Raw genomic sequence first — 55909 nt, 5'->3', positions numbered from 1 at the left:
CGCGCACCGCCAGCGTCGCCGCCACGGCATCGTGCCCCTCGCGCCACACCACGGCGCGGACGGGAAACACCTCGCCGACGGCGGCCTTGGCCGGGCGGCCGCCGGGGATGGACGGGGCGATGTCATCTATGGCAATCCGGCCGGTCACCGCACAAACCTACTGCATTTCCGGCGACCGGGCGCTGAGCGCCGCAGCCCACTGATCAGCCGAGAACGCGGCCGACCTCCCGTCAGCGGGCGTCGGCGGCGAGGCCGAGGCCGAGGGCGACCAAGATCGCGGCGAGGCTCCGTTCCACGCGTCGGCGGATCGCGGCGCGCCGCAGCCAGGTACCCGCCCGGTCGGCGGCCAGGACCACCGCGACGCACCAGGCGCCGTCCAGGATCACCTGGATGGTGGCCAGGATCAGCAGGGTGGGCAGCACCGGGCCCTCGCTCGGCAGGAACTGCGGCAGGATCGTGATGCCGAAGACCGCGGCCTTGGGGTTGGCGGCGATCGAGATCAAGGAGGCGCGGAACGCGGCGGCGGGGGTGTTGCCGCCGGGGAGTTTCGCGGTCAGGGCGGCGCCGAAATCGTCGTCGGCGCCGCGGGCGTGGCGCCAGGCCTGGACGCCGAGCCAGATCAGCACCGCCGCGCCGACGACGTGCATCGCCGTGTTCAGCCACCGGTTCGCCGCCAGCAGGATCGACAGCCCGGTCCCGCCCGCGAGCGTCCAGCCCAGCACGCCGATCTCGTTGCCCGCGACCGCGGCCAGTCCCGCGCGTCTGCCGTCGCGCACCGAGCGCTGCAGGAACAGCGCCGTCGCCGGACCCGGCAGCGCGGCCAGGATCAGCGAGGCGACCAGGAATTCGGGCAGGACATCGACCCAGTACGGCATCGCTGCATGGTGGCATGGGGTCGACGGTGGCGGCCATCGGTTTTGTGGCGCTCACCCGACACGCGGGTCGATGGCGGCGGGCTGTGCCCCGCGGCAGCCGGTCGGCGCACCCGGATCGGGCGTGGTGAGGGTCGAAGCGCGCCCCGTCGGCGCGGTCCGGGGAGCGGCGGTGGGTCAGGCGGTGCGCAGTCCGGCGAGGAGCCGGTCCAGCGCGGTGATGGTGTCGGGGAGCGCGTCGGTGTCGGGGGTGGTGGCGAGCCAGAGGGCGGCTTCGTTCATGGCGCCGGAGAGCAGTCGGGTCAGGGGAGCGATCGGCTGGGGTACCAGGATGCCCGCGCCGACCAGCGATTCCAGTGCCTCGTGCAGGTGCCGGGCGGAATTGGCCTCGTCCAGGGCGCGCCATTCGTGCCAGCCGAGGACGGCGGGGCCGTCGATCAGCATGATCCGCTGGACCAGGGGGTCGGCGCAGGCCCGCAGGAACGCGGCGCATCCGCTGGTCAGCTGGGTCCACGGATCGGGCTCGGCGTCGGCGGCGGCCGCGACCTGCTCGCCGACCTCCTGCTGCACCTGGGTGAGGACCGCCCGGAACAGCTCGGCCTTGCTGTCGAAATGGTGGTACAGCGCGCCTTTGGTGACTCCCGATGCCGCCACGATCTCCGACAGGCCCACGGCCGCATAGCCTTTCGCCGCGAACAGCCGCCTGCTCTGCGCCACCAGCGCCCGCCGCGTCTCCTCGCGCTGCTGGGCCCGCGCCGTGGATGTCATGCACCGTCCTTCCGTTGACCTACCGTCGGTATGTCAGCTAGCCTACGACACATACCATCGGTATGTGAAAGGAAAGTCATGGCACTGAGCAGCTTCTACCCGGTCCTCGGCACCTCCCGGATCGCGGAATCCCGCGACTTCTACACCCGCTGGTTCGGCTTCGAGATCACCTTCGAGGCGGACTGGTACGTCAGCCTGCGTCGCCCGGCCCGCGACGGCGAGCCCGCCTACGAATTGGCCCTCCTCGACCCCACCCACCCGACCATCCCCGCGGGCTACGGCAAGCCGGTCCAGGGCCTGGTCCTGAACTTCGAGGTCGACGACGTCGACGCCGAATGGCAGCGCCTGGTCGAATCCGGTGGCCTGCACCCCGAACTTCCCCTCCGCACCGAGGACTTCGGCCAGCGCCATTTCATCGTCGCCGACCCCTCGGGCGTCCTCATCGACGTCATCACGGAGGTCCCGCCCACCCCGGAGTTCGCCGCGCAGTTCACCCAGGAACCCGCCGCGTCCCACTGATTCCGCTCACAACACGGGCCGACCGGTCGTGTTCCCGGACGGCTCGTAAGAATTCGCGGAGCGGCCGAACAGCGGTACGGTTGCCGGGTGAAGGCACTTCGTCGGTTCACTGTCCGTGCCCATTTGCCGGAGCGGCTCACCGCGCTGGGCGAGTTGTCGACGAACCTGCGCTGGTCGTGGCACGGCCCGACGCAGGATCTGTTCGCCGAACTCGACCCCGAGCTGTGGCGCGCGGTCGGCCAGGATCCGGTGCGGATGCTGGGGGAGGTGCCCGCCGAGCGCCTCGACGCGCTCGCCGCCGATCCCGCCTATCTCGCCCGGGTGGATGCCGCCGCCGAGGGGCTGCGCGACTATCTGGCCCGGCCGCGCTGGTTCCAGCAGCAGACCGGGACCACGGTCGCGGGGATCGCCTATTTCTCGATGGAGTTCGGTGTCACCGAGGTGCTGCCGAACTACTCCGGCGGCCTGGGCATCCTGGCCGGTGACCATCTCAAGGCCGCCTCCGACCTGGGGCTGCCGCTGATCGGCGTCGGGCTGCTGTACCGGTCCGGGTACTTCCGGCAGTCGCTGTCGGCCGACGGCTGGCAGATGGAGCACTACCCGGCGCTGGACCCGCAGGGTCTGCCGCTGCGGCTGCTCACCAGTGACGGTTCGCCGGTGCTGATCCATGTCGGCATGCCGGAGGGGCGGGTGCTGCGGGCCCGGGTGTGGATCGCCCAGGTGGGCCGGATTCCGCTGCTGCTGCTCGATTCCGACATCGCCGAGAACGATCCGGAACTGCGCGCGGTCACCGACCGGCTCTACGGCGGCGACCAGGATCACCGGATCAAGCAGGAGATCCTGGCCGGCATCGGCGGTGTCCGCGCGGTGCGCGCCTACACCCGCGCCAACGGGCTGCCCGATCCCGACGTGTTCCACATGAACGAGGGCCACGCGGGCTTCCTCGGGGTGGAACGAATCCGTGAATTCATCGCGGACGGACTCGATTTCGATACCGCGCTGGCCGCGGTCCGGGCCGGCACCGTGTTCACCACGCACACCCCGGTGCCCGCCGGGATCGACCGGTTCCCGATGCCGCTGGTGCGCCGCTACTTCGGCGGCGCGCACGGTGAAGCCGAGTCCGCGCTGCTGCCCGGACTGTCCATCGATCGGATCCTGGCTTTCGGCCGGGAGGCCGATCCGTCCGTGTTCAACATGGCCCACATGGGTCTGCGGATGGCCCAGCGCGCCAATGGCGTCTCGAAGCTGCACGGCGAGGTCAGCCGGGACATGTTCGCCGGGCTGTGGCCGGGCTTCGACGCGGCCGAGGTGCCGATCGGTTCGGTCACCAATGGCGTGCACGCGCCGACCTGGGCGGCCAGGGAATGGCTCGACAAGGCTCGCGAGCTGGTCGGGCCGGAGCTGGTCGAGGAGGCGCGCGGCTGGGAGAAGCTCAGCGATGTCGATCTCGGGCAGCTGTGGTCGACGCGAAACACCCTGCGCGGGGTACTGATCGACGAGGTACGCCGCAGGCTGCGCGATTCCTGGCATCAGCGCGGCGCGGCCGAGGCGGAACTGGGCTGGATCGACGAGGTCTTCGATCCGTCGGTGCTCACCGTCGGCTTCGCGCGTCGCGTGCCCACCTACAAGCGGTTGACGCTGATGCTGCGCGACCCCGAACGGCTGCGCGCGCTGCTGCTCGATCCCGAGCGGCCGGTGCAGCTGGTGGTCGCGGGCAAGAGCCATCCCGCCGACGACGGCGGCAAGGCGCTGATCCAGCAGGTCGTGCGCTTCGCCGACGATCCGGCGGTGCGCCACCGCATCGTCTTCCTGCCCGACTACGACATGTCGATGGCCCGCTACCTGTACTGGGGTTGCGATGTGTGGCTGAACAATCCGCTGCGCCCGCTCGAGGCCTGCGGCACCTCCGGCATGAAGTCCGCGCTCAACGGCGGTCTCAACCTGTCCATCCGGGACGGCTGGTGGGACGAGATGTACGACGGCGAGAACGGCTGGGCGATTCCCACCGCCGACGGCGTGCGCGACGAGCACCGCCGCGACGATCTGGAGGCCTCGGCGCTCTACGAACTCGTCGAGCGCACCGTCGCGCCCCGCTTCTACGACCGCGACGCCGCGGGCGTGCCGGTGCGCTGGACCGAGATGGTGCGCCACACCCTGCAGACCACCAGTCCCAAAGTGCTGGCCTCACGCATGGTGCGCGACTACGCCGAGCAGTACTACGGACCCGCGGCCGCGGCGTTCGGCCGGGCTGCCGCCGACGGGTTCGCCGGCGCGGCGCAGGTCGCCGAATACCGCAAGCGGGTCGACGCGGCCTGGCCGTCGGTACGGGTCGCGCAGGTCGACAGTTCCGGCCTGCCCGATACCCCGGTGATCGGCGCGAAGCTGTCGCTGGAGGCGCGCATCGAACTCGGCGGGCTCGCGCCGTCGGATGTCGTGGTGCAGGCGGTGCTCGGCCGAGTGTCGCCGACCGACGACCTGTCCGACACCACCACCGTCGAGATGACCCACACCGGCACCGACGAGGGCGTCGAGCTGTATGCCGTGCAGTCGCCGGTGCCGCTGTCGGGCGCGGTCGGCTACACCGTGCGTGTGCTGCCCCACAACGCGTTGCTGGCCTCGGATGCCGAGCTGGGGCTGGTGGCCGTCGCGGGGGCGTGACCTGCGTCGTGTCACCGACGGCGGGTTCTTCGATTCAGTGAACTTTCCGCTACCGTTCCTGGGCATCCTTCTTCTCTGAAATCCGGACTGGAGTGTCATGGCCAGCGATGTCCTAACCCGCGCCCGACGGGGTCTCGACGGGTACTTCGGTGTCACGTCGAGCGGGTCCACCTTCCGGCGCGAGGCGATGGCGGGCACGGTCACGTTCCTGGCGATGTCCTACGTGCTGGCGGTGAATCCGTCGATCCTCGGTGACGAGGGCGCCCTGGGCGACAAGGGCATCCCGATGCAGGCCGTGTTCACCGCGACGGCGGTGGCCGCGATCTTCGGCACCCTGGTCATGGGCATCTGGGCCAAATATCCGATCGCGCTCGCGCCCGGCATGGGCCTCAACGCGTTCTTCGCCTACACGGTCGTGCTCAGTATGGGCATTCCGTGGCAGGTCGCCCTGTCGGGCACCTTGCTGTCGGGCATCATCTTCTTCGTCCTGGCGATCACCAAGATCCGGGAACGGATCCTCAACGCCATCCCGCTGCAGATGAAGTTCGCGGTGGGCGCGGGCATCGGCCTGTTCGTCGCGTTCCTCGGACTGAAGAACGCGGGCATCGTGGTCAACAGCGACGCGACGCTGGTCACCCTCGGCGACTTCACCAAGGGCACCACGCTGCTGGCCCTGTTCGGCTTGATCGTGACGGTGGTCTTCCTGGTGATCGGCTGGCACGGCGCGGTGCTCTACGGCATCGTCGCGACCACCGTCCTGGGCATGGTGACGGGGCTGGTCGCGATTCCGGACGGCATCGCCGAGCTGCCCAAGGGCCTGGATCAGACCTTCGGCCAGGCGATCATCCATCTGCCCGACGCGTTCACCGGGCAGATGATCGTGGTGGTGCTCACCATGCTGTTCGTCGACTTCTTCGATGCCTCCGGCACGCTCATCGGCGTCGCCAACCAGGCGGGTCTGCTGAACAAGGACGGCACGCTGCCGCGGGCGCGCAGTGCGATGGCGGCCGACTCGGTCGGCACCACGGCGGGCGCGATCATCGGTACCTCCACCACGACCGCGTACGTGGAATCGACGGCGGGCGTCTCGGCGGGCGGGCGGACCGGGATCACCGCGGTGACCACGGCGGGCTGGTTCCTGCTCGCGATGTTCTGCTATCCGATCTTCTCGGTGATCGCCGGATCGGCCGAGGTCACCGCCCCCGCGCTGATCGTCGTCGGCGTGCTGATGGCCCGGGCGCTGGGCGATATCGACTGGCAGCACCTCGAGTACTCGGTGCCCGCGTTCCTGACCGTGATCATGATGCCGCTGACCTATTCGATCGCCAACGGCCTGGCGATGGGCATGATCTTCTACCCGATCGTGATGGTCGCCAGGGGCCGGTACCGGGACGTGCATCCGGCCATGTGGGCGCTGATGGTGTTGTTCCTCGGGTACTTCTTCTTCCTGGTCGAGTAGGTGAACCCGCCGTAGGTGTGCCTATACTTAGGCTAGCCTAGCCAAGCTTGAAGGAGAGTTACCTATGAAGCGCTCGCTCGTTGCCGCGTCGATGGCGGTTGCCACCATCTTTGCGCCGGTCACCGCGGCTGTCGTCGCCACCGCTCCCGCCGCGATCGCCGCTCCGGCGACCCCGTCGGCCGGCGAACTGCAGGGCAAGCTGCAGGCGGCCATGAACGGCTCCTCGGCCGAGCTCGAGTCGGGCAACGCGGGCAGCCTCGCCGTCGTCCGCGACACCGTCAACCGGATCCCGGGCTACAGCTGGGACGTCTCGGGCCCGGTCACCGTCGACGGTGACACCCTCTCGGCCACCCTGAACAGCCGCCTCGGCGACTACACCTACCCGATCCCGGTGACCTGGAAGAACATCGACGGCACCTGGAAGCTGTCGCAGGAGTCGGAGAGCGCCCTGGTCGGCTACGCGACCATGGCGTGGTGAACTGAGTCCTCGCGCAAAGGCCGCCCTTCGGGGCGGCCTTTGCTGTTTTTCGTGTGAGCAGGGTCACGGAAGTGCTGGGAACGACGTGAAATAGATGGCCCGGACCCAGGGTTGTGACCGGAAGAGGCAACCGGACCGTGGTCCGGTTGCGGGCATGTATCGAATCGCAGATGAGGAAACGATGACCGACACCGCTACCCGCACCACTCCCGCTACCTCCACCGCCGACGAGGTCACCGCCTACGGCATCGGCCTGCTGGTGTTGCGCGTCGGCTTCGGCGGCCTGATGGCCGCCTACGGCGCGCAGAAACTGTTCGGCTGGTTCAACGGCATGGGCTGGCAGACCACCACCGACAGCTTCGAGGCGATGGGCTACAACCCCGGTGTCCTCTTCGGCACCCTCGCCGGGCTCAGCGAGCTGGTCGGCGGTCTGCTGCTGGTCTTCGGTCTGTTCACGCCGCTGGCCGCCGCGATCGTGCTCGGCACCATGATCAACGCGATCAACGTGCTGTGGGCCGGTGGGCTCTTCCCGGCCGACCCGTCGGTGACCGGCTACTCGACCCCGCTGGTCTACGCGATCGCCGCCGCGGGCCTGGCCTTCACCGGCCCGGGCCGGTTCTCGCTCGACGCCGGGCGTCCCTGGGCGCGCCAGGGTGTCGTCTGGGGCGCCGCGGCCGTGGCGGTCGCCGTGGTCGCCGCGGTGCTGACCCTGATCCTGAAGGCCGCGCTCTGAGCCGAGCCGACGTCGACGGCGGCGGCGGCGTGGCGACCGGAACCGGTTGCCGCGCCGCCGTTGTCGTTCGCGGGTGCGCGACGTTTCGTCATCGACCGTATGCCCGTGGTTCCACGCAGTGCCCGCGCCTGTCGCCGGTACCGATTACCCTCGTCGGCGGCGCCGGTCGACGCGGCGCCACGCACCGTCCGCGCATCGAAGAGGAGAGCTGCGATGAAGGCTTACGACCTGGGTTTCGGGGATTCCGCGGACAAACTGGCGGAGACGCCGGGCGGTGAACCGCTGACGCTCGACGCGCCGGTGCGCGCCGGGTGGATCGGCAGCGAGGGACCCGCGATCGATCCGGCGACCTGGCCGCGCGGACCGGTCACCGGGCTGCCGATGATGCACGCGCTCACCCTGCGGCTGCCCACCGACTATCAGCGCCGGGGACCGAAGTTCCCGGCCATCGCCTTCTTCCAGGGTGAGGGGCAGTTCGCCGACGCGACCGACCCGATCCAGGCCGACGCGTCCGCCGAGGATCCCGTCGCCCGCGAGCTGGTCTCGACCCGGCTGCACTCCCAGCTGCAACTCCTGCACGACGAGATCGGCGGCGTGTTCGCCCTGATCTGGCTGACCGAAGCGGAATTCGCCGCGGGCCCGGTCGCCCCGCCCGCCGACGTGCGCCCGCCCGGTTCGCCGGTCGCGAGCGACGAGGGCTGCAACGCCTGGGACGACGTGCACCCCACTATCGGCGTCTGGCTGGCCGAGCGCGTCGCCGATCCCAATATCGGCATCCCGCCGGTCGAGTACGTCCCGAACTCGCGCTACCAGGATCCGCTCACGGAGGACTCCGGCTGGAATCACTGGGCCGAGCCCCTGTTCGGGCGCTCCCACCTCGGCGGCACCGCCTTCCCCGTCCAGGCGCTCCCGGAGGGCCTGACCCCGTACTACCTGGAGATCGAGGAGATCTCCGGGATGAACTTCGGCGGCGGCAACGCCCAGCTCGACCTGGAGTCGGGCGTCTTCGACTGGGCCTGCGGGTAGAGCTCAGTCCACCATGGCCGGGCGGTCGTCGTCGGGGTGCGCCCCGCCGGCGACGCGCGGTGGCCGGATCGCGCGGGAGAGTTCTTCCGCGACAGGGGGATCGATGATGGTCGGTTCGATCGGTTCGACGCGTGGGCGCGGCGGCGTCGAGCGGACCAGCCGGAAGGCGCCGATCAGCACGGTCAGGTAGACGACCACGTAGACGTTCATCATGACCTGCGCGCCCGGCCACCACGGCGGCAGCAGGAAGGTGCCGACACTGACCCAGGTGGGGGTGTAGGTGTAGGTCCACGCGGCGATGGCGAGGTAGAGCCCGCCGGCGGCGAGCCACCAGCGGCCACGGGTCTGCGCGCGATGGATCAGGTAGACCGTCAGCGGCACGAACCAGACCCAGTGGTGCCCCCACGAATACGGGGAGACCGCGCAGGCGGTGAGGCCGCCGAGGGTCACCGACAGCAGCGCTTCGCCGCGGCGCACCAGCTCGGCCGCGAGCCACAGCGCGACGAGCGCGATCGGGACCGCGATCAACAGCCACAACCAGACCGGGGCAGGCCCGTGGACGAGATGGGCGATGGCCCCGCGCAGCGACTGGTTGGCGGGGTGGACATCGGGGGCGATACGGCCGGACTGGAAGAACGTCGAGGTCCAGTACTGAGCGGAATCGCTCGGCAGGACAAGCGCAGTCAGGCCGATCGTGGCGGCGAAGGTGAGCGCCGCGGTGGCCGCGGCACGCCACTGCCGCTGCGCCAGATACTGGGCGACGAAGAACAGCGGCGTCAGCTTGATCCCCGCGGCGATGCCGACGCCGAGACCGCGCAGCCTGCTGTGCTCGGCGCGGGAGAAGTCCCACAGCACGAGCAGCATGAGCCACAGGTTGATCTGCCCGTAGTAGAGCGTGGTGCGTACGGGCTCGGCGAAGACGAAGGCCAGCATGATCAGCGCGCTGACGACGACCAGGCGCGGTGTCACCCGGTAGCCGAGCATCCGCCAGCTCTGCAGCACGCAGCCGAACAACACGACGAGATTGAGTACCAACCAGGTCGTGGTGACCGCCGACCACGGCACCAGCACCAGCGGCAGGAACGCCAGCGCCGAGAACGGCGTGTAGGTGTAGAGCAGGCCGTAGTGCGTCGGCTCGATGTAGAGCGCTCGGTCGTGCAGCACGCGCCAGCCGCCGTCGCGGTAGATGTGGACGTCGAGGCCGCCGACGAGGATGCCGCCGCTGTCCATCCACGGATCCATGGTGGTGAACAGCAGTGTCACGCCGAGAATGGCGGTACCGAGTAGCAGGAGGAGCGTCGAGACTGTGCGCGGGAGCTCCGCGCGTCGAGATTTCTCCACCACGGCCGTACTACCGGCCGGCTCGCATCGTATGCACGACTAAGAACCTACCGCCCGCCCGCCGGGATGCCGCGGTGCGGCCCGCCTTTGGTAGAGGATCCCTATGAAGGCGGCCGCCGGAGCGGCCGACCGGACCCGGAAGTGCCCGGTCACGCGGCCGGCTGCAAGACCAGCATGGTGTCGGCGCCGTGATGGAACTCGTAGCGGGTCTTGCGCAGTGCGGTGTGCACGCCCTTGTCGTGGAGTTCGGTGCGGAGGTGGGCGATGAGGTCGTCCAGGGGCGCGCCGGTGTAATCGAGCAGAGGGTAGAGCCTGGCTTCGCCCTCGGTGACCCGGGACAGTTCGAGCAGGGCGGACAGGTGGAATTCGGCGTCGAGGCGGTCGGCGTAGCTGAACAGCAGGTGCGAGCTCAGCGACAGGTCGAAGGACTTGTCGGGGAACGGGAGTTCGGGCAAGCTCGCGGCGATGTAGCGGTCGGGTGCGGCGCGCAGATCGGCGGCGAAGCGCCGGGCCGCGCCACGCCGGATGGCGGCATGGCCGTCGGGGGAGCCGTACCAGTCCCAGCGGTAGCGGTGGGCATTGGCGGCGGCCCAGGCCACGGCGCGGTCGTTCTCGGTGACGGCATCGACGGCCAGTGCGGTGGTCGGACGGGCGTAGATTGGATCGATCGCGGTGACCACGGCACCCAGGGCAGTCGCCTCGGCCGCGAAACTTGCTGCGCCACCAGGGCAATCGAGCACCTTGCGCCCGGTGAGGTCGTCGTCGGACAGGTGAAACATCGCGCGGTACTCGGCCAAAGATCTTGCGCTGACCAGAAATTCGCCGAGTACCTCGCCATCGGCGTGGTGCTTCATCACCCAACGGTCTCACGACTTGCGTTCGCCCGGTGGTGAATTCACGGGTGTGGTCATGTCGATTGCAGGACTCGGCGTAAAAGTCCCTCAGCTCAGGCGGACGCGGTGAGCCTGCGCAGCGCCTTCGCCACCACCTCGGGGTCGGTGGTCTCCCAGTACGGCGGCAGCGAAGCGCGCAGGTATCCGCCGTACCGGGCGGTGGCCAGCCGCGAATCGAGGATCGCGACGACGCCGCGATCGTCGACGCTGCGCAGCAGTCGACCGGTGCCCTGGGCCAGCAGCAGCGCGGCATGGTTGGCCGCCACCGTCATGAAGCCGTTGCCGCCGCGCGATTCCACCGCGCGCTGACGGGCGGTGAGCAGCGGGTCGTCGGGGCGGGGGAACGGAATGCGGTCCAGGATCACCAGACTCAGCGACGGGCCCGGTACGTCGACGCCCTGCCACAGCGTGAGCGTGCCGAACAGCGACGTCGCCGGGTCGTCGGCGAACTTGCGCACCAGCGCGCCCATCGAGTCGTCGCCCTGGCACAGCACCGGGGTGTCGAGCCGTTCGCGCAGCGCCTCGGTAGCGGCCTTGGCGGCGCGCATCGAGGAGAACAGGCCGAGCGTGCGCCCGCCCGCGGAGGTGATCAGCTGCTCGATCTCGTCGAGATAGGCGGGGGCGAGGCCGTCGCGACCCGGCGCGGGCAGGTGCTTGGCGACATAGAGGATGCCGGACTTGGCGTGGTCGAACGGGGAGCCGACGTCGAGGGAACTCCAGCGCACCGATTCCAGGTCGGCGGGCGCGGTGGCGCCGTTGGCCAGTGCCGGGTCGACCTTGCCGCCGGACTGCGAGGGCAGGCCCCAGGTGATCGCGAGACCGTCGAACGAGCCGCCGATCTGGAGGGTGGCCGAGGTGAGGACCACGGTCGCGGTGCCGAACAGTCTGCTGCGCAGCAGGCCGCCCACCGACAGCGGCGCCATCCGCAGGGTGCGGCGCGCGACGCCGCGGATCTCGTCGGCCGAGAGCCAGATGACATCGCGGCGCGCGGCCGGATCGGCCTCCTCGAACGCGGTGAGGGTGCGCACCGCAGCGTCGTGCACGTCGTCGATCGCGGCCACGGCCATCGTGCGGGCCGCGGCGTTGTCGGGATCGTCGGTGGCCTTGACGCTGCCCTGCGGCGCGAGCGCGGTGCGGGCGTTCCAGGCGGCGTCGCGGACCAGTGCGAGGACGGGGGCGATGCCGTCGGGCAGCTGATCCCAGCGGCCGGGCGGCAGATCCTCGAGCGCCTCGTGGAACGCTTCGGCCGCGCCTTCGAGCCGGTCGACCTCGCGTTCGTCGATGAGCTTGGTGCAGCGGCGGGCCGCGGCGCTGATCGCGGTCGCGGCGAGTTCGGCGGTGGCGACGCCGGTGACCCGGTCGACCAGTTCGTGCGCCTCGTCGATCACCACCACATCGTGTTCGGGCAGCACCTGGATGCCGCTGATCGCGTCGATGGCCAGCAGGGCGTGGTTGGTCACCACCACGTCGGCCTGGGCCGATTCGGCACGCGCCTTCTCGGCGAAGCAGTCCTGGCCGAACTGGCAGCGGGTCTTGCCCAGGCATTCGCGCGAGGACACGCTGACCTGGCGCCAGGCCCGGTCGCTGACGCCGGGGGCGATCTCGTCGCGGTCGCCGGTCTCGGTGTCGGAGGCCCACTCGTTGAGCCGCTGTACCTCGCGGCCCAGCTTGGAGATGGCGAACGCGTCGAACAGTTCCGCCTCGCCGCCGGTGTCCTCCGGGATCACGCTGTTGATCTTGTTCAGGCACAGATAGTTGTTGCGGCCCTTGAGGATCGCGAACTGCGGCACCCGGCCCAGCGGCCCGGCCAGCGCGTCGGCCAGCCGGGGCAGATCGCGGTCGACCAGCTGACGTTGCAGGGCGATCGTCGCGGTGGAGACCACCACCGTGCGCCCGGTCCGCACCGCGTGCCGCAGACTCGGCACCAGGTAGGCCAGCGACTTGCCGGTGCCGGTTCCCGCCTGCACCGCCAGGTGTTCCTTGGTATCGATCGCGTGGTCGACCGCGGTGGCCATCGTCGTCTGGCCGGTGCGTTCCTTGCCTCCCAGGGCATGCACGGCGGTGGCGAGCAGGTCGGCGACGGGAGGAAGTTCGGGCACGCAGGCAGCTTATCGGTCCCCTCGGACAGGATTTTCGGAGCGCTGGCGCGCTCGAGGTCGCGGCCCCTGATCGACGGGGCGGCCGCGACTCGCCGCCGCGCGGCGGACCCTCCTCGAGGTCGGGTCGTGGGAGCGGGTCGTCAGGTCGGGTCAGGGCTCGCGGACGAAGTCGTCGAGGTGGTCGCGGACGTAGTCGAGGACGCGCTGTTCGAAGTCGGCGGGTTCGTTGATGTCGTAGATCTCGTCGGGGTCGTCGGCGCGAGCGCCGTCGGGGCGGCGGATCTGGCCCGGGTTGGCCAGGGTCTGGTGTTCGTCGTCGAAGAAGCGGTCCAGGGCGTCGTCGGGGGAGCTGGGGGAGGCGTCGCGGGCGGCCAGGATCGCGGCGGCGGCCAGGCGTGGCATGCCCGCCGCGCGCAAACCCCGTGTGGCCCAGGGGAGCTCACCGCGACGGGTGCGCAGGTAGCCGCTGAAGCCGGTGTCCAGGACGCTGGTGTGCAGGCTCGACAGGGCCAGCAGGTGGGCGAAGGCGGGCGGGAGTTCGGCGAAGGCGCCGGCGCCGCGGCGCTGCAATTCGTCGGTGACGGGGTTGGACCAGAAGACGATGTCGGCGGCGTCGTGGATGCTGTCGAGATCGGCCAGCGCCGCCCGCAGGCGGGCGCGGGCCTGCGCCGGGAATCGGTAGTCCATGGGTGCAGGCTAGCCGCGTCCCGGCCGCTCGCCGCGGGTCGCCCGTCCTCGTCCCCGGGTGTGCCTGCGACAGAAGTTCAGCCGCGAAGCTCGCCCGACAACGCGACGCCCGCCTCGCGCAGCGTGGACAGCGCGGCGGTGACCGTCGCCGGGGCGACGCCCGCGGTGAGGTCGAGCAGGACGCGGGTGTCGAACCCCGCGGCGCGGGCATCGAGCGCGGTGGCGCGCACGCAGTGGTCGGTGGCGATGCCGACGACGTCGACGCGGTCGATGTCACGGGCACGCAGCCAGTCCGCCAGGGTGCTGCCGTCGGCGGCCGCGCCTTCGAAACCGGAGTAGGCGGCGGAGTACTCGCCCTTGGAGAAGACCTCCTGGACCGGGCCGAGATCCAGCGCCGGGTGGAAATCCGCGCCCGGCGTGCCGACCCGGCAGTGCGGGGGCCAGGTGTCGACGTAGTCGGGCTCGGTGGAGAAATGCGGGCCGGGATCGACGTGGTAGTCCCTGGTCGCGACCACCGCGTCGTAGTCGTGCGTGGCCACGAACTCGCTGATGGCCGCCGCCACCGCGGCGCCTCCCGCGACAGCCAGTGCCCCGCCCTCGCAGAAGTCGTTCTGCACATCCACGATCACCAGACCGCGTGCCATGGCGTCCTCCACTTCCTCCACCGGTTCGAGCCGCGCGTGCGGGCGCGTCGTGTGCCGCGCGGAACTCCGACGACATCATTGTCCGCTGCGCCGACCCGCACGGCCACTCGGCCGCGTCGCTCCGGCCGCTGTCGTGGCGCGGTCAGCCCAGGAACGTCGTCGGCACCGCGGGCTCGCCCGCCGACAGCTTGAGCCCCTCCCACGGCAGGCTGACCAGCCCGCGCGCGACCAGCTCCCGGCTCTGCGCCAGCGTCGCGACGCCGTCGACCACCGTGCCCTTGCGAACCAGCGGCACCAGCAGCTCCCTGGCCTGGAAACCGTTGGTGGCCGGGGTTTCTCCGTCGGCGGGGTAGACGATCTCCTCGACGATCGTGCCGGTCGCGCGGGCCAGCCGCAACGCCTTCTTGGTGCCGCCGCGCGACTGCTTGTGACTGCTGCGCTTGGCCACCGGGACGCCGTCGACCTCGACCAGCTTGTAGACCATGCCCGCGGTCGGGGCACCGGAACCGGTGACCAGTGAGGTGCCGACGCCGTAGACGTCGACCGGTTCGGCGCGCAGGGCCGCGATCGCGTACTCGTCCAGATCGCCGGAGACCACGATGCGGGTGCCGGTGGCGCCGAGGCCGTCGAGCTGGTCGCGGACCTGCCTGGCCAGCACACCGAGATCGCCGGAATCGATCCGCACGCCGCCCAGCTCGGTGCCGGCGACCTCGATCGCGGTCGCGACGCCGCGGGTGATGTCGAAGGTGTCGACGAGCAGGGTGGTGCCGACGCCGAGCGCGTCGACCTGGCTGCGGAACGCGGCCGCCTCGTGCTCGCCGTCGGCGCCGCTGTGCAGCAGGGTGAACGCGTGCGCGCTGGTGCCCGCGCCGGGCACGCCGAAGTCGCGCACGGCCGCCAGATTGGAGGTGGCGTCGAAGCCGGCCAGGTAGGCGGCGCGGGAACTGGACGGCGCGGCCAGTTCGTGGGTGCGCCGCGAGCCCATCTCGATCATCCGCCTGCCCGCCGCCGCGCTCACCATGCGCGCGGCCGCCGAAGCGATGGCGCTGTCGTGATTGAGGATCGACAGGGCCAGCGTCTCCAGCAGCACACACTCGGCGAAACTGCCGCGCACGGACAGGATCGGCGAGCCGGGGAAGTACAGCTCGCCCTCGGCGTAACCGTCGATATCGCCGGTGAAGCGATATTCCCGCAACCAGTCGACGGTGGCCGGGTCGAGGAACCGGGCGACCACGGCGAGTTCGGCCGGACCGAACCGGAAATCGGTCAGCGCCTCGAGCAGCCTGCCGGTACCGGCCACCACGCCGTAGCGGCGACCGTGCGGCAAGCGCCGGGCGAACACCTCGAAGGTGCACTGCCGATGCGCCGAGCCGTCGGCCAGGGCGGCGGCGAGCATGGTCAGCTCGTACTGATCGGTCAGCAGCGCGGTGCTGGCGAACTCGTCACGGATCTGCACACCGGAAACTGTAGTCACCGCGGGTGTTGTTTCTGCGTGGCCGCGTCGTACCCTGGGTTTTATGGCCGTGTGCAATCCCGTTCGAGCCGGCGCCGTCACCGACGCCGTGAACGCCGCACTGTCAGCGGCGCAAGCGACGCCGGAAGCGGTCGAACAGACCGAGATCCTCGAGGCCGAGGACCGACCCTGGGTGACCGTCGTCTGGGACGACCCGGTGAACCTCATGCACTACGTCACCTACATCTTCCAGAAGCTCTTCGGCTACAGCAAAGCCAAGGCGACCGAGCTGATGTTGCAGGTGCACAACGAGGGCAAGGCCGTCGTATCCTCCGGTTCCCGCGACAAGATGGAGCAGGACGTGCGCCGATTGCACGCGGCGGGACTCTGGGCAACCATGCAGCGAGACGACTGAGTACCGTAGCCCTGTGCGCAAGTGGAGCAGGAAGAACTCACTGAGTGGCCTGAAGCTTCGTTCCGAGATGGACGAGCACGAGGCCACGGTGCTGCGCTCCCTGATCGGCGCCGTATCCGGTCTGCTCAGCGACCGCGCCGCCGACGCGCCCGAGGACGAACTCGCCGCGCTGACCGGCCTGCGCACCGGCAACTCCACCCCGCCCGACGACCCGCAGCTGCTGCGCCTGCTGCCCGACTTCCACCGCGCCGAGCCCGGCTCGCCCGATGCCAAGCGCGCCGATCTCAACTCCGCGCTGCGCAGCCTGCACGAGCCCGAGATCATCGACGCGAAACTGGCCGCGGGCCGGGTCGTGCTGGACAGCTGTCCCGAGGTAGGCGGCAAGATCGTGCTCACCCCGGAACAGGCCGACGCCTGGCTGGCCGCGCTCACCGACGTGCGCCTGGCGCTGGGCACCCTGCTCGACATCGACGACGACACGCCCGACCACTTCGATCCGAGTGATCCGCGCGCGCCGCATCTGGACGTCTACCACTGGCTGACCTGGATGCAGGACTCGCTGTTGCAGGCGCTCGCACCCTGATTCCGGCGGGTTAGGGTCGGGGAATGCGCAGTGCTCCCGGTCCACGGAACTCGATCACCGATGTGGCGGGCGTGCTGGTCGGCCATCACCAGGTGCTCGACAACGACGTCACCCTGGGTACCGGCGCCGCGACCGGCTGCACCGTGGTGCGCGTCCCCGGCGGCGCGACCGCCGCGGTGGACGTGCGCGGCGGCGGACCGGGCACCAGGGAGACCGATCTGCTCGACCCGGCCAATACCGTCCGTCAGCTGAACGCGGTCCTGCTCACCGGCGGCAGCGCGTACGGCCTGGCCGCCGCCGACGGCGTGATGCGCTGGTCGGAGGAGCACGGCGAGGGCATCCCGATGGACCCGGCCGATCCGAGCCGGGTGGTGCCGATCGTGCCCGCCGCGGTGATCTTCGATCTGCCGGTGGGCGCGTGGCACATCCGGCCCGACGCCGACTTCGGATTCCTCGCGGCCGAGGCGGCCGCCGCCGATTTCGCGCGCGGCACCGCCGGGGCGGGGGTCGGCGCGCGCGCCGGTGCGCTCAAGGGCGGAATCGGTTCGGCGAGTGTCGTTCTCGCCGACGGGCCGGGCGCCGGGGTGACGGTCGGGGCGGTGATCGTCGCCAATCCCGTCGGCTCGGTGGTCGATCCGCGCACCGGGCTGCTGTGGGGCGCAGGCACCGACGGGCCCGATTTCTTCGGGCTGCGGCCCGGGACCGCGGCCGAGATCGCCGCGCTCGACGCCCTGCCGGTGAAGGGCACCGTGCTCAACACGACCATCGGCGTGGTCGCCACCGACGCCGCGCTCGACCCGGTCGCCTGTCACAGGCTGGCCACCACCGCGCACGACGGGCTGGCCCGCGCGATCCGGCCGGTGCATTCCCCGCTCGACGGTGACACCCTGTTCGCGCTGTCCACCGCCGCGATCGAGGTGCCGCCGATCCCGCTGCCCGGCGCGTTCCCCGGCGATCTACTGCTGCTCGACCAGTTGTGCACGGCCGCGGCCGTGGTCGTGGAGCGGGCTGTCGTCGACGCCGTGCTCAGCGCGACCTCGATCGCCGGGATCCCGGCCTATCGAGATCTGTTCCCGCGCCGACTCCCCGCAGGTGGGGACCGGGGTGCGCGCGGCGCGGAATAGCCGAATAGGGTGGGTCGTTGTCGAGGTGGTGCTCGACAGCACGCAGTCGGGTTTGTGGAAAGGGTCGAGGAAGTGCTGGTGATCAGGGCCGATCTCGTGGACGCGATGGTGACGCACGCGCGCGCCGACCACCCGGACGAGGCCTGCGGCATCATCGCCGGACCCGAGGGCAGCGACCGGCCGGAACGCTTCGTCGCCATGGTCAACGCCGAACGTTCGCCCACGTTCTACCGCTTCGATTCCGGGGAGCAGTTGAAGGTCTGGCGCGCGATGGACGAGGCCGACGAGACCCCCGTGGTCGTCTACCACTCGCACACCGCGACCGAGGCCTACCCGAGCCGTACCGACATCTCCTACGCCTCCGAGCCGTTCGCACACTATGTGCTGATCTCCACCCGCGACCCGGAGCGGCACGAACTGCGCAGCTACCGCATCGTCGACGGCGAGGTCACCGAAGAGCCCGTGCGGATCGTCGATTCCTACGACGCCTGAACCCACCGAACGAAGTCACACCCGAGGAGTCCCCATGCCGGTAACCGTGTCCATTCCGACCATCATGCGAGGTCTCACCGGAGGCGAGAAGCGCGTCCAGGGCGAGGGCTCGACGCTGTCGGCGCTGATCGAGAACCTCGAGGCCAACCACCCGGGCCTGGCCGAGCGTCTGCTCTCCGACGGCAAGCTCAACCGCTACGTCAACATCTACGTCGACGACGAGGACGTGCGCTTCACCGGTGGTCTCGACGCCGAGGTACCCGCGGGCGCGTCGGTCACCATCCTGCCCGCCGTCGCCGGCGGCAGTGTCGATCTCGGCGCTCCCGGGGCGCTGCGTGGTGCCGCAGGCTCCCTCCTCCGCGCCCGTCGCTCGCGCCTGCGCTGACGTCGTGGCCCGCTACGAATCGCTGATCGCGACCCTCGGCAACACCCCGCTCGTCGGATTGAAGACGCTGTCGCCGCAGTGGGACGGCGACGACCACGTCCGCCTGTGGGCCAAGCTCGAGGACCGCAACCCCACCGGGTCGATCAAGGACCGGCCCGCGCTGCGGATGATCGAGCAGGCCGAGGCCGACGGGCTGCTCACTCCGGGCTGCACGATCCTGGAGCCGACCAGCGGCAACACCGGGATCTCGCTGGCCATGGCGGCCAAGCTCAAGGGCTACCGGATCGTGTGCGTGATGCCGGAGAACACCTCGGTGGAGCGGCGTCAGCTGCTCACCATGTTCGGCGCCGAGATCATCGACTCGCCGGCCGCGGGTGGTTCGAACCAGGCCGTGGCCATGGCCAAGGAGATCGCCGCGAAGAACCCGGACTGGGTGATGCTCTACCAGTACGGCAATCCGGCCAACGCGCTCGCGCACTACGAGACCACCGGCCCGGAACTGCTGGCCGACCTGCCCGAGATCACGCATTTCGTGGCCGGTCTCGGCACCACCGGCACCCTGATGGGCACCGGGCGATTCCTGCGCGAGAACGTGCCGGGCATCGAGATCGTCGCCGCGGAACCCCGCTACGGCGAACTGGTCTACGGCCTGCGCAACATCGACGAGGGGTTCATCCCCGAGCTGTACGACGAGGCGGTGCTGACCACACGGTTCTCCGTCGGCCCCTACGACGCGGTGAAGCGCACCCGGGAACTCGTCGGCGAGGAGGGCATCTTCGCCGGCATCTCCACCGGCGCGATCCTGCACGCGGCGCTGGGCGTGGCGAAGAAGGCGCAGAAGGCGGGCAAGCGCGCTGATATCGCGTTCGTCGTCGCCGACGGCGGCTGGAAGTACCTGTCGACCGGCGCCTACGACGGCACCCTGGACGAGGCCGAGGAACGGCTCGACGGCCAGCTCTGGGCGTGAGTTATCGGAGCGCTGACGCGCGCGACGGCCGCTGCGCGGGCTGCCCTCCCTAGGGGTCGGGCGTGCGGACTGGGTGCGTGGTCGAGTCGGGGCGGGCCTACGGGGGCGGGTGTTTCGGTACCCTGGCTTCTGTAGTGGCCCGGCCCGAGTGGAGGCGATGTCGGTGAGCGGTGGCGGAGGAATCGGAGCCTCGTTCGATCCGGATCGGATCGCCGGGCTGCGGGGACGGCCCGGCGCGACCCCACCCGCACGGCGCGAGGGCGTCCGGGCGTGGACGCGCGCTGCGGTCGTGATCGTCGGGTTCGTCGGGTCGTTGTATGTGATCGAGGGCGTCGACGCGGTGCTCTCGCACGACCGGCCGACGGGGGCGCCCGGTCAGCTCGACGCGGGCGGGATCGAACCTCGCGAACTCGACGGCCTCGACGGCATCGTGTGGGCGCCGCTGCTGCACGGCGGCTGGGATCATCTGATGGCCAACACGCTGCCGCTGCTGATCCTCGGTTTCCTGGTGCTGCTGTCCGGGATCGGGCGCGGTATCGCGGCCACGGCGATCATCTGGGTGGTCGCCGGCGTCGGCACCTGGCTGACCGGCTCGTCGGGCAGCGTGCACGTCGGCGCGTCGTCGCTGGTGTTCGGCTGGCTGACGTATCTGATCTGCCGTGGGTGGTTCGCCCGCAATGTGGGGCAGATCGTGCTCGGCGTGGTGATCTTCGCGCTCTACGGCTCGATGCTGTGGGGCGTACTGCCCAGTGACCCCCTAATTTCTTGGCAGGGACATCTTTTCGGGGCGGTGGGTGGAGTCCTCGCGGGCTGGGTACTCTCTGGTGATGAACGTCGACGCCGCCGTGGAGCATCGGTCGGCCGCGCAGTACCTACGCGGTAGCCGGGGATCCGGTCTGGAAAATGGGGGGATCCTGCATTGAGCACCAGCACGTCGTGGCAGCATGGGGGCATGCGCCTTACCGTCCTCGGGTGCTCGGGCAGCGTGTCCGGCCCGGATTCCCCAGCGTCGGGTTACCTGCTGACGGGTCCCGATATGAGGCCGACCGTCATCGACTTCGGTCCCGGCATCTTCGGCGCGCTGCAGAAGTACCTGAACCCGGGTGACGTCGACATCTTCCTGACCCATCTGCACGCGGATCACTGCCTCGATCTGCCCGCGCTGCTGGTGTGGCGTCGCTACCATCCCAATCCGCCGCAGGGCCTGGCGCTGGTGCGCGGTCCCTCCGACGCCGCGCTGCGCATCGGCAACGCCTCCGCCGAGATCGGCGGCGAGACCGACGACTGGTCCGACGTGATCGACTCGCAGGCCTGGGTCGAGAACGTGCCCGTCCCCTTCGGTCCCGGCCACACCGTCGAGGCCCGCCGGATGTATCACCCGCCGGAGTCCTACGGCCTGCGCATCACCGCCGCGGACGGCCGCGTCTTCGTCTACACCGGCGACACCGCCATGTGCGATGCCGTCGTCGAGCTGGCCGAAGGCGCCGATGTGCTGATGGCCGAAGCCTCGTGGACCCACGATCCGGCCAATCGCCCTCCCGGCATTCACCTTTCGGGCACCGAGGCGGGCGAGATCGCCACCCGCGCGGGCGCCAAGGAACTGCTGCTCACCCATATTCCCCCGTGGACCTCGCGCGAGGATGTCATCGCCGAGGCCAAGGCCGCGTTCGCCGGCCCGGTCCACGCGGTCTCGCCCGGCGAAACCTTCGACCTGTAGGACCGGCGAACAGTCGAGCTTCCCGACGACTCGCTGACTCCCGGGGACGTGGAACGGCTAGTGTGTGTGCCGTGTCGAGACGAGCCGATGGCAGGGCGGATGACGAACTCCGCGAGGTAAGGATCACCCGTGGCTTCACCACGCATCCGGCGGGATCGGTGCTGGTCGAGTTCGGGCAGACCCGGGTGATGTGCACGGCTAGCGTCACCGAGGGTGTCCCGCCGTGGCGGCGGGATTCCGGGCTCGGCTGGCTCACCGCGGAGTACGCGATGCTGCCCGCCGCCACCCACACCCGCAGCGGGCGTGAATCGGTGAAGGGCAAGGTCGGCGGCCGGACCCAGGAGATCAGCCGCCTGATCGGGCGCTCGCTGCGCGCCTGCATCGACCTGGCCGCGCTGGGCGAGAACACCATCGCGCTGGACTGCGACGTGCTGCAGGCCGACGGCGGCACCCGTACCGCCGCCATCACCGGTGCGTACGTGGCGCTCTCGGACGCGGTGACCTACCTGGCCGCGGCGGGCAAACTGGCCGACCCGCAACCGATCTCGTGCATGATCGCCGCGGTGAGTGTCGGCGTGGTCGACGGCCGGGTGCGCCTCGACCTGCCCTACGAGGAGGATTCGCGCGCCGAGGTCGACATGAACGTGGTCGCCACCGACACCGGCACCCTGGTCGAGATCCAGGGCACCGGCGAGGGCGCGACGTTCCCGCGCTCGACCCTGGACAAGCTGCTCGATTCGGCGCTGGCCGGTTGTGAGCAGCTGTTCGCGGTGCAGAAGGAAGTCCTGGCGCAGCCCTACCCGGGTGCGCTGCCCGAGCCGGCCGGTAAGAAGTAGCCGTGGCCGTGCGCGTGCTGGTCGCCAGCCGGAATGCCAAGAAGCTGAAAGAACTGCGCCGGATCCTCGACGAGGCGGGCGTCGCCGGGATCGAACTGGTGAGCCTGAACGAGGTGCCGCCCTACGAGGAGGCGCCCGAGACCGGGGCCACCTTCGAGGAGAACGCGATCGCCAAGGCGCGCGACGGGGCCGTCGCCACCGGATTGCCGTGTGTGGCCGATGATTCCGGGATCGAGGTGGACGCGCTCAACGGTATGCCCGGCGTGCTCTCGGCACGCTGGTCGGGCCGTCACGGCGACGACACCGCCAACAACACCTTGCTGCTCGCGCAGCTCGGTGACGTGCCCGACGAGCGGCGCGGCGCCCGGTTCGTCTCCACCTGCGCGCTGGTGCTGCCCGACGGCACCGAAACCGTGGTGCGCGGCGAATGGCCGGGCACGATCGCCCGGAAACCGTTGGGGGAGGGCGGTTTCGGTTACGATCCGCTGTTCCTGCCGGAGGGTGGCACCGGCAGTGCCGCGGAACTGACTCCGGCCGAGAAGGACGCTGTCTCGCACCGCGGCCGGGCGCTCACCCAGCTGCTGCCCGCGCTGGCCGCGCTGGCCTGAACCGAAACGACAGCGCCGCCGCCCCGGATTCCGGGTGCGGCGGCGCTGTCGTCGTTCGGGGGGCTCAGAGTCCGTACTGCTGTTTGACGTCCTTGGCATTGCGGTGCTCGACGAAGAACGACAGCAGCGGGATGGTGCCCGCGATCAGGGTGCCGACGGTGCGCCCGATCGGCCAGCGCACCTTCACGGCGAGGTCGGCGGTGACGAGCAGGTAGGCGAAGTACACCCAGCCGTGCACGACCGCGATCCAGCTCGGGGTGTCGACGCCGAAGCCGTACTTGGCGATCATCTCCCCGGTGAGCAGCAGCAGCCACAGGCCGGTGACCCAGGCCAGCACCCGGTAGCGCTGTAGCGCCGGACGGATCTTGGCGGCGTCGCCCGCCGGGGCGGCCTGGTCGAGCGACGGTGCGGTCGTGTTCTCGTCGGTGGTCACCCGGCGTTCCTCTCAGGGGCGCGCAGACCGGCCGAGCGGACCTGCGCATCGATGTCGCTGGCGTGCAGTCCCGCCAGGTACTGGTTGTAGGCGACCGTTTCCGGGTCGTCGGCGGGCGCGGCCTTGGGCCGTTCCGGCAGGATCCCGGCGGGGATCTCGCGCGGTGCCTCGGCCTTCGCCGCGCGCGGTGCGGTGTCCGGTTCCTCGGCCTCGCGCTCGAGGCGGACGAACCGGACGTAGGCGAACACCGCGAACGCGGCGAACAGCGGCCACTGCAGGGCGTAGCCGAGGTTCTGGCCGGTTCCCGAGGCCGATTCGAACCGCTCCCACTGCCACCAGGCCAGCGCGAGGCAGCCCAGCGCGACGACGACGACCAGCGCGATCAGGGCCGGTCGATTGTGCGCCGGGCGGGGAGAGGAAGCGGACACGCGCTCCACGGTACCCGCCTACTACAGGCGGCGTAGGAGCAGGTCGGGGGCTCAGAACTTGTAGGTGATCCCGGTCATCCGCTCGGATTCCTCCCACAGCCTGCGCAGCAGTTCCGGATTGCGCGAGATCGCGCTCGACGGGCACGCCTCGACCGGACCCTGGGACTGCATCCACTTGTTGGGACCCCAGTAGACGGTCGGGTCGGCCGCAGGCTCGGTGGCGGCGAACAGGCTCGAGTGGGCGGCCTTGGCCGGCGGGTGGCCGATGAGCTTGATGAACGGCTTGCTGACCCGGTCGAGCGGGGTCTCGGTGCGGGCGAACAGGTCGGTCGCCGAGACGCCGGGGTGCACGGCGTAGGACTTCTTGGCCGAGCCCGCCTCGCTGAGCCTGCGCTGTAGTTCGCGGCCGAACATGAGGTTGGCCAGCTTGGCCTGGGCGTAGGCGAGGTTGCGCTGGTAGCGGCGGTGCTCGTAGTTGAGGTCGTCGATCCACAGCTTGGGCGTCTGCTTGTGGGCGATGCTGGCCAGGGTGACGACCCGGTCGGTGATGCGGTCGAGCAGCAGGCCGGTGAGCGCGAAGTGGCCGAGGTGGTTGACGCCGAACTGGGTCTCGAAGCCGTCGGCGGTGCGCGAGAACGGGATGTTCATCAGGCCGGCGTTGTTGATCAGGACGTCGAATTCGCCCTGCTGGTCGGCGAAGGCGCGCACGGAAGCCAGGTCGGCGAGGTCGAGCGCGGCCACCCGGACGTCGCCCGGGATGGCGTCGGCGATCGGCTGGGCCTTGGCCGCGTTGCGGCACGCCATGATCACGGTGGCGCCCTTGCCTGCCAACACCTTGGTGGTTTCGGCGCCGAGGCCGCCGTTGGCCCCGGTGATCACGAACGTGCGCCCGGTCTGGTCCGCGATGTCAGTTGGTTTCCATGCCATGCGCCGACCTTACTCCGGAGTAAGATCGGAGGGAAGTGGTCAGCCGAGCAATCCGGCCAGCGTACCGGCGCAGGCGGGCCTGCGCAGTTTGGTCAGCGCCTTGGCCTCGATCTGCCTGGCCCGTTCCCGCGAGACGCCGAGCGCCGAGCCCACCTCCTCCAGCGAGCGCGCCTGTCCGCGATCGAGACCGAACCGCAGCCGGATGACGGCGGACTCACGCTCGGTGAGGACCGCGAGCGCGGCCTCGACATAGCCGGGCAGCATCCGCTCGGCCACCACGTCCGCCGGCGCGGGCGCGGTGTCGGGCAGCAGCGTGCCCAGTTCGGCGCCCTCGCCGACCGGCGCGTGCAGCGACACCGGCTCGGGCTCGTGCCGCAGCACCGCCGCGACCTGGGCGACGGTGAGCTCGGCGGCCGCGGCCAGCTCCTCGACGGTGACCGCGCGGCCGAGCCGCTGGGTCAGCTCGCGGCGTACGCGGATCACCCGGTGCAGGACGTCGGCGACGTTGGACGGCAACCGGATCGTGCGGCCCTGATCGGTGAGCGCCCGCCCGATCGACTGGCGGATCCAGTACGTCGCGTACGTCGAGAGCTTGAGCCCGCGCGTGTGGTCGAACTTCTCCACCGCGCGGATCAGGCCGAGGGTGCCCTCCTGGATCAGGTCGAGCAGCGCCATGCCGGTGTTGGTCGGGAACCGGCGGGCGATGGAGACCACCAGGCGCAGATTCGCCCGGACCATCCGGTCCTTCGCGCGCAGTCCGTCGAGTTCGGTGCGGCGCAGCCGCTCCCGCCGCGCGGCGGTGAGTTCGATTCCGGCCGCGGCGTTCTCGTCGAGTTCGGCGCGGGCCGCCGTGCCTGCGGCGATACGGGCACCGAGGGCGTATTCCTCCTCGGCGGTCAGCAGGGGCGTGCGGGCGATGGCGGTCAGGTAGTCGCGGACGGAATCGGTGGTGACGGTCAAGGAAGGCTCCGTTCGATGCTGCGAGGGTGTGGCCGACCGGGTGGCCGGTGGTGGCGGCGCGCCGCCACCACCGGCCGGCGCGTTCAGCGCCCGGGGATTCGCAGCGGGCGGCGCACGGTCGTCGACCGGGTCTGCGCGCCGCGAATCGTTGAGCCGGCAACGCGGCGACGCTGCGCCGGGAATGGCGCGGCGGCGCGGGGCGCGGCCGGACGGCCGGGCGTCGGGAGGGGCGTTGCCGCGGTCATGAGCTCGCGGATCGTGTCGTCGAGTGAGGTTCGCATCGTCGTGTATCGGGCCATATCGGCTGCTCCTTCGTCGGTGGTGTGGCTGCGTCGGGTCTGGGCGGCGATATCGGGTCCGTGCGGCATGCGCTGTCTCCTTCGATCGGTGTCGCGCTCGGCGACGAACACAAACTTAGAACGGACCTAAAAATATGTCAAGAACAATTTTGGGGCGACTTCAGTTATGCTGCGGTCATGACCACACAGCAGGGGCTCCGGGCGAGGAAGAAGCAGCAGACCAGGGAGCAGATCTCGCATCGGGCGACCGAGCTGTTCCTCGAACGCGGCTTCGACAAGGTGACGATCGCCGATGTCGCCGCGGCCGCCGATGTCGCCAAGATGACGGTCACCAACTACTTCCCGCGCAAGGAGGACCTCGCGCTCGACCTCGGCGAGGTGTTCGTCGAGCAGTTGGCCGCCGTCGTCCGCGCGCGTGAGCCGGGGCAGTCGGCGCTGGCCGCGTTGCGCGCTGCCTACCTCGCCGCGGTGGCCGCGCAGGATCCGGTGATCGGGTTCAGCGGAGAACCGTTCGCCCGGATGATCACCGACAGTCCGGCACTGGTGGCGCGCCTGCGCGAGTTCCACGACGAGCGGGAGAACGCGCTGGCGGGCGTCCTGCGCGAGACCACCGGCGCCGCGTCCGACGACATCACCCCGCGGATCGCCGCGGCCCAGCTCGCCGGTGTCCAACGGGTGCTGTTCGAGGAGATCCTGCGCCGCATGCTCGACGGCGAGTCCGGTGACGAGATCGCCACCGCCATGGCCGAATACGCGCGGATCGCGTTCGACGCGCTCGAACCGGGCCTGGGCGAGTACGCCGTCCGCTGACGTCTCGGTCTGATTGCTGCCGTGTCACTGAAGTACCGCGCACCGTCGGAAAGCCCATACTGAGGCCATGTCCGATGGTGTTGCTGTAGACGAGCCTGTCGAGCCGATGAGCAAGACCAAGATCAACCTCATCTTCGCGACGGTGGTGCTCGGCATGCTCATGGCCGCGCTCGACCAGACCATCGTCTCGGCGGCGCTGCCCTCGATCGTGGCCGACCTCGGCAGCGCGGGGCACATGGCCTGGGTGGTCACGGCGTATCTGCTCGCCGAGGCCGTCGCGACCGTGCTCGCGGGCAAACTCGGCGACCTGTTCGGCCGCAAACTGCTGTTTCAGATCAGCGGCGTCATCTTCATCGCGGGCTCCGCGCTGGCGGGCATGGCGCCCGGCATGGGCGTGCTGATCCTGGCCCGCGGCATCCAGGGCATCGGCGCGGGCGGCCTGATGGTGACCTCGATGGCGCTGATCGCCGACACCATCCCGCTGCGGGAACGCGGCAAGTATCAGGGTGCGCTGGGCGCGGTGTTCGGCATCACCACGGTCGTGGGCCCCACGCTGGGCGGGCTGTTCACCGATCACGCGAGCTGGCGCTGGTGCTTCTACGTCAATGTGCCGCTGGCGATCATCATGGTGGTGATGGCGGCGCGCACGCTGCCGCGTCTGCGCGCCGTCGTGCGGCCGGTGATCGACTACCTCGGCATCGGGCTGGTCGCCCTCGGCGTCTCGGCGCTGATCCTCGGACTGGAGTTCGGCGGCAACGAATATCCGTGGGGCTCGTGGCAGATCATCGGGTTGTTCGTGCTCGCGGCGATCCTGCTGACCGCGTTCGTCCTGGTGGAGCGGCGGGCACAGGCGCCGATGCTGCCGATGCGGCTGTTCGGCAGCCGGGTCTTCACGGTGTCGTCGGTGCTCAGCTTCATCGTCGGCTTCGCGATGCTCGGCTCGATGACCTATCTGCCCGCCTACCTGCAATACGTCGACGGCGCGACGGCGACGGTGTCGGGCGTGCGGACGTTGCCGCTGGTCGTCGGCCTGTTCATCACCTCGGTCTTCTCCGGTCAGGTGGTCGGGCGCACCGGGCAGTACCGGTACTTCCCGATCGTCGGCATGGCGGTGATGGCGGTCGGCCTGTGGTTGATGTCGACGATGGGCCGCCAGACCAGTGTCTGGCTGGAATCGCTGTACATGCTGATCCTCGGTGCCGGGCTGGGGTTGTCCATGCAGGTGCTCACCATCGTCGTGCAGAACACCGTCCCCTACGCCGATCTCGGCACCGCCACCTCGGGCGTGACCTTCTTCCGCACTCTCGGCAGCGCGTTCGGCACCGCGGTCTTCGGCACGCTCTACAACAACCACAGCAAGACCGCCCTGGCCGAGGCGATCCAGCAGACCCCGGGCATCGGCCCGGAGGTGGTCGCGAATCCGAAGCTGTTGCGGGGGTTGCCGGTCGAGCAGACCGCGCCGATCATCGACGCCTACGCCAACTCGATCGATTACGTGTTCCGCTGGGTGGTTCCGGTCGCGCTGCTCGGGTTCGTCGTCGCCTGGTTCCTGCCGCAGGTCCGCTTGCGCGACAGTGCCAGGCACGGCGCGGGCGATATCGGCGAGGGTTTCTCGATGCCCGACTCCGACGACCGGGTGGTGCAGCTGGAACGCGCGGTCGCGGCCACCGTGCGCAAGGCCAGGGCACAGAAGCCGATCATTCCGGAGCTCATCGCGGCGGCGGGCAGCTCACTGGAGCCGGATGCCGCCTGGGCGCTGGGGCAGGTGTATCTGCACGACAAGCAGGGGCTGCCCGCGAAGGTCTACGGCATCGCGTTCCGGCACCGGCTGCCGGTGGAGGTGCTGTCGCCGGTGTTCCGGCAGGCCGTCGACGACGGCCTGCTGCTCGACGACGGCGGCACGCTGACCTTGACCGACCAGGGCATCCGAGAAGTCGATCTGCTGCGGTCCGGGTGGCGGCGCTGGCTCGGCGACCGCCTCGACGACTGGAACTACCACGACCCCGCCGATCGCGCGCTGCTCGACGAGGCGCTGTCGAATATCGCGGGCAAGCTGCTCGATCAGGGCGCCGACAGCGTCGAGGTCGCCAAGGTCTGACCCGGTTCGTCCAGCCGGGTGGATCGCGCTTGCCCGCCTAATACTCGTAGACGTATATTCGTAGACGAGTAAGGAGGTGTGTATGGCCACGAAGCGCAAGGTGAACAATCTGCTGGCGCTCGCCGTGCTGTCGGTGATCGTGCAACGGCCGATGCACCGCTACGAGATCGCCGCCACCCTGCGCGCCCATGGCAAAGACAAGGACATGGACATCAAGTGGGGTTCGCTCTACACGGTGGTCCAGAACATGGCCAAGGCCGGCTTCCTCGAAGTCGTCGGCAGTGAGCGCGACGGCGCCAGGCCCGAGCGCGTGATCTACCGGATCACCGACGCCGGCCGCACCGAGATGGCCGACTGGACCAGGGAACTGCTCGCCTCGCCCGAGCCCGAACACCACCGGTTCACCGCGGGCCTGTCGATCCTGGCCGTGCTCCCGCCCGACGAGGTGATCGAGCTGCTCGGCCTCCGGATCGACGCGCTCGATGCCGCCGTCGACCGTGCGAAGACCGAGCTCGCCGGGCTGGCGGGCAACCTGCCCCGGCTGTTCCTCGTCGAGACCGAATTCGGCGTGGCGATGCTGGAAGCCGAGGCGCGCTGGGCGCGCTCGCTGCGTGACGAACTCCGCGCCGGCACCTTCGAAGGCCTGCGGATGTGGCGGCAGTGGCATGCCGACGGCATGCCCGCCGACCGGATTCCCGACTTCGGCGAAGGGGGGACCGGCTAGCTCTCGCCCCGAAAAAGACCCCGGACCCGGTGGTGTGCGGCAACACCCCACCGAGTCCGAGAAACCGTCCCGACACCGTGCTCACACGCATGCGCACCCGGCTACGAGGCTGGCAACCACAGGATAGCCCGGGTGACGCAGACACAGATCTGGAGATCACTCATGTCCCACACCCGTTCCGCCGTGGTCATCGGCGGTGGCATCGCCGGCCCCGTGGCCGCGACCGCCCTGCTCCGGGCAGGCATCGACGCCCACGTCTACGAGGCCTATTCCGGGCCGTCCGAAGGGATCGGCTCCGGGCTCGCGCTCGCCCCCAACGGGGTCGCGGCCCTCGACATCCTCGGCGCCGGCGACGCCGTCCGCGCGATCGCGCTGCCCGTGCGCGGCATGCGGCTGGCCGTCGGCGGCCGCGAACACGTCCTGCCGGTGCTGCCCGATCAGCCGCCGCTGCAGGTCGTCGACCGCGGCGAGCTGCACCGCGCGTTGCACGATCACGCGGTCGCGGCCGGTGTGCCGTTCAGCTACGACAAGCGGCTGGTGCGCGTCGACGAGCACGCCGACGGCGTGACCGCGCACTTCACCGACGGCTCCACCGCGTCGGCCGACATCCTGGTCGGCGCGGACGGCATCCGGTCCACCGTCCGGACCCTGATCGACCCGGCCGCGCCCGGACCCGACTACACCGGCATGCTCGGCTTCGGCGCGCTGGTCGACTGCGACCAGGATCTGCCCGCCGACACCATGGTGTTCGCCTTCGGCGCCAAGGCCTATTACCTGTACTGGCAGCACGCCGACGGCCGCGTCGCCTGGGGCGCGAATCTGCCCAGCAAGCAGTACTACTCGCTGACCGAGGCGCGCGCGATCCCGGCCGAGCACTGGCTGCGCGTGCTGCGCGAGACCTACGCGCCCGATACCCCGGGCGGCGAGTTCGCCCGCCGCACCACCGCCGAGAACCTGGAGATCACCGGGGCGCTGCACATCATGCCGCCGGTGCCGCACTGGTATCGCGACCGGATGGTGCTGGTCGGCGACTCGGTGCACGCGCCGTCCAACAGCTCGGGGCAGGGTGCGTCGCTGGCCATCGAGAGTGCCGTGCAGCTGGCCCGCTGCCTGCGCGACATCGACGCGCCCGCCGAGGCCTTCGCGGCCTACGAGCGGCTGCGCCGGTCCAGGGTGGAGGGCGTGGCGGCGCGCGCGGCGAAGGTCAACCACAGCAAGACGCCGGGCCCGGTCGCCCGCAAGATCATGAACGCGATGATGCCGCTGATGGTCAAGACGGTGATGAACCCGGAGAAGACGATGGGCGCCGAACGCCGCTACCGCATCGACTGGGACGCGCCGGTCCAGCGCGAGCTCGCCACACTCACGTCCTGATCCGTGCTCGCCCCCGGCCGGGATGCGCCGACCGGGGGCGAGTACCCGCGCATACTGGGACGACAGACTCAGGCTGCCAGGAGACGCTCGTGTCGACGATCAACGGACTGCCCGCCCATGTCCTGCTGGTGCACCTGCTCGTGGTGCTCGTCCCGCTGACGGCGGCACTGCTCGTCCTGGCGGCGGTCTGGCCCATGGCTCGGCGCGTGCTGGTCTGGCCGGCCGTGGCACTGGCGGTGCTCACCGTGGCCCTCACCCCGGTGACGGTGAGCGCGGGGCGCTGGCTCGCGCAACGGGTCGGCAGCACGCCCGCCATCCGCGCCCACATCGATCTCGGCGACACTCTGCTGCCGTTCGTGATCGCGTTGCTGGTGGTCGCGGCGCTGGTCGCCGGGGTGCATCTGGCCGAGCGCGCGGGCAGGCGGCCGACGCGCGCGGTGGTCGCGGTCGTGGCCGTGCTCGCGGTGGCGGTGGGTGTCGCCGCGACGGTGCAGGTCGTGCGGATCGGGGACTCGGGAGCCCGGGCGACGTGGGGACCGCTGGTGTCCGCGGTGGCGGGCTGAGCCGTCCTCGGGAATAGCGGATTGCTATCGACTGCCGGTGTCAGCGCCGTGCGGCGCGCAGGTGCAGGATCCGGGCGGACTCCGCGTCGGCGGGCAGGAAGGCCTCGAGATGGAGTTCGGCGAGGGTGACGTCGGTCGCGGTGGCGAACGAGGTGAGGGTGGTGATCAGGCGCAGATCGCCGTCGTCGGTGCGCAGGTGCAGGGGGACGGCGAAGCCGACGTGATCGGGACCGGGGGTGACGGCGGGCAGATAGCCCGACAGTTCCGTGATCAGCGCGTCGACGGCGGGATCGGGGGTGTGGGCGGCCCGGCTGCGCAGTGCGTCGATGATGTGCCTGCCCCATTCGGGCAGATTGCGCACGCGCGGCGCGACGCCCGCCGGGTGCAGGGCCAGCCGCAGCACGTTCATCGGCGCGCGCAGCAGATGGTCGGCGACGCCGTCGGTGAACAGGTCGAACGCGGCGTTGGCGGTGACCAGTTCGCCGCGCGGACGGGCGACCAGCGCCGGATACGGCAGGTGCCCGTCGAGAACGGCGGTGAGCGCTTCGCGCACGGGCGCCAATTCCGGTGCGGCCAGATCGCTTTCGGGGAACATCGGCGCGAAGCCCGCCGCCAGCAGCAGATTGTTGCGATCGCGCAGGCCCAGTTCGAGCGATTCGGCCAGCCGCACCACCATCGTGCGTCCCGGCTGTGACCGGCCCTGCTCGAGGAAGCTCAGATAGCGCTGACTCGTCTCGGCGCGAATCGCCAGGTCGAGCTGGCTGACCCGGCGCAGGGTGCGCCAGTGCCGCAGCTGCGGGCCGAAGGCGGTGGTGGTCTGCGCGATCGTCATGGGGCGAGTCAACCGCGGGCGGCCACCTCGCGCCATTCCCGCCGGGGAATGACAGGCGGAGCGCGACGACGCACGGCGTTCATTCCCCGCGGGGAATCGCGCGGCGTCACCGCCCTCGACAGAGTTGTGGCCATGAGCAACAACGACATCGCCACCCGCTACGTGGCCCTCTGGAACGAAGCCGACCCCACCGTCCGCCGCACCCTGATCGAGGACCTCTTCGCCGTCGACGGCGCGCAGTACCTGGTCGACCCGCCCGCCGCGGCCCGCGCGGCGGCGGCCGACCTCGCGATCGCGGCGCCGCCGCTCGCCGTGCACGGCTACGACGCGCTCGACCGCCGCGTCACCCGCGCCTACGAGATGTTCCTGGCCGACGGCGAGTTCGTCTTCGTCACGGCGGGCCCGGCCGTGGCACTGCCCGCGGGCACCGTCGGTGTCGCGTGGACCATGCACCGCCGCGACGACGACACTCCCCAGGGCGGCGGCTTCGACCTGCTCGCGCTCGATGCCGACGGCCGCGTCGTCACCGACCACCAGTTCATCGAGGGGTCGCGATGAATGCCCTTGCCTACCAGGCAGTTCCCGGTCAGGGACTCACGGTCGCCGCGCAGCGGCGACCCGAACCGGGGCCGCACCAGGTCCTGATCCGGGTCGGCGCGGCCTCGGTGAACCGGCGCGATCTGATGCTGCTCGACGGCACCTACCCCCTGCCGCTCACGCCGGGCATCGTGCCGCTGTCCGACGGCGTCGGCGAGGTGATCGCACTGGGCGAGGATGTCACCCGCGCCGCCCTCGGCGACCGGATCACCGCGAGCTACTTCGTGCACTGGGTCGACGGTCCGCAGAGCCTGGCGCTGGCCGCAGAACAGTACGGCGCCAACTATCCCGGGTTCCTCGCCACGTACGCCCTGGTCGAAGAGGACTCCATCGTGCACGTGCCCGCGCAGCTCACCGACGCCGAGGCGGCCACGCTGCCCTGCGCGGGCCTGGTGGCCTGGTCGGCACTCACCACGGGGACGCCGGTCGCGCCGGGTGACCGCGTGCTGACGGTCGGCAGTGGCGCGGTCGCGCTGTTCGCCGTCCAGTTCGCGACGCTGCTGGGCGCGGAGGTCCTCTCGATCACGTCCGGCCCGGCGAAGGCCGAGCGGTTGCGGGCGCTCGGCGCGGAGACGGTGATCGACCGGACCGAGACGCCCGACTGGGGTGCGGTGGTGGCGGGGCTGACCGGTGGCGTCGAGCACGTGGTCGATGCCGTCGGCCTGCCCACGCTGCCCCAGTCGGTGGCCGCGGGCGCCTACAACGCGACGGTGACGATGATCGGCGCGATGGCCCCGGCGCCCGGAACGGCACCGCCGGTCAACCCGTTCGGCTCGTCCTATCTCGCGATCCGCCGGATCGCCGTCGGCAGCCGCGTCGGCTTCGAGGCGATGAACCGGGCGATCACCGAGCATCGCCTGCGCCCGGTGATCGACCGCGAATTCGGGTTCGACGAGGCCGCCGCAGCCTACGACTACCTGCGCTCGGGCGCGGCGTTCGGCAAGGTGGTCGTCTCCGTCGGCTGATCGTCGGTGGGGGAGCCGTGCAGCAGACAGAACACGGTCACGCACACGACCAGCCAGGACAGGCCGAACAGCCAGCCGGCGAGCACATCGGTGGCCCAGTGCACGCCCAGATAGATCCGCGACAGCCCGACCGCGATCGGGAACAGCACCGCGAACACCGTCGCCACCCACCGGACCCAACGCCTGCGCAGCCCGGGGATCACGGTGATCGCCACGATGCCGACCACGACCGTCGTGCCCAGGGTGTGCCCCGACGGATACGACAGGCTCGGTTCGGCGACGAGGCGGGCGACCTCCGGCGGCCGGTGCCTGCCCACGAGATGTTTGACCACCACGACCAGCACCCCCGCGCCCGCCGAGGTGACGGCGACCAGCGCGGCGGTCGCCCAGTCGCGCCGCCAGGCGAACCACGCGACCGTGATCGCCGCGAGGATGGTCATCGACTTGGTATCGCCCAGATCGGTGATCACCCGGGCGATCGAGGTGAGCGGTTCGCCGCGGTGCGCGATCATCCAGTCCAGCACCCGTGGGTCGAACCGGATGATGCCCGCGTCGTTGTTCACCTGCCAGGTGAGCGCGATGAGCGAGACGGCGGCGGTCGCGAGCAGGGCGGCGGCCAGCGGGGGCCGTCGGCCCAGGACCGACCACGCGAGGTCGTCGGGCGGGGGTCGGCGCGAGGCGATCGGCATAGCTACCAGATTGCCAGCTCCGGCCTCATGCTTCGAAGACGACCGCGTTTCCGGCGACGTCGCGGGTGCCCGCGACCTTCTTGATCGCCTTCACCAGGTCGGCGACGGTGTCCCAGACGCGCGGGGGCTCGCCCTCGATGTTGCCGATGGTGTACCAGGTATCGGTACCGCGGTAGCGGACGAGGCCCTTGCCCGCGTCGTCGAGCATGACGTCGAGCTCGCCGGACACCGTCCCTTCCTCTTCGGTCATGACGGCGCTGTCGGCGGTGATCTCGATCGTCTCGCTTATTTGAACTCTCCTCGGCGGAGGCAGTCGTCGACTGCGGTGCGCAACGCGGTGTGCTCGGCGGTATCAACGGTCAGGGCGTACTTTATCTTGACCTTGACGTAATGCTCGACATAGGCGCACCGGAAGTTGCCCGGCGGCAAGTAGTTCGCGGGGTCCTGGTCACCCTTGGAGCGGTTGGCCGAAGGATCGGCGGCGACCAGGTTCATCGAGTCGTTGGCGATGCGGCGGCGGGTGTCCTCGTCGCGGTCGGCGGCGCCGGAGCGCCACGCCTCGGCCAGGGCCACGATGTGTTCGGCGTCGACCTTGGCCGGGTCGGTGATGAACTTGTACGGCCCGAGCTGGCCGGTCTTCTTGTCCACGAAGCCGTAGCGGTCCTGCCAGCCGGCGCCCGCGGGGATCTTCAGCTCGCAGGTCTTCGGGTCGAGGGTGACCTTGCCGGTCGCGTCGCGCAGCATCATCACGTCACGGCTGGTGCACTTGGGGTACTGGGCCAGCTCGCCGCCGAAGCCGTGTTCGGGCTTGTTGGTGTCCCAGTGCGGGAACTTCTCCCTGGTGTAGCCCGTCATCGGGCCTTCCTTGGCGACAACGAGTTTGCCGAGCAGATCGCCGATCTCCTTGCCCGACACCGTCGCCGCGCTCGCCGGACCCGGCCCCGGCGCGGTGGGGCTCACCTTGTCCAGCATCGAGTTGGCGATGGTCAGCACGACGCCGATCACCACCGCCGCGGCGAGGGCGAGCAGGGCCCGGCCCAGAGGAGAGCCGCTGATCGATGACCACTTCATGCCCGTATCACCCACATGCCTTCGTCGAAAATGAACCGGCACAACCTAACGGCCGCACCGGGTGTCGTATCTGATTGTCGTCTATGACGTTCGGCACACGGCATCGCAAAGGAATTGCGGCTCAATAGCGTTCGCCTATCGAGGGTGGTGACCTGCGGCGGAGCGCGGTAAACCCGGAGTGACGCACGTCACTATGAATCCCTGTCGGCGGCGGCCGGTTCCGCGCGTCCAACCGGGGGAAGGATCATTCAGCGAAAGGAACCGGCCATGCCGACCGTCGACGTCATCGACTCGTTCATCTCCTACAGCGACGCGGGTGCCGACACCCGACCCGTCGTCTTCCTGCACGGCAACCCCACCAGTTCCTACCTGTGGCGCGACGTGCTGCCGGTGGTGCGCGAGCACGCCCGATGCCTGGCCCCCGACCTGATCGGGATGGGTGCCTCGGGCAAACCCGAGATCGCCTACCGCCTCGACGATCACGCCCGCTACCTCGACGCCTGGTTCGACGCGCTCGAGCTGACCGATCCGATCCTGGTCGGTCACGACTGGGGCGGCACCTTGGCCATGGATTTCGCCGCCAGGCACCCCGGCCGGGTCGCCGGGATCGCGGTGATCGAGACCTTCCTGCGCCCGCTGCGCTGGTCGGAGCTGCCCGCGCGCTCGGCCGAGATGTTCCGGCTGTTCCGTTCGCCCGCGGGCGAACAGGCGGTGCTCGCCGAGAACAAGTTCATCGAATACAACCTGCCGACGCTGGTTCCCGCGCTCACCGAGGCCGATCTCGACGCCTACCGCGCCCCGTATCCCACCCCGGCCTCGCGCGCGCCGATGCTGGCCTGGGCCAGGGAGTTCCCGCTCGACGGCGAGCCCGCCGACGTCGTGGCCAGGGTGAACGCCTACGGCGAATGGATGGCGGCGAGCGCGGGGGTGCCCAAGCTGCTGATGACGGTGGAGCCCGCCGTCGGGCTGGGCAGCGCCGAGGTGATCGCCTGGGCGGCGGCCACCTTCGCCGACCTGGAGGTGGAGCCGGTGGGCCGGGGCTCGCACCACGCGCCGGAGGATCAGCCGGTGGCGATCGCGAAATCCGTGGCGGGCTGGCTGGACCGGCACGGGCTGTTGGCGTGACGGGCGACAATATCGACATGGAGACCGACGAGGCCGCGCTGGTCGCTCGCGCCGTGGCGGGCGACCGGGCAGCGTTGAGCGAGGTGATCGCGCAGCTGCAGGATCCCCTGTACCGCTTGGCCCTGCGGATGACCGGCCGCCCGGCCGACGCCGAGGACGCGGTGCAGGAGATCCTGATCCGGGTGGTCACCCGGTTGTCCACCTGGCGCGGCGAGGCCGCGCTGCGGACCTGGGCGTACCGGGTCGGGGCGAACTATCTGATCTCGCAGCACCGGCGGTCGGCGCCCGAGCGCGAACAGCTCGGCCTCGACGAGTTCGGCGCGAACCTGCTCGACGGGCTGGCCACCGAGGACTACCGCGGTCCCGAAGCCACTCTGCTCGCCGAGGAGGTCCGTCTCAGCTGCACCCAGGCGGTATTGCAATGCCTGAGCCGGGACGAGCGGATCGCCTTCGTCCTCGGTGACGTGTTCGGGCTGTCGGTGGCCGAGGCGGCCTGGGTGCTCGACATCAGCCCGGCCGCGTACCAGAAGCGCTGGGAGCGGGCCAAACAGCGACTCGGCGCGTTCCTGCGCTCGTCGTGCGGGCTGGCGAATCCGGCGGCGCCGTGCCGGTGCGCGCGCCGGGTCACCCGCGCGAGTGAACTCGGGCGGATCGATCCGGCGCGCCCCGTCTACACGAAACACGCTGTGCGCCACGGTGGTCGCACGGTGGCCGAAGCGGCGGCGCAGCTCAGTGACCTGCGGGACGTGGCGGCGGTGCTGACGGCGCATCCGGATTACGCGGCGCCGCAGGAGAAGATCGCGGCGATCGCCGGGCTGCTCGGCTCGGGCCGGTTCCCGCTGCTCGACTGAGGTCAGTCGGGCAGCGTCCCGGTCTCCGGCGGAATCCCGGTGTCCAGGAAGCGGATCAGGCGGGCGATGCGGGCGGCGTGGTCGACACAGCGCTGGAACTGGCTGCCCAGCAGGGCCAGATCGATCGCCGTGCCGGTGCCGACGCCGACCTCGGCCGTGGTCAGCACGGCGCGCAGCTGCGCGCAGCGCGTCTCCATGGTGGCGGCGGTGGTGCCGTCGTCCTCGGTGAAACGGCCGGTCGCGACCGAAGCGCTCACCCGCGCAACATATTCCGCGGCCAGCAAGCCCATCGCCACCAACTCGGCGATGACCGGCTCCGGCGCGACGGCCCGCGGATGCGCCCGGTACACGTACTGACCGGCGGTCTCGGTGCGCCTGCCGATCCGCGAGAGCTCCCCGGCGATCTGGATCGCGGTCACCACGTGGCGTAGGTCGCGGGCGACCGGCGCCTGGAGCGCGAGCAGGGCCATGGTGCGACTTTCGCAGGCGGCGAACATCTGCTGGAGTTGCTCGTCGAGCGCGAAGACCTCGTAGGTGGCGGTCAGGTCGGCGCCGGCGAGCGCCTCGGTGACCCGCTCGGTCGCGTCATGGGCCAAGCGCGACATCAGGGTGAGATCGTTGGACAGAGCAACGAGCTCGAGGGTGAACTGGGTCCGCACGGGCTGAATTGTTCCCCATCGAGGCGCTCCCCGGGAATCCATCGGCGGATCTTTCGCGGCCGGGTATCCCTGTCCACTCGCGCGCGGCTGGAACGATGGAGGCCATGATTGCCGCGTTGACGACCAGATGGACCCTCTTAGTCCCGATACTCGCCGCGCTCGTACTCGCCGTCACCTGGGGGCGCGACGTGCCGGGACTCGTGGTGGCGCTCGTCAGCGCCGCGCTGGTCGGCGCGGTACTGGCCGCGGTCCATCACGCGGAGGTGGTCGCCCATCGGGTCGGCGAACCGTTCGGCTCGCTCGTGCTGGCCGTGGCCGTCACCGTGATCGAGGTGGCGCTGATCGTGACGATGATGATCTCCGGTGGCGACAAGGCGGCCTCGCTGGCCCGCGATACCGTCTTCGCCGCGGTGATGATCACCTGTAACGGCATCTTCGGCCTGGTCCTGCTCGTCGGCGCGCTGCGCAGGCGGGTCGCGGTGTTCAATCCCGAGGGCACCGGCGCCGCGCTGGCCACCGTCGCGACGCTGGCGACGCTGAGTCTGGTGCTGCCGACCTTCACCACGAGTAAGCCGGGACCGGAGTTCTCGCCCGCGCAGCTAGCCTTCGCCGCGGTCGCCTCGCTGGCGCTGTATCTGCTGTTCGTGATGGTCCAGACGGTGCGTCACCCCGACGATTTCCTTCCGGTGGAGGACGGCGGCGCGGTCGACGACAGCGCCGCCGACGACCACTCGCCGTCCAACCGGGCGGCGCTGACCAGCCTGGGCCTGCTGGTGCTCGCGCTGGTCTGTGTGGTGGGGCTGGCCAAGGTGGTCTCGCCCGCGCTCGAGGCGGGCGTGGCCTCGGCCGGGCTGCCACAGTCGGCGGTCGGCGTGGTGATCGCGATGCTGGTGCTGCTGCCGGAGACGCTGGCCGCGGTGAATTCCGCGCGCCGCAACCAGGTGCAGATCGGCCTGAATCTCGCGCTGGGCTCGGCCATGGCCAGCATCGGTCTCACCATTCCGGTGATCGCGCTGGCGACGATCTGGTTGAGCGGCCCGCTGGTGCTCGGCCTGGGCGCCACCCAGATGGTCCTGCTCGCGCTGACCGTCGTGGTGAGCACGCTGACCATCGTTCCCGGCCGCGCGACCCTGCTGCACAGTGGCGTTCACCTGGCGTTGTTCGCCGCTTTTGTGTTCCTGGCCGCAAGTCCGTAGCTGAAGTGTTGCGGATCACACGAGGTGGCGATCTGTCATTGAAACCGCGAAAAAGCGACGAGGGTCACCACCCCGAAATTTTGTTGTGACGCAGAGTACCGGCTAGCTTGCTGGAGTTGGCACCGACGCCGAAGCCAGAGAGTGCGGTATGAAAATCACCATGCTCCGCGCTTCGCGAGCGGGCCGGGGGCATCGCTGATGTCCACCGATCTGCATTCCGCGAAGCCGGATTCCGCTACCCAGATCGTCCGCAAGAACTTCACCGACACGGTCGTGTCGTCGTTGCGGACCTTCGGGCGCGCGGTCGACCTCGCGCAGGAGTCGGTCACCGGCACCGTCGCCGATGTCGCCCGCGGGCATTTCCAGTGGCGCGAGACCCTCGTCCAGGCCTGGCGGCTGATCACGGTCACCGCGATTCCCGCGATCCTGATGGCGATCCCGTTCGGCGTGATCGTCTCGATCCAGGTCGGCAACCTGATCCACAGCCTCGGCGCCGACTCCATGCTCGGCGCGACCGGCGGTCTGGGCGTCATCAAGCAGGGCGCGCCCATCGCCACCGGCTTCCTGCTCGGCGGCGCGGGCGCGGCCGCGATCGCCGCCGACCTCGGCGCGCGCACCATCCGCGAGGAGATCGACGCGCTCAACACCATGGGCATCAGCCCGGTGCACCGGCTCGTCATCCCGCGCATGATGGCCATGCTGATCGTCGCGCCGATGCTCAATGTGCTGATCATCTTCGTCGGCGTGCTCGCCGGGTACGCGGTCGCCGTCGGCGGCCAGGGCGTGACCCCGGGCAGCTACTGGTCGACCTTCGGCTCCTTCGCCACCGCCGGTGACGTGTGGGTCTCGCTGCTCAAGGCGCTGATCTTCGGCTTCCTGGTCGTCGTCATCTCCTGCCAGCGCGGGCTCGAGGCCAAGGGCGGACCGCGCGGTGTCGCCGACGCGGTGAACGCGGCGGTGGTGCTCTCGGTGGTCTCGATCGCGATCGTGAACCTGCTGGCCACCCAGATCAGCGCCATGTTCCTGCCGACGAAGTTGGCATGATGGCTGCCTCCTCCTATCTCCCCACCTCGCTGCACTGGCTGCGCGGGCCGGCCCGGCTCGGCAAGCGCATCGGCTCGGCCGGTGAATCGCTGGGCTTCGTGGCCGTGTTCGTCTGGCAGGTGCTGTCCTCGGTGCCGCTGACGCTGCGCCGCTACCGCGACGAGACGCTGCGCGCGGTCACCGACATGACCTGGGGTCGCGGGTCGATCATCGTCGGCGGCGGCACCGTCCCGATGATGATCGTGCTCGGCCTGGTGATGGGCGCCTCGGTCGGCGTCGAATCCTTCGCCTCCCTCGACATGCTCGGCATGGGCCCGGTGACCGGCGTTATCTCGGCCTACGCCACCACCCGTGAGCTGGCCCCGATCGCCGCGGCCATCGGCTTCGCCGCGCAGGCGGGCTGCCGGATCACCGCCGAGATCGGCTCGATGCGCATCTCCGAGGAGATCGACGCCATCGAAGCGCTGGGCCTGCGTTCGGTTCCCTTCGTGGTGACCACTCGCGTCATCGCGGGCGCGATCGCCATCGTGCCCACCTTCCTGATCGCGCTGATCCTGTCCTACGGCGCCTGCCGCGGGCTGCTCACGATGGTCTACGGGCAGTCGGCCGGCGTCTACGACCACTACTTCTTCCAGTTCATCTCCGGGTTCGACATGATCGCCGCCGTCATCAAGGTCGCCGTGTTCGGCACGGTGGTGATCCTGGTGCACAGCTACTTCGGGTTCTTCGCCACCGGCGGCCCCGAGGGCGTCGGCATCGCCTCCGGTCGCGCGGTGCGCGCCAGCTCGGTGGCCATCGTCGCCATCGACATGGTGCTGTCGATCATCCTGTGGGGCTTCAACTCGGCGATCAGTTTTACGGGGTGAGCTAGTGCCTAACTACGGAATGCCCGGCGTCGCCGCCGATCGGCGCACCTCGCGGCTGACCGGCGCGATCATCCTCGGCATCATCGCCGCGGTCGTGCTGGCCACGGTCGCCTACCGCAATCTGACGACCGAAGAGGGCCTGCGGATCGCGCTGCACACCGAACACCTCGGTGACGGCATCAGCGCGGGCAGCCAGGTCCGCATCGACGGCGTCACCGTCGGCGAGGTCGCCGAGGTCGCCCCCGGCGAGCGCGGCACCCAGCGGATCTCGCTGCTGCTCGACGCCGACCGGCTGCACGGCATCGACGACAGCCTCGCCGTCGACTACGCCCCGACCAACCTGTTCGGCATCGCCGAGATCGAGCTGCGCCGCGGCACCGGCGGCGCCCCGCTGCGCGCGGGCGCGGTGCTCGACCTGACCGGCGCCAACTCCGGCCGCGTCTACGACGCCACCATGAGCGCCATCCTGCGCAGCCTGTCCCAGGTCGGCATGACGGTGACCAGCCCGCAGATGGCGACGGTCATCTCCCAGCTGGCCGCCGACTTCAAGGCCTTCACCCCGCTGGTCCAGGCGCTGATCACGATGGCGAAGACCATCGCCGACAACCAGGACGTGGCGCCCTCGGAGCTGTTCGGCAAGCTCGGTCCCGCCTTCGACGGCGGCGGTCAGTTCGCCGGCGCCACCATGCAGGTGATCGACACCCTCAGCGACATCAAGGTGACCCAGGTCGACAAGGACCGCTACGACATCGGCGTCGGCGTGATCGGCGGCAGCATCCTGCCCGCCCTGACCACCACGCTGACCACCGCGGGCGGCCACTTCGCCGAGACCACCGACATGCTCGCGCCGATGCTGTTCGCGCTGGCCCAGATGTCGCCGAACCCGCGGCAGACCGGCGCCGACCTGCAGGCCCTGCTGACCAACCTGCGCGGTGCCATGCCCGACGGCCCGGACGGCCCGGTGCTCAACCTCGACGTCGAGCTCAGCGGGGTGCCCGCGATCGCGGTACCGCTGTTCGGAAAGGCCGGTGCGCGATGAAGATTCGTGGCGTCGCACTGCGACTCGGCGTGTTCTCGCTGGTCATGCTGGCCGTGCTCGGGCTCGTCTTCACCCTGATCAAGCGCCCGGTCTCCGGAGACACCGAGGCACACGACGCGCTGTTCACCGACGCCAACGGCCTCAAGGTCGGCAACGACGTGCGGATGTTCGGCGTGCAGGTCGGCAAGATCGAGAAGATCAGCCTCGAGGGTGACAAGGCCAAGGTCCACCTGACCGTCAAGACCGACACCCCGATCTACGACAACAGCAAGCTGGCCATCCGGTACCAGAACCTGACCGGCCAGCGCTACATCGACCTGCAACAGGCCCCGAACCCGGGCACCCGGATCGCGGCCGACGCCCGGATCGGCGCGAACATGACCGTCCCGTCGTTCGACGTGACCAGCCTGTTCAGCGGGCTGAAGCCGGTGCTGGCGACGCTGTCGCCGGAGGCGATCAACCAGTTCACCGCGAGCATGCTCGCCGTCATCGAGGGCGACGGCAGCGGCCTCGGTCCCGCGCTGACCGCGATCGACCAGCTCGCGAGCTACGCCGAGGACCGTCAGCAGGTCATCGACACCCTGATCCGCAACCTGTCGACGCTGGGCGATCGGCACGGCGGCCGCGTCGGCTACCTGCTGCCGCTGCTGGCCCGGCTCACCGACATCTTCGAAGCGATGCAGCGCAATATCGGCGGCGTCGCGCAGTTCGCGATGACCGCGCCGTCGGTGCTGGCGCCGGTCGACCGGCTGCTGGCCTCGCTCGGCCTGGTCGAGGGCGGCAGCGCCGAGGTCGACGCGATGATCCGCGGTCTGTTCCCCGACCCGCAGGAGGCGGTCGCGGTCTTCGGGCGGCTGCCCGGGCTGCTGGCCACGGTCGACGCGTCGCTCTCGCGCGACTTCGCCGACTTCACGCCGCACTGCAGCAACGGCGCCGCCCAGGTACCCGCGCCGCTGCAGGTGCTGATCGCCGGACAGAAGGTGACGGTATGCAACGCCTGAGATTCTTCTCCGGAGATCGCCCGATCCTGGACGAGGCGGGCAAGCGCGCCCGCGAACTGCGGATGGGGATCATCGGCCTGAGCCTGGTGGTGCTGTTCATCGTCGGCGCCGCGGTGATCTACGTGGTGCCGCTGGGCAAACACACCTACACCGCCGAACTCAGCGAGGCGCAGTCGGTGCGCGAGGGCGACGACGTGCGCCTGGCCGGCATCTCGGTCGGCAGCGTCGTCTCGCTCGAGCTGAAGCCGGACAAGGTGCTGATGGAGTTCACCGTCGACTCCGACGTCTTCGTCGGCGACCAGACCTCCCTCGACGTGCGCATGCTGACCGTCGTCGGCGGTCATTACGTCGCGCTCTACCCGGCCGGTTCCCGCCCGCTGGGCGACGCGCCGATCCCCGCCGACCGAATCCGCTTGCCGTACAGCCTGATCGAGACCTTCCAGGACGCCACCACGCCGCTGGCCGCCGTCGACGGCGACACCGTGCGCAAGAACCTGGCCGCCGCGAATACCGCGATCGCGGCCTCCCCGGAGGCGCTGCGCTCCACCCTCGACACCGTCGGCAAGTACGTCGACATGCTCGACCGGCAGCGCTCGCAAGTGTCGAAGTCGATCGCGATCCTCGACGAGTACATCTCCATGTACGACGGCGCCAAGTCCGACCTGGGCCGGCTGATGGACAACGTGAACATGCTCGAGGACGTGCTGCTGAGCAAGAAAGCCGAACTGGCCGAGGCGGTCCGGCTGCTGGTCTCGGTGGTGAACCGGCTCGCCGGGCTCGCCCCCAGCTGGGATGCCACGCTGAAGCCGCAGGCCCAGGCGCTGGCCGACGCGCTGCCGCGCCTGCGGCAACTCGAAGGCGGGTTCGAGCCGGTCCTGGGCACCGTGCACGACCTGCAGACCAAGTTGTCGCAGCTGGTCACCCCGGACGCGGGCGTCGTGGTCGACCAGTCCGGCGCGCGCGTCTGCGTGCCGCTGCCGGGGAAGGCGTGCTGATGCTGAAACGACTGCTCGGATCCCAGGCGTTCATGTCGATCGCCGGGGTCGGCGTGCTGGCGGTACTGGTGATCGCCGGCTACTTCGTCACCTTCGATCCGCTGAAGGAGACCGAATCCTATTGCGCGCTCATGCCCGACGCGATCGGGCTCTACCCGGGCAACCACGTCACGATGCGCGGCATCGACGTCGGCGAGGTGACCGCGGTGCGCAACGAGGGCGCCAAGGTGCGCGTCGAATTCGAGGTCGACGCCGACTATCCGGTCTACGCCGACGCGTCCGCGACCACGGTCGCGTATTCCGTTGCCGCCGACCGCAATCTGGCCGTGCTGACCAGCGGCAAGGACACCAGGCAGTTCACCGGCGGCTGCATCACCAAGACGCTGACGCCCAAGTCCATCACCGAGACGCTGACCGCGCTGGCCAGCCTGTCCGAGGAACTCTCCGGCGTCGAGGCCGGACAGCCCAGCGCGCTCGCGGACGGGCTGTCCTCGCTGGATCGCGCGACCGAGGGCGTCGGCCCGACGGTCAACGAACTGGTGCACAAGCTCGGTTCGGCGATGAACAAGCCCGACGCCGACATCGGCCATCTGGCCGGGCTGTTCGACGCGTTCGCCTCGGTGTCGAACCGGGTCGCCGCCAACTGGGGCGATCTGCAGTCGATGCTGGTCCGGCTGGCGCCGCTGCTCAACCAGGCCTCCGACGACCTGCTCGGCCCGGCCACCTCGCTGTTCGACGGCTTGCGCGAGGTGCTGCCGATGCTCAACGACCTCACCACCATCCTCGGCGACCCGCTGATCGGCGCGCTCGACGGCGCGGTCCCGCTGGTGAAGTTGTTGCGCGCCAACGTCGGATCGCTGCGCGAGGTGGTGCTGAAGATGCCCGCGCTGACCTCGGCCTTCCAGAGCGCCGCGAGCGGCACCGCGATCACCTACGCCGCGCCGAAGGTGGCGCTGCCCGGCGGCGAGGCCGACCAGGTGTGCGCCGCGGTGAACGCGCTGCTCCCCGGGCAGTGCGCCGATCCGGCGCAGGGCCTGACCGATGTGAACCTCGTGCAGGTCGTGCTGGGAATGGCAGGTGCCCGATGAACCCGCGAAAGACACTGCGGCGCGGCATGATCGCGCTGGTGGTCGCGGCCGGTCTCGCGGTCGGCGGCTGTGGCTTCGATCCCGCCGAGGTGCCGGTGCCCGGCTCCGCCGTCTCGGGCCCGACCTACCGGGTGCAGATCGAGTTCAGCAGCGCGCTGAACCTGCCCGCGAAGTCGAAGGTGATCGCCAACGGTGCCGAGATCGGCACCGTCGACACCGTGCGGGTGATCCAGCCCGCCGACGCGCCCGCCGGTCGCGGCGGTTACGTCGTCGTCGAGGCCGACATCCAGGACTCCGTGCAGCTGCCGACGACCACCATCGCCGAACTGCGCCAGGACACCATCCTCGGCGACATCCACGTCGCGCTGACCACCCCGAAGGACGGCTTCGGCGCGCTGCTGCGCGACGGCGGCACCATCCCGATCGAACGCACGAAACCGCCGGTGCAGCTGGAAGACACGATGGCCACCATGGCGCTGTTCGTGCAGGGCGGGGCCATCGGTCAGCTGCAGGAGATGATCGGCCGGGTGAACTCGGTGATGCCGGCCGATCCCAAGGAGACCGCGCGCATCTCGGCGGTCATGGGCGCCGACGCCGCCGACCTGGCCGCGCACCTGGACCAGGTCGACCTGCTGGTCAACGGCCTGGCCGCCAATGCCGAGATCATGGTCGGCATCGAGGCCGAGCTCACCCACATCCTCACTCCCGAAGCCGTGCGGGCCCTCTCGGGCACCCAGGATTCGATCGCCAAGACCATGGCCGTCTTCCTGGCGCTTGGCCCGGTCGGCTCCTCGCTGACCTGGCTGGCCCCGATCGCGAACGCGGGCGACGCGGCGGCGACCGCGTTCCTGCCGCTGGCCACCGGCGGCTCGGCCGATCTGCGCTCGTCGACGAACATGGCGCTGCTGACCGCGCTGTTGCGCGACAAGGTGATCCCCTTCGCCGAGCGCGGCCCGAAGGTGAACGTCACCGGCGTGCGGGTCTCCGAGCAGGAGCAGGTGGACCAGATCGTGACCGCGCTGCGGATGATCGGAATGGTGCGATGAAGATCGGTGCACTGGCCTCACTGGGCGGCATCGCCGCCATCACCGTGCTCGGCGCGAGCTACCTGACCTTCGGGGTGGTGCGGGTCGACCCGTTCGCCGACTACACCGAGGCCTCGATCGAGCTGGCGAACTCCGGCGGTCTCAGCGTCGGCTCGCCGATCCTGCTGACCGGCATCGAGATCGGCAAGGTCACCGCGGTGGACACCGCCGCCACCGGCGGCGTGCGGGTCGGCTTCGAATTCGGCGCCGCGAACAAGGTGCCGATGAGCAGCATCGTCACCATCGAGCACCTGTCCTCGCTGGGCGAGCCGTACGTGCAGTTCGTGCCGCGCAGCGCCGACGGGCCGTACTTGACCGACGGCCAGCGGCTGTCGGGGGAGAACGTGCGCACGCCGATGTCGATCCCCGAGGTCGCGCGGCTGGTCACCAAGACCGTCGAGCAACTCGACCCGGCGGTCGTCGGATCGCTCGTCGACACCCTCGGCCAGGCGATGACCGGCACCGAGAACGTCATCCCGGAGCTGGCCAGGGCGGGTGACCTGCTCGCCGCGGCCATCATGAGCAGGGCGCCCGCGATCGCCGAGCTGCAGAACAACTTCGAGTTCGTCTCCGGCGACATCGGCTGGGCCGGACCGGCCACCTCGGCCGCCGCGCCGGCCTTCGTGCGGCTGAGCCAGGTCATCGACGAGTTCGTCGAGTCGGTCGGCCGGGTCAGCGCGGCGGGCGGTGACCCGGAGATGTATCTGCGCGACGGCGGCCTGGTGCCGTTCCTCCAGCAGCTCACCGCGAAACTGAACGAGCTCGGTCCCGAACTCTCGGCTCTGCTGCCCGGTCTGCGCCCGCTCACCGAATCGCTCACCGCGGCGGGCCCGCAGATCGACCTCAGCACGCTCATCGCCCAGGCGTTGCACAACACCGACGCCGACGCGGTGAAGGTGCGGGTCGCGATCAGGTAAACATCCGGCAACCACTGAATATAGGAATACGCCCTGGACAGTGGTTGTCCGCTCGAGCCGGGCCGCGTTCGAGCAACCGTGCGGTAGCCTGCTGGACGAGGCAGTCCGAGTCCAGTGGGCGAAGGCGGTGCGATCCATGGCAGAGAGCAGCGAGGATCCCGACCAGGGGACCGGAAGCAGTACTCGGGTGATCGCGATCGCGGCGGTGCTGGCCGCCTTGCTGGCGCTGGTCGTCGCCCTCGGGTTGGTACTGCGCGCGAATCAGGGTGACGAGAACGATCCGTCCACGGTCGATCCGATGGGGACGGACTCTCACGGTCTGCCGGTCGGCGACGAGGTGTCGGGCCAGGAAGCCGCGTTCGCGCCACCGTGGCCCGCCCGGCGGGTCGGCGGGAACTGCTCGGCGGGCGGCATCGTCGCCCACTGGCGGGTCGAGACCGACGGCCAGTGGCAGTGCACGGTGACCACCCCCGACGCCGCGGTGCCCGCCGCCCCCGCGCCGCCGCCCCCGCCCGCGGAGCCGCCGCCGCCCGAACCGGCACCCGTCGAGGCGCCGCCCGCCTTCGAGCCACCCCCGGCCTACGAGCCGCCGGTCTACGAGCCGCCGCCCCCGCCCGAACCCGAGCCGATTCCGGTGCCCGCACCGGCGCCTCCGCCGCCGCCTCCACCGCCGCCGGTCATCCAGTTGCCGTTCCCGCTGCCGCCGATCTTCGTTCCGCCCGCCGCGGCCGTACTGCCGTGACGGGCGGCGGGTCGCCCGCCGCGCGTCGTCACCGTCGGTGAGACTGATCCGCTATGGACCAGTTGGTGCTCACTCTGGTGATCCTGCTCGTGACGGTGCTCGCCGAATCGCTCGGCGGCCGGGTGGGGATCGCACCGTCCATCCTGATGACGGTGTTCGGCTGTCTGCTCGCGCTGATCCCCGCCGTCCCGAGCCTGAACATCCCGCCCGAACTGATCCTGCCGCTGGTACTCCCGCCGCTGCTCTACGCCGCCGCCCGGCGCACCTCCTGGCGGCAGTTCGCGGAGAACTGGCAGATCATCGCGTTACGCGCGGTCGGTCTGGTGATCGTCACCGCCGTCGCGGTGGCCGCGGTGTTCCACGCCTGGAATCCGGCGACGGCCGTCGCGGCCGGGCTGGTGCTCGGCGCGCTGGTCGCCCCGCCCGACCCGGTCGCGGCGACCTCGATGGCGGGCAGGCTCGGCCTGCCCCGGCGGCTCATCGTCACCCTGGGCGGGGAGGGCCTGTTCAACGACGTCACCGCGATCGTCATCTACACCGTCGGCATCCAGGCCGTGGTGACCGGCCTGTTCTCGCCGTGGCACGCGCTCGGCGACTTCGTGCTCGCCGCGGTGGTCGGTCTCGTGGTCGGCCTGGTCCTGGGCTGGGTGGGCAGCAAGCTCACCATGTACCTCGACAACGCGACCGGTCAGGTGGCGCTGAGCCTGCTGCTGCCGTTCGTCGCCTACGGCGTCGCCGAGCACTGGGAGGGCTCGGCCGTGCTCGCGGTGCTGGTCTGCGCGCTGTACCTGACCGACGCGGTGACCGAGATCGGTGATCGCGACTACCGCCTGGTCGCCGACGCGTTCTGGGACATCGCCGAAATGCTGATCACCGGTTTCGCGTTCGCGTTGATCGGCCTGGAACTGCGCGTGGTCATCGACACCACCGGGCACGACTGGTCTTCGCTGGCCGGGGTCACCGCCGCGGTCATCGCGGTCGTCGTCGGGCTGCGGCTGGCCTGGCTGCTGGTCACCTGGGCGGTGAGCACCCGGTTGCGGCGCTACACCGACGAGCCGTTCACCTGGCGCGAGGTGGTCGTCACCTGGTGGGCCGGGATGCGCGGGGTGGCCACCGTGGCGCTGGCCCTGGCCGTGCCGTTCACCGTCGACGCCGGCGCCGATTTCCCCGCCCGCTCGGAGATCCTGTTCGTCGCCTTCGCCGTCGTGCTGTTCACCCTGCTCGTGCAGGGCCCGACCCTGCCGCTGATCGTCCGGATCACCGGCGTGCACGCCGACACCCGGCAGGAGCGTGCCGTCGAGCAGCAGCTGTGGACGAGAGTGGTGCGGGCCGAACTCGCCGAGCTCAAGTTGATCGCCGCCCGCGACGACCTGCCCGAGGACGTCTACGAGGACATCAAGGACACCCTGCGCCACCTCTCGGCCAAGGCCGACCCCGAAGCGGCCGACGCCGACGCCAAGGCCACCCTCGACAAGGAGCGCAAGCTCGCCTCCCAGATGCGCGCCGTCCGCCTGGCCGTCATCGAGGCGGGCAGGCGCGAGGCCCAGGCCGCGCGCCGCGAACCCGGCATGCCGCCCGACGTCGTCGACCGTGTCACCCGCAGGCTCGACCTCGGGCCGACCCGCTGAGCCGTCTCACCCACCCAGTGTGTCGGTGAGCATCCCGATCGCGTAGGTGACAGCCATGGCCAGCGCGCCGCCGACCACCACCCGCAGCACCGCCCTGCCCCGATGGCTGCCACCGAGCTGCGCGCTCACCGACCCGGTGACGGCCAGCGCGACGAGCACCGCGGCGAAGGTCACCGGCACCCGCCACGAGGCGGGCGGCAGCACGATCGCCAGCAGCGGCAACAGGGCGCCACAGGTGAACGCGACCGCCGAGGAGCCCGCCGCGGCCCACGGATTGGTGAGCTCGGTGGGGTCGAGCCGGAGTTCGGCCTCGGCGTGCGCGGTGAACGCGTCGTGGGCGGTGAGTTCCTCGGCGACGGTGCGCGCGGTCGCCGGGCTCAGCCCCTTGGCCTCGTAGATGCCGGTCAGCTCGGCCAGTTCGGCCTCGGGATCCTCGGCCAGTTCCCTGCGCTCCTTGGCCAGCAGCGCCTTCTCCGAATCCCGCTGGGTGCTGACCGACACGTACTCGCCCGCGGCCATCGAGATCGCGCCCGCGACCAGACCCGCCACGCCCGCGGTGAGGATCGTGTGCGCGTTGTTGGTCGTCGCGGCGACACCGACCACCAGGCCCGCGGTGGAGACGATGCCGTCGTTCGCGCCGAGCACGCCGGCGCGCAGCCAGTTCAACCGCGACGCGAGACCTTCCGCGTGCGGTTCGTGCGGATGGGAGGTCGGTGACGAGTCCTGCACCCGGTCAGCCTAGTCCGTGACGCGGCCGGATCAGAGGCGGGCGCGCAGGGTGTCGGCCAGGCGCACGGCCAGCGCGAGCACGGTCAGCGTCGGGTTGACATGCCCGTTCGTCGGGAACACCGAACTGCCCGCGATGTAGAGGTTGTCCACTCCGTGCACCCGGCACTGCCGGTCGACCACCCCGTGCCGGGGATCGGCCGACATCCTGGTGGTCCCGCTCGGGTGCGCCCGATCGGCCAGCGCCAGCGGCTCGGTACTGCCGGGCCGGGCCGCGGGCACGAGCTGCGGCGCGGGCAGCCCGAGCCGCGCGAACTCCGCGACCAGCAGCGCCGTCGCCCGCCGCACGGTGGCGTCCTCACGCGCGTCGATACGCCAATCCACCTGGGGCAGCGGCATGCCCACCGGGTCGGTGCGCTCGGACAACCGCACCCGGCTGTCCGGATCGGGCGCCTGCTCGACCATCGCCCACACCTCGACGCCGGTCAGCCGATGCGGCAGCCCGACCCCGTCGATCAGCCTGCGCCGCGCGCCTGCCAGCAGCAGCCCGGTGCCGGACAGCATGATCCGACCGTCGCGCCGGCGGCCCTTCCCGCTGAGCACCCGCTGCACAGCGTCCCACGGGTCGTCGGGCGCGGTGACCTCCTGCAACCACAGCGCGCAGTTGAGCAGCGACTCCCCGCGCTGGACCTCGGGGGACAGAGCGACCCCGTGCTGGTAGGTGTGTTTGCCCCGCGGTCCACGCACCACATACCTGCCGAATCGGGCCAGCGCCGCGCCGGCGGCCGCGGGGGACAGAGTGGCGACCACGCCACTGCGATGGTCGATCAGATAGCGCCCGACCTGGTCGTACCGGTTCCCGATGCCGCCCGCGACCCGTCGTCGCGAGGCAAGCAGCAGTCGTGGCGTATCGATCCCGCCTGCCGCGAGTACGAAGATCCGCGCCTCGACGGTGCGCACCCGCCCGCCCGCGCCGGTGACCTCGACCGAATTCACGTGCGCGCCGGTGGCATCGGTGTCGAGATGGGTGACGGTCGCGTTCACCAGCACCCGGGCGGTGGGAGCGACGATGTCGCGGACGGCGGGACCCCAGCGCTTCGGGGCGAAGCGCTGCACCGGATCGCGGCTGAGCTGCCAGAAGTACGGGCGCAGCGACGCGGTGTCGAGCGGGGTGGGCGCCGGACGCCCGGCCAGCGGCCAGAACTCGGCATCGGTGAACCCGGTGCCGTGCCCGAGTCCGGCATGCGCGGCGGCGCGCTCGGCATAGGGGCGCAGGGCGGTCGCCTCGAGCGGCCAGCCCGACCGGCGCACCCACGGGCGGGTGGCGAAGTCGAGATCGTCGAGCAATCCGCAGCGGCCTGCCCAGACGTGTGAGCTGCCGCCGAGCACCCGGCAGCCCGCGATGCGGTCGCGGGGCAGGCGCGGCGCGCCGACGCTGTCGATGGCGGCGAATTCCGGCTCGGTGGGACCGATTTCGTGGTCCCCGCTCTCCAGAACCAGGACCTGCAGACCCGCCGCGGCCAATTCGGTGGCGACGGTCAGCCCGGCCGGGCCCGAGCCGATGACGCAGATCTGGGTGCGCAGCGCGTCGTCTCCGACGGTGCGCAGGTCCTCGACAAGCATCGGCGGTCCTCTCGCCCGTGCTACCAGCGCGGCCCGGCACCCGGCCGCGCTCGGTGTCACTCTAGAAGCCGGGACGCGGAATTTCCGGAGGTCTCACAATGCTGGTTGACGAAAGCCCGGACATACCCGGCGGATTGGCGCACATACATCCACGCCCAGAATTCCAGGCCGGATTCGGTGGGACTGGCGACCATGGTGATCTCGCCGTCGAAACACCGGCCGACGATGTAGCGGGCGCGGGAGACATGCGGCGTGAAGGTCACCACGATGATGTGGTGCCACCCGTAAATCTTTGCCCGCCGCACGATTTCGCGCGCCTCACCGTCGGTGGTCCACGGGTCCGGCACGAAACACGAGACCCGGAAGGCGAATCGGCCGCCGCAGTACTTGTCCATCATCGGATCGTCGGCTCCCGTGGACTGCGAGATCAGCACCTCGGGCGCGTAGCCGCGCTGGGCGAGCTCGATCCCGAGGTCGAAGCGCTCGTAGGGGGTACCGCCGAGGACGACGATCACATCGGCGCGGCGCAGCGGGTCCAGTTGCGGGTTGACGAAGACGGGCCACCCGGCGAACGTCGCCCCCATCACGATGACCAGTGCGCCGACGAGCAACCATCCCGCACGCCGAAAGATCGACACTGCACCGAGGATAGCGAAGGGTGCACACTGGACCCCATGACCGACTCCGCCGTTGCCCCCGAACACCTCGACGTCGTCATCGTCGGCGCCGGACTGTCCGGCATCGGGGCCGCGTACCGGCTGCAGACCGAACACCCGCACCGCAGCTACGCCGTTCTCGAAGCCCGCGCCGATCTCGGCGGTACCTGGGACCTGTTCCGGTACCCGGGCGTCCGCTCCGACTCGGACATGTTCACCCTCGGCTACCCGTTCAAGCCCTGGCGCGCGGCCCGCTCCATCGCCGACGGCGCCTCGATCCTGGACTACATCCGCGAGACCGCGCGGGAGAACGGCATCGACCGCCGCATCCGCTTCGGTTCCCGGGTGATCGGCGCGGACTGGTCCTCGGCGCAGGCGCGCTGGCGGCTCACCATCGCCCACGAAGGCCCCGATGGTCCCGAACTGAGCACCCTGACCTGCGGTTTCCTCTACACCTGCGCCGGCTACTACGACTACCAGCAGCCGCACGCCCCGGAGTTCGCCGGCCGCGCCGACTTCGACGGCACCATCGTGCACCCGCAGTTCTGGCCCACCGACCTGGACGTGCGCGACAAGCGGATCGTCATCATCGGCAGCGGCGCGACCGCCGTCACCCTGGTGCCCTCGCTGGCCGACGAGGCGGAGCACGTCACCATGCTGCAGCGCACCCCCACCTGGATCAGCGCCGTGCCCGGCCGCGACAAGCAGGCCGACAAGATCCGCGACCTGCTGCCCGCCGGGCTCGCGCACCGGCTGATCCGGACCAAGAACATCCTGTTCAACATCGGTTTCTACCAGTACTGCCGCCGTCGCCCCGCCGCCGCGCGCAAGCTGCTCACCGGCCTCACCACCCGCATCCTCAAAGACGACAAGCTGGTCGCCGAACACTTCACCCCCGACTACGACCCCTGGGACCAGCGCCTGTGCGCCGCCCCCGATGCCGACTTCTTCAAGGCGATGAAGAAGGGCAAGGCCGCCGTCGTCACCGATCGGATCGACCGGTTCGTGCCCGAGGGCATCCGGCTCGAGTCGGGCGAGGTCCTGCCCGCCGACATCGTCGTCACCGCCACCGGCCTGCGGCTGCTCGCCTTCGGCGGGATCGCGCCCGCGGTCGACGGCACCCCGGTCCCGCTGTCGGAGCAATTCGTCTGGCAGGGCGCGATGCTGACCGGCCTGCCCAACTTCGCGATCTGCGTCGGCTACACCAATGCCTCGTGGACGCTGCGCGCCGACCTCACCTCGCGCCTGGTCTGCAAGGTCCTGGCCCACCTGGACCGGACCGGCGTGCCGGCCGTCGTCCCGGAGCCGAAGCGCTCGCTCACCGAGCGCCCGCTGCTGGACCTCAACGCCGGCTATGTCCTGCGCTCGATCGCCGCCTTCCCCAGGCAGGGCGACCGCCATCCATGGCGGGTCAGACAGAACTACCTGCTCGACGCGCTGATCACGCTGCGCACCGACCTCGGCAAGACGCTGCGCCCGATCCACCGGGTAGGCGAGTTCACCCACAACGGGTGAGGCGCGCGGCCCCGTCTGGTTCCTACCGTTGGCGTGTGCCGTGGTGGCACATCCGTTGACCAGACGGGAAGGCCGAGCGATGACAGATCAGAATCAGCACCCGGTACGCGAGGGAATCGCGGCAGGAACCTCCATCGGCGCAGGCATTCTGCTGGCCGTGGTCGGTGTCCTGCAGATCCTGGAAGGTATCTCGGCTGTCGCCAACGACGATCTGATCGTCGTCGGTCCCGAGTACCTCTATCAGTTCGACCTGACAGCCTGGGGATGGTGGCACATCGTCCTCGGCGCGATCGCGGTGATCGTCGCGATCGGCCTGCTGGCCGGTCAGACCTGGGGCCGGGTGATGGCCATGGTGATCGCCGCACTCGCGATCATCGCGAACTTCCTGTGGCTGCCGTACTACCCGTGGTGGTCGATCCTGATCATCATCATCAATGTCGTGGTGATCTGGGCGGTGGCCACCTGGCGCCCGCACAACGTCTGATTCCCGCTACCGACGACGCCGCCCCGGTCATCGACCGGGGCGGCGTCGTGTCGTACGAGGTCAGTAGGCGAGTGTCGGTTCGCCGGCGTCGGGATCACCGAGGGTGTCGAGCAGATGATCGGAAAGCCGTTCCCCCAGCGCGGCCAGCTCGGCCTTCTGCGGGTCGTCGAGCCCGTCGAGCACCAGCCTGCGCACCGCGACCAGGTACTCCGGCGTCGCCTCGGCCACCTTGGCCAGCCCGCTCTCGGTGAGTACCGCGTCCACCCCGCGCCCCGATTCCGCCGCCGCGCGTTTGGCCCACCCCACCCGTTCCAGTTTGGACACCACATGGGACAGCCGGGAGATGGACCCGTGCCCCCTGGCGGCGAGCAGGCTCAGCTGCATCCGATGGTCCGGCGCCTCGCGCAACAGCGCCATCACCCGGTACTCGAAATGGGTCACACCGAACTCGCGTTGCAGCCGCGAGTCGAGTGCGCTCGGCACTCGCATCGCGAGGGTGACCACCGCGCTCCAGGCGCGACGTTCGACCGAGTCGAGTTCCTCCGTCACCTCGGCCTCCTTTCACCCCAGTGTTAACTGAAGAATTGCTGAACGTCGGGAAACTGTATATCGGAGGGGGTGTGGTGTCTACGTGGGCCATGTCATGTCGGCAGGTAGAGGGAAGTTTTGGCGATCGACTTCACCTGGACAATTGATCAGTTGCTAATGGATCGCCGTCGCCGGTTGGTTGCCGCGTTGCGGCGCCGCCGGCTCCGTGGTGGACGCGGAAGGTTGCGGGGCGGGTCGGATAGGGGTGGGAAACACCGCGTCTACCAGGCGATTTGACTTCGCGTTCGCGGCTGCGTAACTTAATTCGAGTCAGAGCGACACGGACACCGACCCGGTGCCGATCTGCTGGGCCTCTCGAGGCTGGCGGGTGGTGCAGGGAAACGAGGTAGGACGATGAGCGCCTGACTGATCATGTGTGCGGGCTCACTGTTCGCCGGACTTGCTTCGGTGGATTGCCTGCGCTAAAGTTTGAACCCTTGCCCTGACTGAAGCCCCGATGAAATGTTGCGGGTGGATGCTTGTGCGTGTGTTCTTTGAGAACTCAATAGTGTGTCGATGAATGTCAGTGCCAATATTATTATTGGTTCCGGCCT

General features: G+C 70.2%; 61 protein-coding genes (1 of these 61 cut by a window edge). 38 read left to right on the top strand and 23 right to left on the bottom strand.

What is annotated here, in order from left to right:
- The 3 genes from ACIO52_RS31460 to ACIO52_RS31450 all read right to left on the bottom strand — a co-directional run.
- A protein-coding gene (locus ACIO52_RS31460) for an alpha-1,4-glucan--maltose-1-phosphate maltosyltransferase (protein WP_316573721.1) crosses the window boundary here: on the bottom strand, positions 1-148 show its start. The gene continues 1853 nt to the left of window position 1, outside the view; 148 of the gene's 2001 nt are visible here — the first part of the coding sequence; it begins with the start codon at positions 146-148; its stop codon lies beyond the left edge, outside the window.
- Between the two features lie 82 nt (positions 149-230).
- The gene (locus ACIO52_RS31455; protein WP_402648935.1) at positions 231-875 is read right to left on the bottom strand and encodes a LysE family translocator; all 645 of its coding nucleotides are present in this window, start codon (positions 873-875) and stop codon (positions 231-233) included.
- Between the two features lie 174 nt (positions 876-1049).
- Positions 1050-1640, bottom strand: a complete 591-nt coding sequence (locus tag ACIO52_RS31450; RefSeq protein WP_218716788.1) for a TetR/AcrR family transcriptional regulator — start codon at positions 1638-1640, stop codon at positions 1050-1052.
- A 78-nt stretch (positions 1641-1718) separates the two neighbouring features.
- Here ACIO52_RS31450 and ACIO52_RS31445 point away from each other — a divergent pair, with 78 nt between their 5' ends.
- The 6 genes from ACIO52_RS31445 (at position 1719) to ACIO52_RS31420 (ending at position 8513) form a co-directional block, all read left to right on the top strand.
- Positions 1719-2159 carry a VOC family protein gene (locus ACIO52_RS31445; protein ID WP_402648932.1) on the top strand — a complete coding sequence of 147 codons (441 nt, stop codon included), beginning with the start codon at positions 1719-1721 and terminating at the stop codon, positions 2157-2159.
- Positions 2160-2246: 87 nt separating this feature from the next.
- Positions 2247-4817, top strand: a complete 2571-nt coding sequence (gene glgP, locus ACIO52_RS31440; protein WP_402648929.1) for an alpha-glucan family phosphorylase — start codon at positions 2247-2249, stop codon at positions 4815-4817.
- Between the two features lie 97 nt (positions 4818-4914).
- Positions 4915-6276: an NCS2 family permease gene (locus ACIO52_RS31435; RefSeq protein WP_305082648.1), complete on the top strand. Its 1362-nt coding sequence runs from the start codon at positions 4915-4917 to the stop codon at positions 6274-6276.
- Positions 6277-6340: 64 nt separating this feature from the next.
- A complete protein-coding gene (locus tag ACIO52_RS31430; RefSeq protein ID WP_316573725.1) occupies positions 6341-6754 on the top strand; it encodes a hypothetical protein in 414 nt (137 codons plus the stop codon).
- Positions 6755-6935: 181 nt separating this feature from the next.
- Positions 6936-7487: a DoxX family protein gene (locus ACIO52_RS31425; protein WP_218716792.1), complete on the top strand. Its 552-nt coding sequence runs from the start codon at positions 6936-6938 to the stop codon at positions 7485-7487.
- A 213-nt stretch (positions 7488-7700) separates the two neighbouring features.
- The gene (locus ACIO52_RS31420) at positions 7701-8513 is read left to right on the top strand and encodes a hypothetical protein (protein ID WP_218716793.1); all 813 of its coding nucleotides are present in this window, start codon (positions 7701-7703) and stop codon (positions 8511-8513) included.
- A gap of 3 nt (positions 8514-8516) precedes the next feature.
- Here the strand turns inward: ACIO52_RS31420 and ACIO52_RS31415 are convergent, their stop codons facing one another.
- The 6 genes from ACIO52_RS31415 to ACIO52_RS31390 all read right to left on the bottom strand — a co-directional run bounded on the left by ACIO52_RS31415 (position 8517) and on the right by ACIO52_RS31390 (position 15633).
- Positions 8517-9776, bottom strand: coding sequence for a glycosyltransferase 87 family protein (locus tag ACIO52_RS31415; protein WP_218716794.1), 1260 nt, complete (start codon positions 9774-9776; stop codon positions 8517-8519).
- Between the two features lie 227 nt (positions 9777-10003).
- Positions 10004-10708, bottom strand: a complete 705-nt coding sequence (locus tag ACIO52_RS31410; RefSeq protein ID WP_316573727.1) for a hypothetical protein — start codon at positions 10706-10708, stop codon at positions 10004-10006.
- A 92-nt stretch (positions 10709-10800) separates the two neighbouring features.
- A complete protein-coding gene (locus ACIO52_RS31405) occupies positions 10801-12846 on the bottom strand; it encodes an ATP-dependent DNA helicase (RefSeq protein WP_316573728.1) in 2046 nt (681 codons plus the stop codon).
- Positions 12847-12996: 150 nt separating this feature from the next.
- On the bottom strand, positions 12997-13533 hold the full coding sequence (locus tag ACIO52_RS31400) for a hypothetical protein (protein ID WP_218716796.1): 537 nt from the start codon (positions 13531-13533) through the stop codon (positions 12997-12999).
- A gap of 77 nt (positions 13534-13610) precedes the next feature.
- Positions 13611-14177, bottom strand: coding sequence for an isochorismatase family protein (locus ACIO52_RS31395; RefSeq protein WP_316573730.1), 567 nt, complete (start codon positions 14175-14177; stop codon positions 13611-13613).
- Between the two features lie 142 nt (positions 14178-14319).
- Entirely contained in the window at positions 14320-15633 is a 1314-nt protein-coding gene (locus ACIO52_RS31390) for a nicotinate phosphoribosyltransferase (RefSeq protein ID WP_218716798.1), read from the bottom strand.
- A gap of 61 nt (positions 15634-15694) precedes the next feature.
- On the opposite strand from ACIO52_RS31390, the gene clpS reads away from it, so the two are divergent.
- The 10 genes from clpS (at position 15695) to rdgB (ending at position 22757) form a co-directional block, all read left to right on the top strand.
- Positions 15695-16045, top strand: coding sequence for an ATP-dependent Clp protease adapter ClpS (gene clpS / locus ACIO52_RS31385; RefSeq protein ID WP_218716799.1), 351 nt, complete (start codon positions 15695-15697; stop codon positions 16043-16045).
- 13 nt (positions 16046-16058) lie between these two features.
- Positions 16059-16628 (top strand): DUF2017 domain-containing protein, encoded by a 570-nt coding sequence (locus tag ACIO52_RS31380; RefSeq protein ID WP_218716800.1) that lies wholly within the window; start codon positions 16059-16061, stop codon positions 16626-16628.
- Positions 16629-16651: 23 nt separating this feature from the next.
- A complete protein-coding gene (locus ACIO52_RS31375; protein WP_402648921.1) occupies positions 16652-17752 on the top strand; it encodes a P1 family peptidase in 1101 nt (366 codons plus the stop codon).
- Positions 17753-17824: 72 nt separating this feature from the next.
- A complete protein-coding gene (locus tag ACIO52_RS31370; RefSeq protein ID WP_316573750.1) occupies positions 17825-18244 on the top strand; it encodes a M67 family metallopeptidase in 420 nt (139 codons plus the stop codon).
- Between the two features lie 34 nt (positions 18245-18278).
- Positions 18279-18629 carry a MoaD/ThiS family protein gene (locus ACIO52_RS31365; RefSeq protein WP_255587089.1) on the top strand — a complete coding sequence of 117 codons (351 nt, stop codon included), beginning with the start codon at positions 18279-18281 and terminating at the stop codon, positions 18627-18629.
- A 4-nt stretch (positions 18630-18633) separates the two neighbouring features.
- Positions 18634-19596: a PLP-dependent cysteine synthase family protein gene (locus ACIO52_RS31360; protein ID WP_218716802.1), complete on the top strand. Its 963-nt coding sequence runs from the start codon at positions 18634-18636 to the stop codon at positions 19594-19596.
- Between the two features lie 157 nt (positions 19597-19753).
- The gene (locus ACIO52_RS31355) at positions 19754-20479 is read left to right on the top strand and encodes a rhomboid family intramembrane serine protease (RefSeq protein WP_316573732.1); all 726 of its coding nucleotides are present in this window, start codon (positions 19754-19756) and stop codon (positions 20477-20479) included.
- Positions 20480-20548: 69 nt separating this feature from the next.
- The gene (locus ACIO52_RS31350) at positions 20549-21313 is read left to right on the top strand and encodes a cyclic nucleotide-degrading phosphodiesterase (protein WP_218716804.1); all 765 of its coding nucleotides are present in this window, start codon (positions 20549-20551) and stop codon (positions 21311-21313) included.
- Positions 21314-21384: 71 nt separating this feature from the next.
- Positions 21385-22149, top strand: coding sequence for a ribonuclease PH (gene rph / locus ACIO52_RS31345; protein WP_218716805.1), 765 nt, complete (start codon positions 21385-21387; stop codon positions 22147-22149).
- A 2-nt stretch (positions 22150-22151) separates the two neighbouring features.
- A complete protein-coding gene (gene rdgB, locus ACIO52_RS31340; protein ID WP_402648915.1) occupies positions 22152-22757 on the top strand; it encodes an RdgB/HAM1 family non-canonical purine NTP pyrophosphatase in 606 nt (201 codons plus the stop codon).
- 64 nt (positions 22758-22821) lie between these two features.
- Here the strand turns inward: rdgB and ACIO52_RS31335 are convergent, their stop codons facing one another.
- The 5 genes from ACIO52_RS31335 to ACIO52_RS31315 all read right to left on the bottom strand — a co-directional run bounded on the left by ACIO52_RS31335 (position 22822) and on the right by ACIO52_RS31315 (position 25873).
- Positions 22822-23190, bottom strand: coding sequence for a DUF3817 domain-containing protein (locus ACIO52_RS31335; protein WP_218716807.1), 369 nt, complete (start codon positions 23188-23190; stop codon positions 22822-22824).
- A complete protein-coding gene (locus ACIO52_RS31330) occupies positions 23187-23618 on the bottom strand; it encodes a transcriptional regulator (protein ID WP_218716808.1) in 432 nt (143 codons plus the stop codon). The genes ACIO52_RS31335 and ACIO52_RS31330 overlap by 4 nt, the downstream gene beginning before the upstream one ends.
- Before the next feature lie 51 nt (positions 23619-23669).
- On the bottom strand, positions 23670-24545 hold the full coding sequence (locus ACIO52_RS31325; protein ID WP_218716809.1) for an oxidoreductase: 876 nt from the start codon (positions 24543-24545) through the stop codon (positions 23670-23672).
- Positions 24546-24584: 39 nt separating this feature from the next.
- A complete protein-coding gene (locus ACIO52_RS31320) occupies positions 24585-25505 on the bottom strand; it encodes an RNA polymerase sigma factor RpoD/SigA (RefSeq protein WP_218716810.1) in 921 nt (306 codons plus the stop codon).
- A gap of 83 nt (positions 25506-25588) precedes the next feature.
- Entirely contained in the window at positions 25589-25873 is a 285-nt protein-coding gene (locus ACIO52_RS31315; protein ID WP_402648912.1) for a hypothetical protein, read from the bottom strand.
- Positions 25874-25981: 108 nt separating this feature from the next.
- On the opposite strand from ACIO52_RS31315, the gene ACIO52_RS31310 reads away from it, so the two are divergent.
- The 5 genes from ACIO52_RS31310 (at position 25982) to ACIO52_RS31290 (ending at position 31373) form a co-directional block, all read left to right on the top strand.
- Positions 25982-26614 (top strand): TetR/AcrR family transcriptional regulator, encoded by a 633-nt coding sequence (locus tag ACIO52_RS31310; RefSeq protein WP_218716258.1) that lies wholly within the window; start codon positions 25982-25984, stop codon positions 26612-26614.
- A gap of 67 nt (positions 26615-26681) precedes the next feature.
- Positions 26682-28712 (top strand): MDR family MFS transporter, encoded by a 2031-nt coding sequence (locus ACIO52_RS31305; protein ID WP_402648908.1) that lies wholly within the window; start codon positions 26682-26684, stop codon positions 28710-28712.
- An 82-nt stretch (positions 28713-28794) separates the two neighbouring features.
- Complete coding sequence (locus ACIO52_RS31300) at positions 28795-29436, top strand: PadR family transcriptional regulator (protein ID WP_402648906.1); 642 nt, start codon at positions 28795-28797, stop codon at positions 29434-29436.
- Positions 29437-29598: 162 nt separating this feature from the next.
- Positions 29599-30810 carry an NAD(P)/FAD-dependent oxidoreductase gene (locus tag ACIO52_RS31295; RefSeq protein ID WP_342800848.1) on the top strand — a complete coding sequence of 404 codons (1212 nt, stop codon included), beginning with the start codon at positions 29599-29601 and terminating at the stop codon, positions 30808-30810.
- 89 nt (positions 30811-30899) lie between these two features.
- Positions 30900-31373: a DUF2231 domain-containing protein gene (locus tag ACIO52_RS31290; protein ID WP_316573736.1), complete on the top strand. Its 474-nt coding sequence runs from the start codon at positions 30900-30902 to the stop codon at positions 31371-31373.
- A 40-nt stretch (positions 31374-31413) separates the two neighbouring features.
- On the opposite strand, the gene ACIO52_RS31285 is transcribed toward ACIO52_RS31290, so the two are convergent.
- Positions 31414-32205, bottom strand: coding sequence for a helix-turn-helix domain-containing protein (locus ACIO52_RS31285; protein WP_402648902.1), 792 nt, complete (start codon positions 32203-32205; stop codon positions 31414-31416).
- 132 nt (positions 32206-32337) lie between these two features.
- Here ACIO52_RS31285 and ACIO52_RS31280 point away from each other — a divergent pair, with 132 nt between their 5' ends.
- On the top strand, positions 32338-32763 hold the full coding sequence (locus ACIO52_RS31280; protein WP_402648900.1) for a hypothetical protein: 426 nt from the start codon (positions 32338-32340) through the stop codon (positions 32761-32763).
- Positions 32760-33767: an NAD(P)-dependent alcohol dehydrogenase gene (locus ACIO52_RS31275; RefSeq protein WP_402648898.1), complete on the top strand. Its 1008-nt coding sequence runs from the start codon at positions 32760-32762 to the stop codon at positions 33765-33767. Before ACIO52_RS31280 ends, ACIO52_RS31275 begins: the two co-directional genes overlap by 4 nt.
- On the opposite strand, the gene ACIO52_RS31270 is transcribed toward ACIO52_RS31275, so the two are convergent.
- The 3 genes from ACIO52_RS31270 to ACIO52_RS31260 are packed head-to-tail and all read right to left on the bottom strand — an operon-like array spanning position 33716 to position 35527.
- Complete coding sequence (locus ACIO52_RS31270; RefSeq protein WP_218716265.1) at positions 33716-34456, bottom strand: phosphatase PAP2 family protein; 741 nt, start codon at positions 34454-34456, stop codon at positions 33716-33718. The genes ACIO52_RS31275 and ACIO52_RS31270 overlap by 52 nt on opposite strands.
- Positions 34457-34481: 25 nt before the next feature.
- On the bottom strand, positions 34482-34706 hold the full coding sequence (locus ACIO52_RS31265; RefSeq protein ID WP_218716266.1) for a hypothetical protein: 225 nt from the start codon (positions 34704-34706) through the stop codon (positions 34482-34484).
- 35 nt (positions 34707-34741) lie between these two features.
- Complete coding sequence (locus tag ACIO52_RS31260; RefSeq protein WP_218716267.1) at positions 34742-35527, bottom strand: HNH endonuclease family protein; 786 nt, start codon at positions 35525-35527, stop codon at positions 34742-34744.
- A gap of 201 nt (positions 35528-35728) precedes the next feature.
- On the opposite strand from ACIO52_RS31260, the gene ACIO52_RS31255 reads away from it, so the two are divergent.
- Both ACIO52_RS31255 and ACIO52_RS31250 read left to right on the top strand, forming a co-directional pair.
- A complete protein-coding gene (locus ACIO52_RS31255) occupies positions 35729-36652 on the top strand; it encodes a haloalkane dehalogenase (RefSeq protein WP_402648950.1) in 924 nt (307 codons plus the stop codon).
- Positions 36653-36669: 17 nt separating this feature from the next.
- A complete protein-coding gene (locus ACIO52_RS31250; RefSeq protein ID WP_218716269.1) occupies positions 36670-37503 on the top strand; it encodes an RNA polymerase sigma factor in 834 nt (277 codons plus the stop codon).
- A gap of 2 nt (positions 37504-37505) precedes the next feature.
- Here the strand turns inward: ACIO52_RS31250 and ACIO52_RS31245 are convergent, their stop codons facing one another.
- Positions 37506-38162 carry a PhoU domain-containing protein gene (locus ACIO52_RS31245; protein ID WP_218716270.1) on the bottom strand — a complete coding sequence of 219 codons (657 nt, stop codon included), beginning with the start codon at positions 38160-38162 and terminating at the stop codon, positions 37506-37508.
- Between the two features lie 95 nt (positions 38163-38257).
- On the opposite strand from ACIO52_RS31245, the gene ACIO52_RS31240 reads away from it, so the two are divergent.
- From ACIO52_RS31240 to ACIO52_RS31190, 11 genes are all read left to right on the top strand, one after another.
- Entirely contained in the window at positions 38258-39358 is a 1101-nt protein-coding gene (locus tag ACIO52_RS31240) for a calcium:proton antiporter (RefSeq protein WP_374104821.1), read from the top strand.
- 198 nt (positions 39359-39556) lie between these two features.
- Entirely contained in the window at positions 39557-40402 is an 846-nt protein-coding gene (locus ACIO52_RS31235) for an ABC transporter permease (RefSeq protein ID WP_189034738.1), read from the top strand.
- Positions 40402-41268 (top strand): ABC transporter permease, encoded by an 867-nt coding sequence (locus tag ACIO52_RS31230; RefSeq protein ID WP_218716272.1) that lies wholly within the window; start codon positions 40402-40404, stop codon positions 41266-41268. The genes ACIO52_RS31235 and ACIO52_RS31230 overlap by 1 nt, the downstream gene beginning before the upstream one ends.
- 4 nt (positions 41269-41272) lie before the next feature.
- Positions 41273-42307, top strand: coding sequence for an MlaD family protein (locus tag ACIO52_RS31225; RefSeq protein WP_316573741.1), 1035 nt, complete (start codon positions 41273-41275; stop codon positions 42305-42307).
- A complete protein-coding gene (locus ACIO52_RS31220) occupies positions 42304-43308 on the top strand; it encodes an MlaD family protein (RefSeq protein WP_316573742.1) in 1005 nt (334 codons plus the stop codon). The genes ACIO52_RS31225 and ACIO52_RS31220 overlap by 4 nt, the downstream gene beginning before the upstream one ends.
- Positions 43296-44303, top strand: a complete 1008-nt coding sequence (locus ACIO52_RS31215; protein ID WP_218716274.1) for an MlaD family protein — start codon at positions 43296-43298, stop codon at positions 44301-44303. Before ACIO52_RS31220 ends, ACIO52_RS31215 begins: the two co-directional genes overlap by 13 nt.
- Positions 44303-45391 (top strand): MlaD family protein, encoded by a 1089-nt coding sequence (locus tag ACIO52_RS31210; protein WP_402648891.1) that lies wholly within the window; start codon positions 44303-44305, stop codon positions 45389-45391. The genes ACIO52_RS31215 and ACIO52_RS31210 overlap by 1 nt, the downstream gene beginning before the upstream one ends.
- Entirely contained in the window at positions 45388-46437 is a 1050-nt protein-coding gene (locus ACIO52_RS31205; protein ID WP_218716276.1) for an MlaD family protein, read from the top strand. The genes ACIO52_RS31210 and ACIO52_RS31205 overlap by 4 nt, the downstream gene beginning before the upstream one ends.
- Positions 46434-47393 (top strand): MlaD family protein, encoded by a 960-nt coding sequence (locus ACIO52_RS31200; protein WP_218716277.1) that lies wholly within the window; start codon positions 46434-46436, stop codon positions 47391-47393. Before ACIO52_RS31205 ends, ACIO52_RS31200 begins: the two co-directional genes overlap by 4 nt.
- 136 nt (positions 47394-47529) lie before the next feature.
- Positions 47530-48135, top strand: a complete 606-nt coding sequence (locus tag ACIO52_RS31195; RefSeq protein ID WP_316573745.1) for a hypothetical protein — start codon at positions 47530-47532, stop codon at positions 48133-48135.
- A gap of 53 nt (positions 48136-48188) precedes the next feature.
- On the top strand, positions 48189-49763 hold the full coding sequence (locus ACIO52_RS31190) for a Na+/H+ antiporter (RefSeq protein WP_402648888.1): 1575 nt from the start codon (positions 48189-48191) through the stop codon (positions 49761-49763).
- 6 nt (positions 49764-49769) lie between these two features.
- On the opposite strand, the gene ACIO52_RS31185 is transcribed toward ACIO52_RS31190, so the two are convergent.
- Genes ACIO52_RS31185 through ACIO52_RS31175 form a run of 3 tightly spaced genes read right to left on the bottom strand, consistent with a single transcriptional unit; the run spans position 49770 to position 52696 of the window.
- Positions 49770-50492, bottom strand: coding sequence for a VIT family protein (locus tag ACIO52_RS31185; protein ID WP_316573747.1), 723 nt, complete (start codon positions 50490-50492; stop codon positions 49770-49772).
- A 30-nt stretch (positions 50493-50522) separates the two neighbouring features.
- Positions 50523-52112 (bottom strand): GMC oxidoreductase, encoded by a 1590-nt coding sequence (locus tag ACIO52_RS31180; RefSeq protein WP_402648885.1) that lies wholly within the window; start codon positions 52110-52112, stop codon positions 50523-50525.
- Between the two features lie 56 nt (positions 52113-52168).
- Positions 52169-52696, bottom strand: coding sequence for a YdcF family protein (locus tag ACIO52_RS31175; protein WP_218715910.1), 528 nt, complete (start codon positions 52694-52696; stop codon positions 52169-52171).
- Between the two features lie 90 nt (positions 52697-52786).
- Here ACIO52_RS31175 and ACIO52_RS31170 point away from each other — a divergent pair, with 90 nt between their 5' ends.
- Both ACIO52_RS31170 and ACIO52_RS31165 read left to right on the top strand, forming a co-directional pair.
- Entirely contained in the window at positions 52787-54283 is a 1497-nt protein-coding gene (locus tag ACIO52_RS31170) for an NAD(P)/FAD-dependent oxidoreductase (RefSeq protein WP_342802221.1), read from the top strand.
- Positions 54284-54362: 79 nt separating this feature from the next.
- Positions 54363-54767, top strand: a complete 405-nt coding sequence (locus ACIO52_RS31165) for a hypothetical protein (protein ID WP_218715904.1) — start codon at positions 54363-54365, stop codon at positions 54765-54767.
- Positions 54768-54827: 60 nt separating this feature from the next.
- Here the strand turns inward: ACIO52_RS31165 and ACIO52_RS31160 are convergent, their stop codons facing one another.
- Positions 54828-55316 carry a MarR family winged helix-turn-helix transcriptional regulator gene (locus tag ACIO52_RS31160; RefSeq protein ID WP_218715903.1) on the bottom strand — a complete coding sequence of 163 codons (489 nt, stop codon included), beginning with the start codon at positions 55314-55316 and terminating at the stop codon, positions 54828-54830.
- Between the last annotated feature and the right edge of the window lie 593 nt (positions 55317-55909).

The sequence above is a fragment of the Nocardia sp. NPDC087230 genome, assembly GCF_044744725.1.
Taxonomy (GTDB): domain Bacteria; phylum Actinomycetota; class Actinomycetes; order Mycobacteriales; family Mycobacteriaceae; genus Nocardia; species Nocardia canadensis.
The sequence above is the reverse complement of the archived record's forward strand: the minus strand, read 5'-3'. Positions and strand labels throughout refer to the sequence as shown.

Bases quoted from the DNA above. Each gene is read 5' to 3' on its own strand.
- ACIO52_RS31285 (WP_402648902.1), bottom strand. From the start codon at position 32,205: ATGACGATCGCGCAGACCACCACCGCCTTCGGCCCGCAGCTGCGGCAC.
- ACIO52_RS31280 (WP_402648900.1), top strand. From the start codon at position 32,338: ATGAGCAACAACGACATCGCCACCCGCTACGTGGCCCTCTGGAACGAA.
- ACIO52_RS31230 (WP_218716272.1), top strand. From the start codon at position 40,402: ATGGCTGCCTCCTCCTATCTCCCCACCTCGCTGCACTGGCTGCGCGGG.
- ACIO52_RS31365 (WP_255587089.1), top strand. From the start codon at position 18,279: ATGCCGGTAACCGTGTCCATTCCGACCATCATGCGAGGTCTCACCGGA.
- ACIO52_RS31220 (WP_316573742.1), top strand. From the start codon at position 42,304: ATGAAGATTCGTGGCGTCGCACTGCGACTCGGCGTGTTCTCGCTGGTC.
- ACIO52_RS31165 (WP_218715904.1), top strand. From the start codon at position 54,363: ATGACAGATCAGAATCAGCACCCGGTACGCGAGGGAATCGCGGCAGGA.
- ACIO52_RS31260 (WP_218716267.1), bottom strand. From the start codon at position 35,527: ATGAAGTGGTCATCGATCAGCGGCTCTCCTCTGGGCCGGGCCCTGCTC.
- ACIO52_RS31450 (WP_218716788.1), bottom strand. From the start codon at position 1,640: ATGACATCCACGGCGCGGGCCCAGCAGCGCGAGGAGACGCGGCGGGCG.
- ACIO52_RS31315 (WP_402648912.1), bottom strand. From the start codon at position 25,873: ATGCCGCACGGACCCGATATCGCCGCCCAGACCCGACGCAGCCACACC.
- ACIO52_RS31180 (WP_402648885.1), bottom strand. From the start codon at position 52,112: ATGCTTGTCGAGGACCTGCGCACCGTCGGAGACGACGCGCTGCGCACC.
- ACIO52_RS31430 (WP_316573725.1), top strand. From the start codon at position 6,341: ATGAAGCGCTCGCTCGTTGCCGCGTCGATGGCGGTTGCCACCATCTTT.
- ACIO52_RS31310 (WP_218716258.1), top strand. From the start codon at position 25,982: ATGACCACACAGCAGGGGCTCCGGGCGAGGAAGAAGCAGCAGACCAGG.
- ACIO52_RS31325 (WP_218716809.1), bottom strand. From the start codon at position 24,545: ATGGCATGGAAACCAACTGACATCGCGGACCAGACCGGGCGCACGTTC.
- ACIO52_RS31305 (WP_402648908.1), top strand. From the start codon at position 26,682: ATGTCCGATGGTGTTGCTGTAGACGAGCCTGTCGAGCCGATGAGCAAG.
- ACIO52_RS31265 (WP_218716266.1), bottom strand. From the start codon at position 34,706: ATGACCGAAGAGGAAGGGACGGTGTCCGGCGAGCTCGACGTCATGCTC.
- ACIO52_RS31350 (WP_218716804.1), top strand. From the start codon at position 20,549: ATGCGCCTTACCGTCCTCGGGTGCTCGGGCAGCGTGTCCGGCCCGGAT.
- ACIO52_RS31210 (WP_402648891.1), top strand. From the start codon at position 44,303: ATGCTGAAACGACTGCTCGGATCCCAGGCGTTCATGTCGATCGCCGGG.
- ACIO52_RS31395 (WP_316573730.1), bottom strand. From the start codon at position 14,177: ATGGCACGCGGTCTGGTGATCGTGGATGTGCAGAACGACTTCTGCGAG.
- ACIO52_RS31170 (WP_342802221.1), top strand. From the start codon at position 52,787: ATGACCGACTCCGCCGTTGCCCCCGAACACCTCGACGTCGTCATCGTC.
- ACIO52_RS31420 (WP_218716793.1), top strand. From the start codon at position 7,701: ATGAAGGCTTACGACCTGGGTTTCGGGGATTCCGCGGACAAACTGGCG.
- ACIO52_RS31270 (WP_218716265.1), bottom strand. From the start codon at position 34,456: ATGCCGATCGCCTCGCGCCGACCCCCGCCCGACGACCTCGCGTGGTCG.
- ACIO52_RS31240 (WP_374104821.1), top strand. From the start codon at position 38,258: ATGGAGGCCATGATTGCCGCGTTGACGACCAGATGGACCCTCTTAGTC.
- ACIO52_RS31400 (WP_218716796.1), bottom strand. From the start codon at position 13,533: ATGGACTACCGATTCCCGGCGCAGGCCCGCGCCCGCCTGCGGGCGGCG.
- ACIO52_RS31295 (WP_342800848.1), top strand. From the start codon at position 29,599: ATGTCCCACACCCGTTCCGCCGTGGTCATCGGCGGTGGCATCGCCGGC.
- ACIO52_RS31205 (WP_218716276.1), top strand. From the start codon at position 45,388: ATGAACCCGCGAAAGACACTGCGGCGCGGCATGATCGCGCTGGTGGTC.
- ACIO52_RS31275 (WP_402648898.1), top strand. From the start codon at position 32,760: ATGAATGCCCTTGCCTACCAGGCAGTTCCCGGTCAGGGACTCACGGTC.
- ACIO52_RS31250 (WP_218716269.1), top strand. From the start codon at position 36,670: ATGGAGACCGACGAGGCCGCGCTGGTCGCTCGCGCCGTGGCGGGCGAC.
- ACIO52_RS31235 (WP_189034738.1), top strand. From the start codon at position 39,557: ATGTCCACCGATCTGCATTCCGCGAAGCCGGATTCCGCTACCCAGATC.
- ACIO52_RS31425 (WP_218716792.1), top strand. From the start codon at position 6,936: ATGACCGACACCGCTACCCGCACCACTCCCGCTACCTCCACCGCCGAC.
- ACIO52_RS31455 (WP_402648935.1), bottom strand. From the start codon at position 875: ATGCCGTACTGGGTCGATGTCCTGCCCGAATTCCTGGTCGCCTCGCTG.
- ACIO52_RS31200 (WP_218716277.1), top strand. From the start codon at position 46,434: ATGAAGATCGGTGCACTGGCCTCACTGGGCGGCATCGCCGCCATCACC.
- ACIO52_RS31355 (WP_316573732.1), top strand. From the start codon at position 19,754: ATGTCGGTGAGCGGTGGCGGAGGAATCGGAGCCTCGTTCGATCCGGAT.
- ACIO52_RS31195 (WP_316573745.1), top strand. From the start codon at position 47,530: ATGGCAGAGAGCAGCGAGGATCCCGACCAGGGGACCGGAAGCAGTACT.
- ACIO52_RS31190 (WP_402648888.1), top strand. From the start codon at position 48,189: ATGGACCAGTTGGTGCTCACTCTGGTGATCCTGCTCGTGACGGTGCTC.
- clpS (WP_218716799.1), top strand. From the start codon at position 15,695: ATGGCCGTGTGCAATCCCGTTCGAGCCGGCGCCGTCACCGACGCCGTG.
- ACIO52_RS31445 (WP_402648932.1), top strand. From the start codon at position 1,719: ATGGCACTGAGCAGCTTCTACCCGGTCCTCGGCACCTCCCGGATCGCG.
- ACIO52_RS31435 (WP_305082648.1), top strand. From the start codon at position 4,915: ATGGCCAGCGATGTCCTAACCCGCGCCCGACGGGGTCTCGACGGGTAC.
- ACIO52_RS31410 (WP_316573727.1), bottom strand. From the start codon at position 10,708: ATGAAGCACCACGCCGATGGCGAGGTACTCGGCGAATTTCTGGTCAGC.
- ACIO52_RS31215 (WP_218716274.1), top strand. From the start codon at position 43,296: ATGCAACGCCTGAGATTCTTCTCCGGAGATCGCCCGATCCTGGACGAG.
- ACIO52_RS31175 (WP_218715910.1), bottom strand. From the start codon at position 52,696: ATGGGGGCGACGTTCGCCGGGTGGCCCGTCTTCGTCAACCCGCAACTG.
- ACIO52_RS31300 (WP_402648906.1), top strand. From the start codon at position 28,795: ATGGCCACGAAGCGCAAGGTGAACAATCTGCTGGCGCTCGCCGTGCTG.
- ACIO52_RS31375 (WP_402648921.1), top strand. From the start codon at position 16,652: ATGCGCAGTGCTCCCGGTCCACGGAACTCGATCACCGATGTGGCGGGC.